The sequence below is a fragment of the Paenarthrobacter sp. 10N417 genome (assembly GCF_056394745.1).
This window is the reverse complement of the sequence record NZ_JBFTIL010000002.1, coordinates 1-57,671: the sequence shown is the minus strand read 5'-3', so window position 1 is coordinate 57,671 and position 57,671 is coordinate 1. Positions and strand designations below refer to the sequence as shown.

At 60.3% G+C, this 57,671-nt stretch carries 50 protein-coding genes (1 of these 50 running past the window's edge); 27 read left to right on the top strand and 23 right to left on the bottom strand.

Annotated elements, in window-relative coordinates; genetic code table 11:
• Window positions 1-579, bottom strand: the 5' portion of a protein-coding gene (locus tag AC1DCM_RS02745; protein ID WP_431115040.1) for an LLM class flavin-dependent oxidoreductase. Its footprint begins 624 nt before the window's first position; only the first 579 of its 1,203 coding nucleotides appear in the window; its start codon is at window positions 577-579; its stop codon lies off the left edge, out of view.
• Between the two features lie 75 nt (window positions 580-654).
• Window positions 655-1,191 (bottom strand): flavin reductase family protein, encoded by a 537-nt coding sequence (locus tag AC1DCM_RS02740; RefSeq protein WP_477517187.1) that lies wholly within the window; start codon window positions 1,189-1,191, stop codon window positions 655-657.
• Between the two features lie 261 nt (window positions 1,192-1,452).
• Here AC1DCM_RS02740 and AC1DCM_RS02735 point away from each other — a divergent pair, with 261 nt between their 5' ends.
• Window positions 1,453-2,499 carry an AraC family transcriptional regulator gene (locus AC1DCM_RS02735; protein WP_477517186.1) on the top strand — a complete coding sequence of 349 codons (1,047 nt, stop codon included), beginning with the start codon at window positions 1,453-1,455 and terminating at the stop codon, window positions 2,497-2,499.
• Here the strand turns inward: AC1DCM_RS02735 and AC1DCM_RS02730 are convergent.
• Both AC1DCM_RS02730 and AC1DCM_RS02725 read right to left on the bottom strand, forming a co-directional pair.
• Window positions 2,496-4,289 (bottom strand): glycoside hydrolase family 15 protein, encoded by a 1,794-nt coding sequence (locus AC1DCM_RS02730; protein WP_477517185.1) that lies wholly within the window; start codon window positions 4,287-4,289, stop codon window positions 2,496-2,498. The two genes, AC1DCM_RS02735 and AC1DCM_RS02730, sit on opposite strands and share 4 nt — an antisense overlap.
• 68 nt (window positions 4,290-4,357) lie before the next feature.
• Entirely contained in the window at window positions 4,358-4,507 is a 150-nt protein-coding gene (locus tag AC1DCM_RS02725; protein WP_477517184.1) for a hypothetical protein, read from the bottom strand.
• A gap of 235 nt (window positions 4,508-4,742) precedes the next feature.
• Here AC1DCM_RS02725 and AC1DCM_RS02720 point away from each other — a divergent pair, with 235 nt between their 5' ends.
• From AC1DCM_RS02720 to AC1DCM_RS02680, 9 genes are all read left to right on the top strand, one after another.
• Entirely contained in the window at window positions 4,743-5,789 is a 1,047-nt protein-coding gene (locus AC1DCM_RS02720) for an AraC family transcriptional regulator (RefSeq protein ID WP_431115035.1), read from the top strand.
• 215 nt (window positions 5,790-6,004) lie between these two features.
• Entirely contained in the window at window positions 6,005-7,456 is a 1,452-nt protein-coding gene (locus AC1DCM_RS02715) for an MFS transporter (RefSeq protein WP_442005481.1), read from the top strand.
• Between the two features lie 350 nt (window positions 7,457-7,806).
• Window positions 7,807-8,892, top strand: a complete 1,086-nt coding sequence (locus AC1DCM_RS02710; protein ID WP_477517183.1) for a sugar ABC transporter substrate-binding protein — start codon at window positions 7,807-7,809, stop codon at window positions 8,890-8,892.
• Between the two features lie 147 nt (window positions 8,893-9,039).
• The gene (locus AC1DCM_RS02705; protein ID WP_442005483.1) at window positions 9,040-10,137 is read left to right on the top strand and encodes a sugar ABC transporter substrate-binding protein; all 1,098 of its coding nucleotides are present in this window, start codon (window positions 9,040-9,042) and stop codon (window positions 10,135-10,137) included.
• A gap of 78 nt (window positions 10,138-10,215) precedes the next feature.
• Window positions 10,216-11,784, top strand: a complete 1,569-nt coding sequence (locus tag AC1DCM_RS02700) for a sugar ABC transporter ATP-binding protein (RefSeq protein ID WP_442005484.1) — start codon at window positions 10,216-10,218, stop codon at window positions 11,782-11,784.
• The gene (locus tag AC1DCM_RS02695; RefSeq protein ID WP_477517182.1) at window positions 11,781-12,797 is read left to right on the top strand and encodes an ABC transporter permease; all 1,017 of its coding nucleotides are present in this window, start codon (window positions 11,781-11,783) and stop codon (window positions 12,795-12,797) included. The genes AC1DCM_RS02700 and AC1DCM_RS02695 overlap by 4 nt, the downstream gene beginning before the upstream one ends.
• Window positions 12,798-12,860: 63 nt before the next feature.
• Window positions 12,861-13,622 carry an SDR family NAD(P)-dependent oxidoreductase gene (locus AC1DCM_RS02690; protein WP_442005486.1) on the top strand — a complete coding sequence of 254 codons (762 nt, stop codon included), beginning with the start codon at window positions 12,861-12,863 and terminating at the stop codon, window positions 13,620-13,622.
• A 10-nt stretch (window positions 13,623-13,632) separates the two neighbouring features.
• Window positions 13,633-14,598 (top strand): alpha/beta hydrolase, encoded by a 966-nt coding sequence (locus AC1DCM_RS02685; protein WP_477517181.1) that lies wholly within the window; start codon window positions 13,633-13,635, stop codon window positions 14,596-14,598.
• A gap of 71 nt (window positions 14,599-14,669) precedes the next feature.
• Window positions 14,670-15,992, top strand: coding sequence for an NtaA/DmoA family FMN-dependent monooxygenase (locus AC1DCM_RS02680; protein WP_477517180.1), 1,323 nt, complete (start codon window positions 14,670-14,672; stop codon window positions 15,990-15,992).
• Window positions 15,993-16,126: 134 nt separating this feature from the next.
• On the opposite strand, the gene AC1DCM_RS02675 is transcribed toward AC1DCM_RS02680, so the two are convergent.
• From AC1DCM_RS02675 to AC1DCM_RS02650, 6 genes are all read right to left on the bottom strand, one after another.
• Window positions 16,127-16,564 carry a nuclear transport factor 2 family protein gene (locus tag AC1DCM_RS02675; protein ID WP_477517179.1) on the bottom strand — a complete coding sequence of 146 codons (438 nt, stop codon included), beginning with the start codon at window positions 16,562-16,564 and terminating at the stop codon, window positions 16,127-16,129.
• Window positions 16,555-17,361 (bottom strand): MBL fold metallo-hydrolase, encoded by an 807-nt coding sequence (locus AC1DCM_RS02670; RefSeq protein ID WP_442005490.1) that lies wholly within the window; start codon window positions 17,359-17,361, stop codon window positions 16,555-16,557. Before AC1DCM_RS02670 ends, AC1DCM_RS02675 begins: the two co-directional genes overlap by 10 nt.
• A gap of 117 nt (window positions 17,362-17,478) precedes the next feature.
• On the bottom strand, window positions 17,479-17,973 hold the full coding sequence (locus tag AC1DCM_RS02665; protein WP_442005491.1) for a MarR family winged helix-turn-helix transcriptional regulator: 495 nt from the start codon (window positions 17,971-17,973) through the stop codon (window positions 17,479-17,481).
• Between the two features lie 61 nt (window positions 17,974-18,034).
• Window positions 18,035-18,406 (bottom strand): DUF1003 domain-containing protein, encoded by a 372-nt coding sequence (locus AC1DCM_RS02660; RefSeq protein WP_477517178.1) that lies wholly within the window; start codon window positions 18,404-18,406, stop codon window positions 18,035-18,037.
• 149 nt (window positions 18,407-18,555) lie between these two features.
• Complete coding sequence (locus tag AC1DCM_RS02655; RefSeq protein ID WP_477517177.1) at window positions 18,556-20,985, bottom strand: phosphoketolase family protein; 2,430 nt, start codon at window positions 20,983-20,985, stop codon at window positions 18,556-18,558.
• A gap of 13 nt (window positions 20,986-20,998) precedes the next feature.
• Entirely contained in the window at window positions 20,999-22,147 is a 1,149-nt protein-coding gene (locus tag AC1DCM_RS02650; protein ID WP_477517176.1) for an acetate/propionate family kinase, read from the bottom strand.
• 167 nt (window positions 22,148-22,314) lie between these two features.
• On the opposite strand from AC1DCM_RS02650, the gene AC1DCM_RS02645 reads away from it, so the two are divergent.
• Window positions 22,315-23,139 carry a universal stress protein gene (locus tag AC1DCM_RS02645; RefSeq protein WP_442005495.1) on the top strand — a complete coding sequence of 275 codons (825 nt, stop codon included), beginning with the start codon at window positions 22,315-22,317 and terminating at the stop codon, window positions 23,137-23,139.
• On the opposite strand, the gene AC1DCM_RS02640 is transcribed toward AC1DCM_RS02645, so the two are convergent.
• Window positions 23,136-23,648, bottom strand: a complete 513-nt coding sequence (locus tag AC1DCM_RS02640; protein WP_442005496.1) for a pyridoxamine 5'-phosphate oxidase family protein — start codon at window positions 23,646-23,648, stop codon at window positions 23,136-23,138. The genes AC1DCM_RS02645 and AC1DCM_RS02640 overlap by 4 nt on opposite strands.
• A gap of 135 nt (window positions 23,649-23,783) precedes the next feature.
• Between AC1DCM_RS02640 and AC1DCM_RS02635 the strand changes: the two genes are divergently transcribed.
• Together AC1DCM_RS02635 and AC1DCM_RS02630 are read left to right on the top strand one after the other, a co-directional pair.
• Window positions 23,784-26,393, top strand: a complete 2,610-nt coding sequence (locus AC1DCM_RS02635) for a cation-translocating P-type ATPase (RefSeq protein ID WP_442015652.1) — start codon at window positions 23,784-23,786, stop codon at window positions 26,391-26,393.
• Between the two features lie 56 nt (window positions 26,394-26,449).
• On the top strand, window positions 26,450-26,908 hold the full coding sequence (locus tag AC1DCM_RS02630; RefSeq protein WP_442005498.1) for a universal stress protein: 459 nt from the start codon (window positions 26,450-26,452) through the stop codon (window positions 26,906-26,908).
• On the opposite strand, the gene pta is transcribed toward AC1DCM_RS02630, so the two are convergent.
• Entirely contained in the window at window positions 26,905-28,992 is a 2,088-nt protein-coding gene (gene pta / locus AC1DCM_RS02625) for a phosphate acetyltransferase (protein WP_442015653.1), read from the bottom strand. The genes AC1DCM_RS02630 and pta overlap by 4 nt on opposite strands.
• A gap of 204 nt (window positions 28,993-29,196) precedes the next feature.
• Between pta and AC1DCM_RS02620 the strand changes: the two genes are divergently transcribed.
• Entirely contained in the window at window positions 29,197-29,619 is a 423-nt protein-coding gene (locus AC1DCM_RS02620; RefSeq protein ID WP_442005500.1) for a pyridoxamine 5'-phosphate oxidase family protein, read from the top strand.
• Here AC1DCM_RS02620 and AC1DCM_RS02615 read toward each other — a convergent pair.
• The 3 genes from AC1DCM_RS02615 to AC1DCM_RS02605 form a co-directional block, all read right to left on the bottom strand.
• Entirely contained in the window at window positions 29,613-31,505 is a 1,893-nt protein-coding gene (locus AC1DCM_RS02615; protein WP_442015654.1) for a heavy metal translocating P-type ATPase, read from the bottom strand. The genes AC1DCM_RS02620 and AC1DCM_RS02615 overlap by 7 nt on opposite strands.
• Before the next feature lie 4 nt (window positions 31,506-31,509).
• A complete protein-coding gene (locus AC1DCM_RS02610) occupies window positions 31,510-32,577 on the bottom strand; it encodes a zinc-dependent alcohol dehydrogenase family protein (RefSeq protein ID WP_442015655.1) in 1,068 nt (355 codons plus the stop codon).
• 118 nt (window positions 32,578-32,695) lie between these two features.
• Window positions 32,696-33,166, bottom strand: a complete 471-nt coding sequence (locus AC1DCM_RS02605) for a pyridoxamine 5'-phosphate oxidase family protein (RefSeq protein WP_477517175.1) — start codon at window positions 33,164-33,166, stop codon at window positions 32,696-32,698.
• A gap of 158 nt (window positions 33,167-33,324) precedes the next feature.
• Between AC1DCM_RS02605 and AC1DCM_RS02600 the strand changes: the two genes are divergently transcribed.
• Complete coding sequence (locus AC1DCM_RS02600) at window positions 33,325-35,031, top strand: GAF domain-containing sensor histidine kinase (protein ID WP_477517174.1); 1,707 nt, start codon at window positions 33,325-33,327, stop codon at window positions 35,029-35,031.
• Between the two features lie 3 nt (window positions 35,032-35,034).
• Here AC1DCM_RS02600 and AC1DCM_RS02595 read toward each other — a convergent pair whose 3' ends face one another.
• Window positions 35,035-35,733, bottom strand: a complete 699-nt coding sequence (locus AC1DCM_RS02595; RefSeq protein ID WP_477517173.1) for a response regulator — start codon at window positions 35,731-35,733, stop codon at window positions 35,035-35,037.
• A 229-nt stretch (window positions 35,734-35,962) separates the two neighbouring features.
• Between AC1DCM_RS02595 and AC1DCM_RS02590 the strand changes: the two genes are divergently transcribed.
• The 3 genes from AC1DCM_RS02590 to AC1DCM_RS02580 all read left to right on the top strand — a co-directional run bounded on the left by AC1DCM_RS02590 (window position 35,963) and on the right by AC1DCM_RS02580 (window position 38,828).
• Window positions 35,963-36,325, top strand: coding sequence for an SPW repeat protein (locus AC1DCM_RS02590; RefSeq protein ID WP_477517172.1), 363 nt, complete (start codon window positions 35,963-35,965; stop codon window positions 36,323-36,325).
• Between the two features lie 112 nt (window positions 36,326-36,437).
• Window positions 36,438-37,823 (top strand): MBL fold metallo-hydrolase RNA specificity domain-containing protein, encoded by a 1,386-nt coding sequence (locus tag AC1DCM_RS02585; RefSeq protein ID WP_477517171.1) that lies wholly within the window; start codon window positions 36,438-36,440, stop codon window positions 37,821-37,823.
• 141 nt (window positions 37,824-37,964) lie between these two features.
• Window positions 37,965-38,828: a universal stress protein gene (locus AC1DCM_RS02580; RefSeq protein ID WP_442015661.1), complete on the top strand. Its 864-nt coding sequence runs from the start codon at window positions 37,965-37,967 to the stop codon at window positions 38,826-38,828.
• A gap of 51 nt (window positions 38,829-38,879) precedes the next feature.
• Here AC1DCM_RS02580 and AC1DCM_RS02575 read toward each other — a convergent pair whose 3' ends face one another.
• From AC1DCM_RS02575 to AC1DCM_RS02560, 4 genes are all read right to left on the bottom strand, one after another.
• The gene (locus tag AC1DCM_RS02575; protein ID WP_442015662.1) at window positions 38,880-39,746 is read right to left on the bottom strand and encodes a universal stress protein; all 867 of its coding nucleotides are present in this window, start codon (window positions 39,744-39,746) and stop codon (window positions 38,880-38,882) included.
• A gap of 105 nt (window positions 39,747-39,851) precedes the next feature.
• Window positions 39,852-40,385, bottom strand: a complete 534-nt coding sequence (locus AC1DCM_RS02570; RefSeq protein ID WP_442005510.1) for a flavodoxin family protein — start codon at window positions 40,383-40,385, stop codon at window positions 39,852-39,854.
• Window positions 40,382-40,852: a universal stress protein gene (locus AC1DCM_RS02565; protein WP_442015663.1), complete on the bottom strand. Its 471-nt coding sequence runs from the start codon at window positions 40,850-40,852 to the stop codon at window positions 40,382-40,384. The genes AC1DCM_RS02570 and AC1DCM_RS02565 overlap by 4 nt, the downstream gene beginning before the upstream one ends.
• Window positions 40,853-40,940: 88 nt before the next feature.
• Window positions 40,941-42,254 (bottom strand): GAF domain-containing protein, encoded by a 1,314-nt coding sequence (locus AC1DCM_RS02560; RefSeq protein ID WP_477517170.1) that lies wholly within the window; start codon window positions 42,252-42,254, stop codon window positions 40,941-40,943.
• 227 nt (window positions 42,255-42,481) lie between these two features.
• On the opposite strand from AC1DCM_RS02560, the gene AC1DCM_RS02555 reads away from it, so the two are divergent.
• Together AC1DCM_RS02555 and AC1DCM_RS02550 are read left to right on the top strand one after the other, a co-directional pair.
• Window positions 42,482-44,887, top strand: a complete 2,406-nt coding sequence (locus tag AC1DCM_RS02555; RefSeq protein WP_477517169.1) for an HAD-IC family P-type ATPase — start codon at window positions 42,482-42,484, stop codon at window positions 44,885-44,887.
• A gap of 71 nt (window positions 44,888-44,958) precedes the next feature.
• Window positions 44,959-45,960, top strand: a complete 1,002-nt coding sequence (locus AC1DCM_RS02550) for a zinc-dependent alcohol dehydrogenase family protein (protein WP_442015666.1) — start codon at window positions 44,959-44,961, stop codon at window positions 45,958-45,960.
• A 43-nt stretch (window positions 45,961-46,003) separates the two neighbouring features.
• On the opposite strand, the gene AC1DCM_RS02545 is transcribed toward AC1DCM_RS02550, so the two are convergent.
• Window positions 46,004-49,177 (bottom strand): HAD-IA family hydrolase, encoded by a 3,174-nt coding sequence (locus tag AC1DCM_RS02545; protein ID WP_477517168.1) that lies wholly within the window; start codon window positions 49,175-49,177, stop codon window positions 46,004-46,006.
• Entirely contained in the window at window positions 49,174-51,594 is a 2,421-nt protein-coding gene (gene ppsA / locus AC1DCM_RS02540; RefSeq protein ID WP_442015668.1) for a phosphoenolpyruvate synthase, read from the bottom strand. Before ppsA ends, AC1DCM_RS02545 begins: the two co-directional genes overlap by 4 nt.
• Window positions 51,595-51,721: 127 nt before the next feature.
• Here ppsA and AC1DCM_RS02535 point away from each other — a divergent pair, with 127 nt between their 5' ends.
• Genes AC1DCM_RS02535 through AC1DCM_RS02505 form a run of 7 tightly spaced genes read left to right on the top strand, consistent with a single transcriptional unit; the run spans window position 51,722 to window position 57,123 of the window.
• A complete protein-coding gene (locus AC1DCM_RS02535; RefSeq protein ID WP_442005516.1) occupies window positions 51,722-52,051 on the top strand; it encodes a DUF3040 domain-containing protein in 330 nt (109 codons plus the stop codon).
• Window positions 52,048-52,515: a flavodoxin family protein gene (locus AC1DCM_RS02530; protein ID WP_442005517.1), complete on the top strand. Its 468-nt coding sequence runs from the start codon at window positions 52,048-52,050 to the stop codon at window positions 52,513-52,515. Before AC1DCM_RS02535 ends, AC1DCM_RS02530 begins: the two co-directional genes overlap by 4 nt.
• Entirely contained in the window at window positions 52,515-52,961 is a 447-nt protein-coding gene (locus AC1DCM_RS02525) for a universal stress protein (RefSeq protein WP_442005552.1), read from the top strand. The genes AC1DCM_RS02530 and AC1DCM_RS02525 overlap by 1 nt, the downstream gene beginning before the upstream one ends.
• A gap of 1 nt (window position 52,962) precedes the next feature.
• Window positions 52,963-53,955, top strand: a complete 993-nt coding sequence (locus AC1DCM_RS02520) for an ABC transporter ATP-binding protein (RefSeq protein WP_442015669.1) — start codon at window positions 52,963-52,965, stop codon at window positions 53,953-53,955.
• Window positions 53,952-54,716 (top strand): ABC transporter permease, encoded by a 765-nt coding sequence (locus AC1DCM_RS02515; protein ID WP_442015670.1) that lies wholly within the window; start codon window positions 53,952-53,954, stop codon window positions 54,714-54,716. The genes AC1DCM_RS02520 and AC1DCM_RS02515 overlap by 4 nt, the downstream gene beginning before the upstream one ends.
• Before the next feature lie 2 nt (window positions 54,717-54,718).
• Window positions 54,719-56,170 carry a DUF4389 domain-containing protein gene (locus tag AC1DCM_RS02510; RefSeq protein ID WP_442015671.1) on the top strand — a complete coding sequence of 484 codons (1,452 nt, stop codon included), beginning with the start codon at window positions 54,719-54,721 and terminating at the stop codon, window positions 56,168-56,170.
• The gene (locus tag AC1DCM_RS02505; protein ID WP_442015672.1) at window positions 56,167-57,123 is read left to right on the top strand and encodes a polysaccharide deacetylase family protein; all 957 of its coding nucleotides are present in this window, start codon (window positions 56,167-56,169) and stop codon (window positions 57,121-57,123) included. The genes AC1DCM_RS02510 and AC1DCM_RS02505 overlap by 4 nt, the downstream gene beginning before the upstream one ends.
• 20 nt (window positions 57,124-57,143) lie before the next feature.
• Here AC1DCM_RS02505 and AC1DCM_RS02500 read toward each other — a convergent pair.
• Window positions 57,144-57,671: IS982 family transposase (locus tag AC1DCM_RS02500; protein WP_477517167.1), on the bottom strand; the 528-nt coding region annotated here is incomplete at its 5' end.

The following is a 57,671-nucleotide window of genomic DNA, read 5'->3' as shown; positions in this document are numbered from 1 at the left end:
CGCCCACAGCCGCTCGGCGATCTCAATCCACTCGTCGGCGAGCTCGTATCGCACATCGTGCTCTGGGAGTTCGACGCCGAAGATGTCGTACTCGGGCTTGAAGTAGCCCGCTGTCACGTTCAGCCCCATGCGACCACCACTGATGTGGTCAATGGTTGTCACCATTTTCGCGCCCATCACGGGGTTGATGAACTGCACGTTGCAGGTGGCGATGATCTGAATGTTCTGCGTCACCGCGGCGATACCTGCCGCCCAGGTGAACGTCTCGAACTGACGACCCCAGGGCCGGTCGGGACCAGCGAGCCCCTGCCAGCGGGCGATGGGGATGAATCCGTCCAAGCCGTACCGGTCGGCCTTCTGGGCGAGATGCTGCACTTCGCCCCAGTTGCCAAGCTTGATGGAGTTCTCGGCGAAGTTCAGGCCGCCTTGGCCCGTGGACACGTTCGCCCCGAAGATCGCGACCTTGAAAGCGTTGTCGCTTCCGACCATCGGGCCCTTGTCACGCTCGACTGTGTAATCCGCGACGAAGTCGCGATCAACGGCTTGGTCGGTGGAAGTTTCGTTGGATGCGATGCTCATAATCGCCGTCCTTTCGGGAAGATTGAAATTGGGTGCAGAAGGGGTTGGAATCGCTTTGACCGGCAGGGTCACGTTTCAGATTTGGGATGCATCCCCAAGGACGTGCCAGGTCCGGTTGTGATAGACCAGCGGGTCCGCGGGCGCTGCCTCACTTGAGAGCGCCGGAGACGCCTGAAGCGCCTCGACCGCCACGATGGTGGACCCTCCGGCGGCCATCGAGTTGACGATCCTTCCCCGGATCCAAGTCTGGGCCTGCACAAAGTAGGGCTCCCCCGACTCGAGACGGGACCAGAGAGAGGTGTCAGCAAAGCGATCGATCCCGCTGGTGGCGCAGAGTTTGGCAATGTCCACCTGATCAGCGCCCAGTAGATGCACGACGACGGTGTCTGCAGCCAGAATGGTCGGGGTACTGGAGGAAAATTCCGATACTGAGAAGGCCAGAATGGGGGGTTCGGCACTGGCGGAAATGACAGACGTTGCCGTCAGGCCGACAGGCCCGTTGCCCGCATCAGCGGTGATGACAGCAACACCACCGGGATGGTTGCGAAACGCCGCCTTGAATTCGTCGGCAGTGACTGCAGGTTCAAGGCTTTGGGTGATGGATAAGCTCACCGGATCTCCTTTGATATCAGTTCGCCGGCTTCACTGCCGGCCCTTGCTTAGGGCTTCAACGTTAGGTGCGCAGGTGAGGTAGGCGGCATGGCAAGACATGCCAAACAGATGGGAAACTGCGTCAGGCTGGGGCCTCTTGTGAATACATGGCATGGGATGCAAAGCTGGTGACGTGCTTCACATGCTGCGCCGCTGCGGCCCCTCGCCTCGCGAACCTGAAATGCTGGAGCGCCTCTTCGTCAACGGTGAAAGGGGGCGGCAGTGAAACTAAGCTCCTACCAGAATCTGCGGCTACCGAACTTCAGCGTTCACGGACTCTGCGCAGTGTTGAAGGACGCGGATCTTGATTGGCAAACTGCGCTCAGAAACGCAGAAATCGACCCCGATGCCATAGACCGCCCGGGAGGCACTATTCCCGCCAAGAAGGAGTTGGCCTTCCAACTACAATTCGTGGCACTCACAAAGGATCGCGTCGACCTTTGGATTAAGGCTGCACAAGCCTACACACTGGGATCCTTCGGAATTCGCGGATTGGCCCTCGCTACCGCACCGACTATCGGGGCCTGGGTAGAAGCTGGCAGTTCGACAGACTACGCCCCCGGCCTGATGGAAATCAGGCCCCTCCGGACATTGGATGGCACAGTGACTGGCATGGAGTTCACTTACCCCGATACCCCTGAGGAGCTCATCCCGTTCAGCGTCTACCGCGATTTCTGCGTCGTTGCCCGAACTTTCACGTGGATGTACGGCGGCCCTTTCCCTTTTACCCAGGTCGAATTCCCTCTCGCAGAAGCCTCCCCCCAGGTTCTCCCCTACGTCCCCTGCCCCATCGACTGTGGCTCCGATGCACTGCGAATCTGGTGGGATCCCGCAACATCGGTCCAGGAGCTCCCGTTCGGAAACGCCTTCCAGCACGAAGCGTGGCTTAAAGCGGATCACCAGATTCTTGACGACCTCAGGGCGACCGGCGACTGGCCCGAAACTGTCATAAAGATTATTAGGGCCGCGCCCGAACTCAACCGCAAACTGGCAAATGTGGCAGCAACCCTTCGGGTCTCCCCGCGCACCTTGCAACGCAAGCTCGAACTAACCGGTGACGACTTTGCCCAACTCCGGGATAAGGCCCTCCGTGACCTCGCCGCCGATCTGCTCTCGAAAACGGACCACTCTGTGGCACGGATATCCCGTACCCTGGGCTACACAGACCCAACGAGCTTCACCATCGCCTTCAAACGATGGAATGGGATGCCACCGACGGCCTACAGGGAAGCATCCCGATACAAGAACAACGCGGGTTCCACGGCTTAGACGCTTTCGCTGTGCATGGCGTCTGCGGCACGTATCAGGGCCAGGTGGGAGAAGGCTTGTGGAAAGTTTCCCGCCATGCGTTTTTCTTTCATTGAATATTCTTCGCTCAGCAGACCGAGGTCATTGCAAAGTCCCACCAGGGCGCCCATCAGGTTCTTGGCGTCTGCCCGTCGGCCTGAGCGTGCGTACTGTTCCACCAACCAGAAGGAACAGGCAAGGAATGGATGTTCTCCGGGCGCCAACCCGTCGACGCCCGTCTCAGTGCGGTAGCGCATCAGGAATCCATCAGAGGTGAGTAGCTCCTTCTCCAGCTGGGCGACGGTTCCCAACATCCGCTCGTCGTCGTAGGCGAGAAAGCCTACCTGCGGCAAAACCAGCAGGGCCGCGTCCGTCGCCTCACCACCGTAAGTCTGAGTGAAGGAATTAAGTTCACGGTTGAATCCGAGATCCGTTATTTCTACGGCGAGCCGATCCCGATGCCGCTCCCAATCCTCCAGCGGCCCAGGCAATCCGTGGTCCCGGACAGCCCGTACCCCGCTGTCATAGGCCGCCCACATCATGACCCGGGAGTGCGTGAAATACTGCGGTGCGCCGCGCATTTCCCACAATCCCAGGTCTTTGTCTTCGAAGTGTTTGTCCACGGAACCAAGAAGGGCGCGCTGCAAGGCCCAGGAGAAATGATCTTCCTTGCCCCCGGCCAAGCGAAGCCTCTCCAGTACCACCATCACTTCCCCCACGACGTCGGCCTGATGCTGGGAGACGGCTGCATTGCCGATTCGAACGGGTCTGGCGTCCTGGTAGCCCGGCAGGTGCGGGAGTTCCTTTTCTGTCAGGTCCCGTTCGCCCCCTACGCCATACATTATTTGCAGATCTTCCGGATCGCCGGCCAGCGCACGCAGAAGCCAGTTGCGCCACTTCAGGGCTTCGGATTCATAGCCGTGCGTCAGCATGGCTTCAAGTGTCAACGATGCATCTCGAAGCCAGCAGTAGCGGTAGTCCCAGTTGCGTGGTCCGCCAAACTCTTCCGGCAGGGAAGTGGTGGGAGCGGCCACAATGCCGCCCGTCTCATAGTGGGTCAAAGCACGTAAGACCAGAAGTGATCGCTTGACTGCATCCTGATGCGGCCCGTCGTAGCGGCAATTGGCCGCCCACGTCGTCCAGTAGTGGATGGCGTCGTCCAGGGCTGCATCAATGTTGATGGCCGGCGGCACGTCCTGGTAGGAGGGGAACCATGTCAGGTGAAAGTCCATATTCCGTCCCTGCTCAACCGTGAACTCCCCCGCATGCCGGTGGTCTTCGGCCTGTGGAAGAAAGTCGCCCCGCAAGGACAGAGCATCCGGGCCGGACATTGCAAGAAGTATTTCGGCGCCGGGGTCGGCGCTGTCGCGGATCCTGCTTACCCAAGGCAGGACGGTGGCATACTGGGGCCGAATTCTTATCTCTTGGTGCATGGGAACTGTCCCGCTGAGTCCAGTGACCCGCCGGACGAGTGATGGATGGGCGGCACCAACCGGCATAAAGTCCGTCACCAGGACCTTTCCGGAATTCGTCTGCCACGTTGTCTGGAGTACGAACGTCGACTCAATATAGTGACGGTCCACCACAACTGCCTCCGGCGGACTCGGGGCCAGCAGCCACCGGCCATGGTCTTCATGCCCGAGCAGGGAGGCAAAGAGCGACGGCGAGTCGAAACGCGGGAAGCAGAGCCAGTCAACACTGCCCAGGCGGGAAACAAGGGGTCCAGTGTGGAGATCCGAAAGCAGCGCATAATCCTCAATCGGGGCAGCCATGCTTCACTCAATCACAAGATGAACGATCCCCATAGGCCTTCCGGCTGTGGCTACCAAGGCAGGGTCAATTACCGTGCTTGGGAGTTTCGCTGGCCTGGTGTGCAGACAAAGAACTGAGGCTGCGCCACCGGTGCAAACGGAACGATGAGCCACTGATTGCCGTAGAGCTCCACGTAGGAGTCGGAAGGGCAGAGCGTAAAGGCTTCTTCGCGTGTCATCTCGTTCCCTCTCTTTGTTGGGTTGTTTGTTCGGCTCCACTGCGGAGCCTTGGTTAGCTTCAACGTTAGGAGCCTGCAGCGTTGGACCGGCATGACAGGTGACGCCAAGTAGATGGGAAACCGCGCCAAAACGTCACCTCGTGAGCGTTTCAGGCCGCCGGAGGTGCAAAGCTACTGACATGACTTCACGAGGCTTCTGGTACTCGGATTATGACTGCGGCAGAGGGTGGCGACGGTGAAAGGCGGAACATATCAGAACCTGCGCGTGCCAAACTTCAGCGTGCACATACTGCGGGGGCTGCTTGAGGATGCGGATTTGGATTGGCAAACTGCCCTGGCGAATGCGGAAATAGACCCCGACGCGGTGAACCGCCCGGGAGGTACTATTCCTGCCAGGAAGGAGCTGGCCTTCCAGCTTCAGTTCGTTGGTCTTACAGGAGATCGTGTGGATCTCTGGGTGCGGGCCGCACGTGCCTACTCACTTGGCTCCTTCGGAGTTAGAGGATTGGCCCTCGCTACTGCACCTACCATCGAGGCGTGGGTTGATGTTGCAAGTACCACTGACTATGGCCCTGCCCTGTTCGAGTTAACGTCTCTGAGGACAGCGGATGGCGCGGTAACGGGGATGGAGTTCACCTACCCCGATGCCCCGGAAGAGCTGATCCCCTTCAGCGTTTACCGCGACCTCTGTTTCATTGCCCGAAACTTCACCTGGCTCTATGGCAGCCCTTTCCCCTTCACCCGGATTGAATTCCCTCTCCCGGAAGCCTCCCCCGAGCTCTCGAGCAACGTCCCCTGCGGTATTGAATGCGGTGCCGAGACACTGCGGCTATGGTGGGACCCCGCAACGTCTGCACAGGAACTTCCCTTTGGTAACGCCTTTCAGCACGCGGCATGGATCAAGGCGGATACCCAGATTGTCGATACTCTAAGGGCGACCGGAGACTGGGCCGACACTGTCGCCAAGACCATACGGACTGCGCCCGAGCTCAACCGCAAACTGGCAAATGTGGCCGCAACACTTCGGGTTTCCCCCCGCACCCTGCAACGCAAGCTCGAACTCACTGGGGACGACTTCGCCCAACTCCGGGACAAGACCTTGAGTGATCTCGCCGCCGATTTACTCTCGAATACGGATCTTTCGGTAGCGAGGATATCGCGCAGGCTTGGCTATACAGAGCCTGCCAGCTTCACCATCGCCTTTAAGCGGTGGAAGGGGATGCCACCGACGGCCTACCGGGAAGCTTCCCAGTACAAGAGCAAGGTCAGCTCCGGGGCCTAGGCCTGCTCCCACCGCTCTCTCGCACGTTCCTGATCCTCTGTGAACCGCGACACACCTTGGCGTACATTCCCATGTGGACGGCGTTGATTGCCGTGCCGGGCCGGGGCCGGACCACCTTACCGTTGAAGCCTACGCAGGCCCGGCAAAGAAGCAGGGTTCTCCGCGGTCAGGAACGACACCAGCGACTGCTGGATATCAACAAAAGGTAGTCAAAGATGACACAAACAACATTGGTCGAGTCCCGCACCGGCCAAAGCACAGCAATAATTGCCCTGCTCCTGCTGAGCGGCATAACACTTGACATCCAGTACGGAATCCTCGCTCCGCTCATTGGGGTGATTGCGACCGAGTCAGGACTAACGGGTTCGGAGATCGGCTGGGTCCTTAACGCTCTGATGATGGGGAGCGTGATCTCCGTTAGCCTGACCGCCCGGATGGGTGACATTTTCGGGCATCGTAAAGTTCTCATCACGCTAATAGTCCTGGCACTGTTGGGATGCGCCCTGGGTGCCACCGTCCATGGCTTCTTGCCTCTGGTCGCCGGCCGGTTCCTGATGGGCCTCGCTGTCACGATTCCGCTTAGCTGGGGTTTGCTGCGTCCACGGGCTACCGCCCGCCAAATCCGACTGGTCTCCCTGGTGCTTTCGACGGTGATGGCGGTCCTCGTACCGCTCGCACTGATTGCCGGCGGCCTGATCGTTGGATTGGGTTTGCCCTGGGAGACCGTCTTTTGGGTGACTTTCGCTTTGTATGCAGTGATGCTGATCCTCGCCCTGATGTCACCTGAAACGCCCGTGGCAGCCCGCGCCGTTGTTCAGCTGGACTGGTTCGGCGCGCTGGGGCTGGGCGTTTGGGTCACGGCACTCCTGATCGGAATTGCTGAAGGGCCCGGCCAGGGCTGGACATCACCGTTGGTGCTGGGTTCATTCCTGCTGAGCGCAGTGACATTGGCTGCTTGGATCGTTCAGCAGCGACGCACCCAGGAGCCCCTGGTGTCATTCCGCAACATGGATATCCGCCAGACCCTCATCGGTTACTCCGGAATCCTCTTGATCAGCTTGGTAGGACAGGGCATATTTATCGTGCTGCCGGCATGGCTGCAGACGCCGGCCTCCTCCGGGTACGGCCATGGCCTCTCTGCACTGGATTCCTCGTACGTATTGTTGGCCATGATTCCCGGAGCTGCGCTGGGATACCTCTGGACCCGGTGGGGTCTGCGGCGCCTGGGACCGAAGACGGTTCTGGTCATTTCCGGATCGGCTGCGGTCCTTGTCTTCCTCGGGCTCGCCCTGGCCCAAGGCCAAGTCTGGTTGTCGTGGTTGTGGGTCTTCCTCTACGCACTCACGATCCTCAGCTGCCTGACCACTGGATACACCCTCGTTGCAGCCGCCGGCCGCCAGGACAACATGGCAACGACCGTTGGCATGCAAAACATCATCCAGTTCGTTGGAGCGATGATTGCAGTCGCAGTTATCTTGAACGTGCTGATTCCCGGCCCCGACGGATTCATTCCGCAGGCAACGTTTGCTGGCATCTACATCGCATCGGCCGTGATTATTGCTGCTTTCGTACTCATCTGGGCGGTGCTGGCACCCAAGCGCATCACCGATCTGCATGCAGTCGACACAGAGACCGATCCCACGAAGGTCCATGCTGTTAGCCACTAACAGAACCTGCAGCTGCTCCAGGCGGCTCATCACAAGGACGGAGGTCAGATGACGTACCACAAGCAAGATGACTGGCTTCCCCTTACCGGGGAGACGGTGCAAATAAGAATCAATGGCCGGGCTGTCCGAACTGGGTTGGTTGACGCCGTGACGATCGACAACCAGATCCTCTGGCTAGCCTCCGATGGTGTGCATCAGCGTCGGATGATCAGCAAAGCCGACGGATATGAGGTCTGGATGACCTACAAGTGGGAGAGCCCGCCAACATTCGGCCGTCAATGGCGCCGGCCGGATGCATGGGCCCCGGGGGACGCACGCATCACAGCGTGCGACGAAACGCGAGGAGAAAAATGCGAACAATGAAGTCGCGAATCATGTTGACGGCAGGCTCGACGGCGGTGCTGCTGGCCCTGGCTGGTTGCGCGCAAAGCCCGAGCAGCCAAGGCCCCGCTGACACTGTCGCAATCGATGTCGGCAACAATATGAAGGTCAACCTGAAGACAAGCCCCAACCTCAAGGTCGCCGTTTTTATCCCGGGCGTCGCCAATGCCTACGGCCAGGCGCAGGAGCTTGCCGCAAAGGAGACGGCCAAGCAGCTCGGCATGGACATGACATTGTTCGACGGCGGCTATAACCCGAGCCAACAACTCAACCAAATGCAGACCGCGCTCGTATCCGGGGGCTATGACGCAGCAGTCGTGCAGGCCCTCGACGGCACAGTAGTCTGCAAAACCCTCACCGAGGATTACCCCAAGGCCAACATTCTTGTGGTGAACAACGTCACCCCATTATGCGATTACGGTACAAATCAGACGGGTAAGTCAGTTGAGGAGGTCTGGGCGCCGGGCACGATGAACTTTGTAGGCAGCAACAACACCCGCGCTTACATCGACGGTTGGTTCTCCGCGGCAGCAAAAGCGAACCCTGGTAAGCAGAACGTCGTCGCCGTTCTTGGTCCTGCGGTCGCTGCCCAAACGCGCGTGATTGAGGTTGCCCTGGCGAAGTTCGCTCAGGAGAACCCCGAGTACACGGTGGATAAGATCTACACCGATTACACGACTACCGGCACGTTCAATGAGACCCAGACTTACCTGCAAGGCCACGCGGACACCAGCCTCATCCTGTCCATGTACACGCCGGATATTTCACAGGGAATCGTCAAGGCCGTAGAAGACGCAGGCCTTCTTGGAAAGGTCCACATTGTTGACCAGGGTTTCGGCGACTTCTCAATCGAACAGATTGAGGCGGGAAATATCCAGTTCTCAACGCTGTTCTTCCCTTACAACGGCATAAAGGTATCCCTGGAAAGCATCGCTGCGGCTCAACGCGGAGATGCGGGCCCTCGTTTTGTGGATGACTCGGTCATCGGCACTGCAAGCAGCCCTTTCACCATCACGAATGGCACGATCTCCCAGCTTCCCGCCGAACTACGCTAGCCGCGCAGATCGCCTGGAGGACCGCTGTCGGGGCGTACACCATAACGCCGGCCGCCCCTATCAAGAGCGCGAAGCAATGAAGCTTCGCGACACATCACATGCACCCGGGCCGTCTTCGGCGCCGGGCACGAGGTAATCAGGAGAATTATGCGTACAACGAAGTCGCTGGTCATGTGGGCTGCTGGATCTACGGCGGTGCTGCTGGCCTTGGCCGGTTGCGCCGGGAACGACACCGGTAAACCGGGCAGTCAGGGCCCGGCCGGCACGGTCGCAATCGATGTCGGCAATGACATGACGGTCAACTTGAAGACCGGCAAGGGCCTTAAGGTCGCCGTTTTTATCCCGGGTGTTGCCAATGAGTTCGGGCTGGAGCAGGAGCGGGCAGCGAACGCGACCGCCAAGGAACTTGGTATGGACATGACCTTGTTCGACGCAGGCTATGACCCGAACAAGCAGCTCAACCAAATGCAGACTGCGATGACCTCCGGAAACTTCGATGCAGCAGTAGTAATGGCCCTCGACGGCGTGATGTCCTGCAAGCTGCTCACGCATGACTTCGCAAAGGCCAATATCCTTACGTCCATTTCGGGCTCACCCCTGTGCGACGACGGCAAAAACCAGGCCGGCAAGTCCGTTGACGACGTCTGGGCGCCAGGCACATTGAACTTCGTGGGCAGCAACACCACCCGCGATTATGTCGACGGCTGGTTGGCGGCAGCAGCAAAGGCCAACCCCGGCAAGCAGAAGGTCATTGCTGTTCTTGGCCCCGCGGTCAACACCCAGACCCGCGTCACAGAAGCAGCACTGGCAAAGCTCACGGCCGACAACCCCGACTACTCGGTCGAGACGATCTACACGGACTGGACGACGACCGACGCCTACAACAAGACCCAGACCTACCTGCAGGGCCATCCTGAAACCACCCTCATCATGTCCGCGTCCTCGCCCGACCTCACACAGGGCGTCATCCAGGCCGAAAAAGACGCGGGCCTGTCGGAGAAGGTTCACGTCGTGGACATCGGCTTCGGCAAGTTCCAGATCCAACAATTGGAGGCCGGTACGGTCCAGCTCTCCACAATGCTGTTCCCTTTCAACCAAATGAAGGCAAACCTCAACTCCATTGCCGCTGCGCAACGCGGGGACGCCGGCACACGCTTTGTGGATGACTCGGTCATTGGCACTGCAAAGAATCCCTTCGTAGTTACAAAGGAAACGATTTCACAACTGCCCGCCGAGCTACGCTAGCGCGGCAGCTCACCAGCCCGGGGCTGGGCGTCGTTCGCTCGAACGCCGCCCAGCCCAACATAGAAAGTAGAACTGGCAATGGAGCCTTCGAAATCGGACCCGGTTATCGCCGTCGCACTTAAAGCGGTGTCGAAGACCTACGGTGCCACACGCGCATTAATCGATGTGGACGTTGAGATCCATGAAGGAACGGTACATGCACTGATCGGCGAGAACGGAGCGGGCAAGTCCACGGCGTTGGGCGCTATCGCCGGTCGCGTCGACTATGACGGGGGTGTCGTCGAAGTCTTCGGTGAACAAGTTGAACCGGGGAACCTTCGCGCTGCACGCCGGAGCGGTGTCTCGGCCATCTATCAGGAACTGACGATCATCCCGCATATGGATGCAGCAGCGAACGTTTTTCTCGGCTCCGTCCTGTCCCGGTTCGGAGTACTCTCCGCCGCTGAGATGCGACGCAAATACGTCCAGCTGTGTGCCCAGCTGGAGGTCCAGGTCGTTCCGGCTGGCGTGCCCGTCGGCACCCTGTCAGTGGCCGAGCAGCAATTGCTTGAGATCATGCGGTCGCTGGTGGTGGATCCTCGCGTCATCCTCTTCGATGAGCCGAGCGCGTCCCTGGCCGTGGAGGAGCGGGAAGCCCTGTATAGAGCGATCGAAGGATTGCGCAAGCGCGGCGTCACCATCGTGATTGTCAGTCACAACTTCGATGAAATCGAACGGCTGGCCGACAGAGTCACGGTATTCCGGAATGGCCGGGCCATCGTCACGAGCGGGCGGGGAGAGAGTTCGCGCGCCGAACTCGTGCGCGCGATGCTTGGCGAGCAGCGAGGTGACCAAACCCTTGGCCGGGTGCTGATGGACAAGCCGGCCGGCATCCACCAGAAATCGATTGACCCGGCTCTCGCGCCCGTCCTTGAAGTGGTCGGTCTTACTGTGCCGGGGGTCATCGAGAACATCGACCTTGAAGTGAAGCCAGGCGAAATACTCGGCATTGCCGGTCTGGTAGGTTCGGGCCGCTCGACGTTGCTGAGGGCGATTGCCGGCGCGGAATCGACTGCCCGGGGAAGCATCCGCCTGTCGGGGGCCCAGTCCCCCTGGCCGCGAACAGTTCGCGCGGCCCGCAAGCTGGGAATCGGTCTGATCCCGGAAGACCGTAAGGGCCAGGGCCTGGTTATGCCCCGAAATGCCGCGGACAACATTGCCCTGTCCAATCTTGGCGCAGCCTCATCAGGCGGCGTAATTGGGCGAAGGAAACTGCGTGCCATGGTTGCCGAGGCTGCCTCAAAGCTGAACTTCCCGATAGCCCGGCTGGGTGAACGGAGCGACCGGTTTTCCGGCGGCAACCAACAGAAGCTCTTGATGGCACGGTGGTTGTACGACCGCCCGAAAGTGCTCCTCGCTGACGAGCCCACACGCGGTATAGACATCGGCGCAAAAGGCGAGTTGCTTGAGAGCCTGCGCAAAATGGCGGACGACGGCGTCGGCGTCATCGTGGTCTCATCCGAGCTCGAGGAAGTACTGGCGGTTTCGGACCGTGTACTCGTCGTCGCCAAGGGCCAAAGCATGGGCTTGCTGGAGCGAAACGGCGATCAAGAGATCGCCATGGAAGACGTACTGAAAGCTGCTTTCGGATTGAAGGAGAACGCATGAGCGCCACCATCGACAGGGACACCACCCCGGATAACACCGTTGCTCCCCCTGTCACAAGAAAGAGAAGAGTCAATCTGCGGGAGAGAGCAGCGAGCCTCGGGATGGTCTGGGTGCTCATCATCCTCGTGATGACGGCGATCAGCCTCAATCCTCGCTTCCTCAACCCAGGAAACCTCGTCAACATCCTGACCCAAAACGCACCTGTCGGCATTATCGCTGTAGGGATGACGTTCATTATTATCGCCGGAGGTTTCGACCTTTCGGTGGCCGCTGTACTGGCCATCGGCGGAGTGTCATACGCAACGCTGTCCCACATGATGCCTGCGGGTCTGGCGATACTCATCACGCTGGTGATCGGATTCCTTCTTGGCCTGATCAATGCCCTCCTCATCACAAAAGCGAAAGTAAACGCGTTCATCGCTACTCTCGCTACAGCCTCATTGTTCAGCGGGCTGACCTTGCTGTTCACGAACTCCAAACCGGTTCCCATGGCAGCAGGCGGCTACGACTTCCTCTCGGACAAGGACTTCCTGGGGGCGCCGCTCTCCGTCTGGCTGCTTGCTGTCCTCGTAGCGGCAGGATGGTTCGCACTTTCCAGAACCGTGTACGGCCGGGGCATCTACGCGATCGGCGGCAACAACGAAGCCGCACGGTTGGCCGGACTGCCCGTGGTGTCCCTCCGGGCCAGTACCTACGTGCTGACAGCGATGCTGGCAACCCTCGCGGGGATCGTCCTGGGGTCGGTCATCGGCGTCGGACAGCCAGGCGTGGCCGTTGGAGTCACGCTTAACTCGATCGCGATCGTCATCATCGGCGGAACTTCATTGCTCGGCGGAGAAGGCGCCATGTGGCGAACACTCGTCGGCATCCTGATCTTTGGGACTATCAACAACGTCTTTGACATCCTTGCATTTCCGCGGGCAACACAAGAGGTGGCCCTTGGTGTGATCGTGCTCGCCGCCGTCTCGCTGGACGCCTACACACGGTCTCGGAAGCGGTCAGGAGAAGCCTGAGCTGTCTCATATCCGCGTCCGCAATATCTGCTCGCAGATCAACCATCAGGGAAGGAAGATGACATGTCACGATTGGCCGGCAAGGTCGCCGTCATCACGGGCGCAGCCAGCGGAATGGGCCTCTCCGCCCTCAAGCTCTTCGTAGCCGAGGGGGCGCGGGTAGCGGCCACCGACATCTCCGCAGAGGCACTGCGACAGGCCGTCCGGGAAGTCACCGAAAACGGAGGCGAGGCCATTGCACGCACGCACGATGTTTCCTCCGCTGAGGACTGGAAGCGTGTAGTCGAGGACGTACTCGCCGAGTGGGGCACGATCGACATCCTGATCAACAACGCCGGAATTGCCATGGCGAAGGGTGTTCTCGAAGCCGAGCTTGACGACTGGAATAAGGTGATGGCCATCAATGTCACCGGACCTTGGCTGGGAATGAAGAGCGTCATTCCCGCCATGCAGGCCGCGGGGGCCGGTTCCATCGTGAACGTGTCATCGATCGCTGGCATTGTGGGTGGCGCCTCGGATGGCGGCAGTGCAGCCTACTCCGCTTCGAAGGGGGCAGTCCGCTCCCTGACAAAACACACTGCCCAGTGGTTTGCAAAGGACAACATCCGGGTGAATTCAGTGCATCCCGGTCCGGTCGACACCGGCCTGACCCGTGGCTACGGGCTCACAAGGGAATCGCTGGCCAACCCTGAAACCGTTCCTTTGCCGCCCCACGCGGGGGAAGCATCCGACATCGCGTATGGCATGCTCTACCTCGCATCGGATGAGGCCAAGTTCATCACTGGAACGGAACTCGTCATCGACGGCGGGTTCACCTCTCACTGAAAGGATCACGATGACGCACTCCCCGGACACCGAACCACGCGTGACTGATGACAATGGCCAGACCCCGGATGCTGATTACCGGCAGGAAAACGACTACCAGGATGACCTCACAATCTCTGGCAAGGATGCTTCTGCCTATGTCCTCGCCGACGACACTAAGCCGATCTATTCGCCAGGTCCAGATTCCGAACGACAGTCAGGGACCCCTCAAGGCACGCTGACAAAGGGACGCCACACAGGGCGAAGCGTTTACCCTGGCGTGGAACGGAGCTACTACCTCTACGTCCCTGCTCAATACACGCCAGACAAGCCCGCAGCCCTTGCCATTTTTCAGGATGCCAATCTGTATCTGGCACCGAAGGCCAGCGCGGATATCGTCCTGGACAACCTCATCAACAGGGGCGAGATCCCGGTTACGGTGGCCATATTCATTGAAGCAGGCGAGCAAGGCCCGGGATATCCCCACTTTGGTGGAACGGACAACCGCAGCATCGAGTACGACTCCGTCAACGGCGACTATGCCAGATTCCTCACGGACGAATTCCTTCCGGATGCCATTGGGCATCTCAATGTCTCCACAGTTCCCCGGGATCGAGTGCTTGTAGGCATCAGCTCGGGCGGCAATTGTGCGTTCACCGCAGCCTGGGCACGTCCTGACGTCTTCGGCAACATCATCTCCCATTGCGGCAGCTTCATCAATATCCGGGGCGGCCACAATCATCCCTCGGCAATCCGGCAGAACCCACGAAAGCCAATCCGGGTCTGGCTACAAACTGGAGCCCGGGATCTTGACGTCATTTTCGGCAGTATTCCGATCGCCAACCACGACATGTTCGCAGCCCTTGAGTATCGACGCTACGATGCCAAATTCGTGTATGGCGAGGGCGGACACTCGCTCCTGCACGGTGGCGCAGTCCTCCCGGAGACGCTGAGGTGGATTTTTCGCGACCATCCCGATACTGCGGACGCGCAATAGCCGGAACCTGGGCGAACTGGGCCGGAACAGGACCGTCGGCAAGCCCAATCTGCGCACAGAAAGAAGAGATCATGACCAGACAAATGATTGTCGGCATGCATCTGGGCAACGGATACGGCAACCTGCCTGGGGCCTGGCGCGCCCCGGCAGTAGACCCCAGGAGCTATACGAGTTTTGACGCGAAGGTTCGCCATGCACAGGCCGCCGAGCGCGGGAAGCTCCAGTTCCTGTTCCTACCGGATGGCCCCACTCACGTCGGCGATATTGAGAACGAGCCGCCCCACTTCAATCTCGACGTCATGGTGACGTTGGCAGCTGTCGCTCGCGAAACGAGCCGGATTGGCCTCGTCGCCACCGGCTCGACGACGTTCAACGAGCCGTTCAACCTCGCCCGACAGTTCAAGGCGCTGGATGTCATGAGTCATGGGCGGACGGGTTGGAATGCCGTCACCTCGAGCGGACAAGATGTCGCGGCAAATTATGGCCAAAGAGTGCTATCAAGCCCGGAACGCTACGGGAGGGCGCATGAGACGATCCAGTTAGTACAGTCTCTTTGGGGCAGCTGGGGAAAGACAGCGTGGATGCACGATAAGGCAACGGGCCGCTTCGCGGACGCCGACCAGATCGCACCCATCAATATGGGTGGCAATTTCGTCGCCTCGCGTGGTCCGCTGTACATCCCTCCATCCGAGCAGGGTCAACCYGTTGTCTTCCACGCGGGAGGCAGTGCGAACGCCCTCGAACTCGCCGGTCGTTACGCCAGCGGCGTCATCGGCGCAGCTTTCACTATCAACGATGCGCGTGCGCAGCGCGCCGCGTTTCGTGAAGCGGCCGAACGCGCCGGGCGGGATCCGGACGAGCTCAAATTCTTTGCCGGCCTGATGACGACGATCGCCAAGGACAAGCGCGAAGGTCTTGATCGCCGAATTACGCTGAGTGGGCGAATCTTTCCTCAGCGCGCGTCCTATCTTGGACAGATGCTCGGCCTGGGCCTCGATCCGGCACAGCTCGACGAGCCACTATCGCAGGAGCAACTGTCCAAGGCGCGGCCATCAGCGGGCGACCCTCGCTCGGCTAATGCACTCAGGATCGCTAGTGAAGGCTGGACGGTCCGCGATGTGCTCGCGCACGGTGTGATCGACTACCACCCCGTCGTCGTCGGACCGGCCGCCGGAGCCGCTGACCACATGCAGGAATGGTTCGAAGCAGAAGCTGTGGACGGCTTCTGGGTGTCGCCGGACATATACGAGGACGGGATTGACGCCTTCGTCGATGGCGTCGTGCCAATCCTCCAGGATCGCGGGCTATTCCACCGGGAATATAACGGCACAACCCTGCGCGAACATCTTGGCGTTCCGGCCCAATATGGAGTCGATCCGCGCGTCACGAAGTGACGTGAATCAAACGTGACCTGGCTCGGGATAGCGGGCGACATCGGCTAATACGGCAACGCCATCGACCAATACGGCCTGTTCTGGTAGAAGGAAGACGGCGACCCGCTGGACTAGTCGGTTGCCGGTCGCAATCGTCAATTGTCCCCCTCGCCGCTGGCGGCTTCGGCGACTTTCGCGGTGTCGACGAACTGCTCGAAGCGCACGATGAGACCCCCGCGGACAATGAAGTGGTGCGCTACCCGGACATTGAGCTTCCGCCCGGTTTTACGGTGCGTTGCTGTGTATCGTGCGAGGACGACGACGTTCTCACCATCGACGACGTAGTTGTCATCGTGAGCGGTCCAACCGTCCCAGTCGCGTACGAGTACTTCCATGACGTTGGACGTGACACCCTGCGGTGTGCGATAGGTTCCCGCAAGGGGAAACCCCGCCATTTCAGTCCATTCGACATCGGGCGCCATCGTGGCACGAAGCGCCTCGAGGTCACCGGCCGCTGAGGCAATGTACTGCCGGCGGACAACGTCACGCGGCGCCATGGACGTCCCAGGGTCCATCGTCTCGTTCAGCCCCACGTCATCTCACCTTTGGCCACCTTGGGTCCAATTTGTGCCGCGATCAGCATTCCCGATTCCGGATAGCTTTCAACGAGCGCCGCTGTTGCCGAAGCACCATCGGGGGAACTGTCGAGAATGCGCTCGAAGTCCTGCAGATACTTGCGGGTGAAATCAATGCCGCTCGCATCGTTTGCGGTCCCAGGGAGCCGGTGTCCGGCGACGACCAACTGAGGCTCCAGCGATTGCATCTCATCGAGCATGTCGATCCAGGCAGCCCGCTGTTCCGGCGTCGCGGTATCGGCGGTCCAGACATGTTCCTGCTGGAACACCAGGACCCCACCAACGACGGCCTGGTAATCGGCGTTCCACAGATAATGCCGGTCCGGCAGCAGGGTCGAACCTCCCCTGACGTCGAATCTGTAACCATCCAGCTCAAGGAAATCACCGACGAGCGGGGTGATCGGGACCAATCGCGTTGGCAGGTTCGCTCCCAGCGTGGCCCACGCCTTGAGCTTGCCTTCGAAGGAGTCGCGGATGTGCTCGATCACGATCGGAGTGGCGACGATGGCCGCATGGGGAAACGCCTCAGCGATAGCTTCCAGGCCGAAATAGAAATCCGGGTCGGCGTGGCTTACAAAGACCGTGGTCAGGACCTTCCCGGAGTCGAGAATGGCGGCCACCAACCGGTGTCCGTCTGCCCGGGTGAAGCCGGCATCAATAAGCAACGCTCCGGTGGGACCTGTGACCAGAGTGGCTGACTTATTGGGTGAACCGGCGGGAAAGTCCAGATCGAAGACTTCGAAGTTAAGCGACATGGGTGGTGCTCCTTCTCGTGTACAGCACGGAACGTCCAGGCAGGCGGCTTGGTACCACCCATAGCCAGTAACAAAGCTGACTAGTCAGCTATTCCCCTCCCGCGCACCGACCGGTGATCACGGCATGGTCGGCAGTTCTTTCGCGGCGTTCTTACTCAGCGTCCGGATAGCTGTCGCAAAGACCTCTGCCTGATCAACAGGCAACGGATCGATGACATAGCGTTCCACGTTTCGGGCATGCAGGGCAGCGGCCCGAAGGAGGACTTGCTCTCCATGAGGGGTGAGGTGGATCAGCTGGACGCGACGATCATCCATGGAACCCCTGCGCTCGATCAAACCCTGCGCCGATGCCCGCTGAACCAGCCGGGTAGCACCACCCGAGGTCAGCACCCTGGCTTGCGCAATATCGCGCACAGGCATTCCCGTGTCACCAGCACGGCCCACTAAGAGAAGGAGTTCGAACAGTGAGTGACTGACCCCCGCCTCCTGCTCCAAGGATCGACCAAGCAAATACTCCAGCCGGTTAGCAGCACCAAGCAAACGCCCGAAAACCAGGATACGAGGATCATTGGCGGCCTCTTGAGCAGTCTTAAGTTCTCCCTGTACTTCCACCCTCCAACACTAAACGTGGGGTACGGCTAGAGATACCGGCAACTTGCTGGGGCCATTGAGATTACTCTTCCGCGGCTTGCCCCGGCTCCCAGTCGCCGTCGCCTCCCGACGTTCTGGGCCGCAACAACAGGGCCCTCAGTTCCTCAAGAAGTTCCAGTTGTTGGCTGTTGATTGCCATCAGCCGATCGATCTCGGTTTTTGCCTGCACGTCCGTTTCATAGTCATGCAAGGCCATAGCTGCTGCGATGGCGTCTTGCCGCTTTGCAGCTATCAGCAATATTGCGCCCTGAAGCCCAGCCAGCATGGACAGGAAGAGGTTCAGAAGGATGAATGGATATGGATCCCATGCATGTGACGTAAAGACAAATGTGTTGATAGCAGCCCAAGCAGCCATAAATGCAACGAACAGCGATACGAAAATCCAACTACCCATGCCATTCCGAAGGATATCCGCTGCGCGCTCGCCCCGGCTCAAACCTGCTTTATGCTGCCTATGCCAGGTAGCCGGTCTCTCACTCATGAACCCAGCGTAGGGTCTGCTGCCCTGCATTCGGACATTCGGCACGAGGAGATCGAGCTCCTTTAGGAATCCGGCTCCGTCCATACCCAGTCGCGGATTTCAGGGAGGTCCTCGAAGTGTTCGCGTATATGTGCAGCGTGGGCGTCGAGCTGGTTGCGGCAGTGTTCCAGGAGTTCTTCTGCACCCGCGAAATGTCCGCGGGAACGGCGAAGTGATTCCATGACGAGGTGATAGCGGCTGACTTTGTTCAGGACCACCATGTCAAACGGTGTGGTCGTAGTACCCTGCTCGTTGTATCCGCGGACGTGGAACCTCTCAGGCAGCGGGCGACCATGCAGGAGCTGATGGAGGGCCCGTGCATACCCGTGCCATGCCATCACCACATCCACGTCACCAGTAAAGATCTCTTCAAATTTCTCACTGGAAAGCCCATGCGGATGCGTGTCCGGAGGCGGTAGGACCATGGCGTCCATGACGTTGACCACCCTGACAGTCAGATCGGGAACATGGCGCCGGAGCAGCCATGCCGCTGCCAGGGTCTCCTGGGTCGGAACATCCCCCGCACAGGCCAGGATGATGTCGGGTTTCGCAACGTCCTTCGAAGACCCCAGGGACACTTCGTTCCCCGCCCAGTCCCATACGGATGCACCGACGGCGGCGTGCTTCCTGGCCTCGTCGAGGGTCAAATACTGCGGGTGGTCCTGCTTGTCGATGACAGCAAGGTTCACATAGTTCTTGCTTTTGAGCATGTGTTCCGCTGTGACCAGCAGGGTGTTGGCATCCGGTGGAAGGTAGACCCGTATGACAGTGCCGGACAGTGACAAAACCGTGTCGATGAGTCCCGGACCCTGATGGCTGAAACCGTTGTGGTCGTTCCGCCAGCAGGTAGAGGTCAGGAGGATATTCAGGCTCGGCACAGGCCGTCGCCACTCCAGGTCCCGCGAATGTTGGAGCCATTTGGCGTGCTGGACTGTCATGGACGCACTCACCATTGCAAACGCCTCGTAGCTCGCGAACAAGCCGTACCTGCCAGTAAGGACGTATCCTTCCAGCCATCCTTGGCAGAGATGTTCGGAGAGGACTTCCATGACGCGTCCATTAGCGGAAACATGGTCGCCGCCAGGTGGGGCAGCCACACTGGCATCCGGCTCCAGAAGGCAACGGTCTGTGGCTTCAAAGACGGCACCGAGCCTGTTGCTGTTGGTTTCGTCCGGGCAGAAAAGCCGGAATCTGGGATCCTCGGCAGTGTCAATATAGATGTCCCGGAGCATCTCCCCCAGCGGCTTTGTGCTTTGGTACATTTTTTGGCCTCGGGGCAGGGTCTCCACAGCGTACTTTTCTATGGGCGGAACCACGAGATCCGTGCCACCCACGCCGCGGCTGGCCGGCAGCGCGCCCATGCGCAGATCGCCGTCGGGAGCCAGCGCCGACAGTTCGGCGACAAGCCGGCCATCGGCGTCGAACAGCTCCTCGGGCCGGTAGGAGCGCATCCAGGTTTCCAGTTGTGCCAAGTGCTCCGGCTTTTCCCGCACTCCGGCGAGAGGGACCTGATGTGAACGGAAAGTACCTTCGACGGGGACCCCATCAACGGTTGCCGGCCCGGTCCAGCCTTTGGGTGTCCGCAGGATAATGGCTGGCCATCGGGCCGGCCCCGTAACGCCTTCCAGGCGGGCATGTGACTGTATCGCCCGGATGGCTGCATAGGCCGAGTCCATGGCTGATGCCAATGCTGGATGGACAAGACCAGGATCATCCCCGTCGACGATCACAGGCTCCCAGCCATGCGCTTCGAGCAACGACGCCACCTCCAGGTTCGAGCGCCGTCCCAAGACAGTAGGCCCCGAGATCTTGTAGCCGTTGAGGTGGAGAATCGGAAGCACAGCGCCGTCGCTCAGCGGATTAAGAAACGACGGCGCCTTCCAGGAACCCTCCAACGGCCCGGTTTCTGCCTCCCCGTCCCCCACCACACACGCAACGATCAGGCCGGGGTTGTCCATTGCCGCACCTGTGGCATGCATCAGCGAATACCCCAATTCACCGCCTTCGTGAATGGAACCAGGCGTGGCCGGTCCGACATGGCTCGCGATCCCGCCCGGCGTCGAAAACTGCCTGACAAGTCGTCTCAGCCCTGCAAGATCCCTGCCAACAGCGGGATAGACCTCGGAATAGCTGCCTTCGAGATATGTGTTGGCGACGACGGCGGGGCCTCCGTGACCGGGGCCCGTCACCAAGAGGACTTCCGCACTCGTGCGACGGATGAGGCGATTCAGGTGGGCGTAAATGAGAGACAACCCGGGACTGGTCCCCCAATGGCCCAGAAGTCTGGGCTTGATGTGCTGGGCTTGCAATGGCTCGCGGAGCAGCGGATTTTCCTGGAGATAGATCTGTGCAACAGTCAGGTAGTTCGCTGCTGCCCAGTACTTGTTGAGCAGTTCGAAGTCTTCGCTTTCCGACTGCGAACCTGGGTGGCTGTCTTGAGTGCGTTGCGTCATGCCGCGTTCCTTCCTAACTATGTCCACCGAGGAGTGATGCAGTTGCTTCAGCTATGGCCCGTTCCTCGTCGCTTGGCACCACCAGCACAGGAAATGACGAGTCATCGGAGCTGACTCCACGGATGCCTTCCACTGGGGTCGAATTCCTGTCCTCCGCGATGCGCAATCCCAAGGGGGCCAGCCACGAGAGGACCTGCGACCTGAACACATCGGAGTTCTCGCCCACCCCACCTGTGAATACCAAAGCGTCGGGCTTTTGAACCACCATGGAGTACGCCGCTACGTACTTGGCCAAACGATAGGCAGCCGTTTCGAGGGCGAGAATCGCCTTGGGTTCTCTCCTCGTTGCAGCCGCGCAGACCTCACGCATGTCCGCGGTCCCGGCCAATGCCCGGAGGCCTGATCTGTGGTTGAGCACCTCATCGACGTCGTCGGCCGACGCTCCGGCACGTTGCATCAACAGGATGATGGAAGGGTCCAGATCACCGCAGCGGGTTCCCATGATGAGTCCCTCCAGCGGTGTCATTCCCATGGAGGTGTCAACGCTCTGACCTCCCCTCACGGCAGTGACTGAGGCCCCGTTTCCGATATGCGCCACAATCGCATTCAACGAGGAACCGTCCACCCCGAGGTAGGACGCAGTGTCACGGCAGGCCATCTCCACGGATATGCCATGAAATCCGAAGCGCCTGATGGGGTGTTCCACATAGCTGTCTTCCGGAATGGCATAGCGGGCGGCGAACTCCGGTATGGACCGGTGGAAAGCGGTGTCGAAGACGGCCACCTGTGGAACGCCCGGCCAACGCTCTTGCGCAGTGTTCATGCACGCGGCGCTGGCAGGATTGTGAAGCGGCGCCAGCGGGCTGAGCCCCTCAATAACCCTTACAACGTCTGGCGTGACAAGTGCAGGGGTGCTGAAGCGGTCGCCGCCGTGGACCACACGATGCCCGACTGAATCCGGAGTACCTGAATCCAGGCTGTTGGCCACAGCCGTAACGATTTCGTCAAAAACGCCGTGGAGGCGGGCGGCATCGAAACGGTGATCCGGCGGCCAGTTGACTTGTCCGGAAGCCAGGATGCTGTTGTTTCCCGTCGGGACCCTGGTGTCCCTCAAGTGGTACTTCAGTGACGACGAGCCGGGGTTCAGCACAAGAACGTGCACCTCATGTCCTTCCCGTCGATCTTCGGTGAAAGGTCAAGCACTCTCTGCTGAGGACCCTAACGCACTCTGCCGATCAGCGGGAGGGGCTTCGGACCCTTGCCACGACGGTCCGCCACGCCGATAGTGGAGACGATCACTATCGGAATGAACCGAAGGGACGTCTGTACGTGAAAAAGCAGATTCTGGCAGCCCTTGATGGTTCCAGGGCGGGCAGCCGTGTCGCAGACTGGGCTGTCGCCCGTGCAGATTCCCTCGGTCTGGTACTCAATCTCATCCACATCGTTCCCCCGGATTGGGCATTCCCACTGCCGGGTGACCGTACCTTGGCGATGGAGCGTGCCAACGACCTCCTCAAGAGCGAAGCAGCGCGACTTGCCGGGGTCTTTCCCTCGATGGAGATCAAATCCACACAATTCTCCGGCGAACCCGCGGAAACGATTGCCTCCCTGTCCTCGGAAGCGGAGATGGTGGTGGTTGGAACGGATCGCGGCCCAGGTACCGAAGGGCAGGGGTACGGCTCGGTCAGTTTCCAGATCGCAGTCACCAGCAAAGCGCCTGTCGCTGTGGTCCCGGACATTACTGCAGGGAAACGTTCTGGAGTGGTGGTCGGAGTAGACGGCTCCCCAGATTCGCTGTGCGCCTTGGACATGGCAGCTACTGAAGCCTCACGCCTAAGGGAGGAGGTGGTGATTGTTCATGCATCAGGTCCAGGGGCCCTGGCGCCCAAGGATAGGGACGTTATGGGCGACTCTGTCCGGTGGGTCAAAGAACGTTACCCGGCCCTGAACGTCCGGGAGAAGTTGGACTTGGACCACCGTCCAGGGGATGCACTCGTCGCTGCTGCAAAGGAAGCCCAGGTCCTGGTGATGGGATGCAGGGGTCGTGGCGGACTGCGCGTGCTTTTGGGATCTGTGGCGCAGCATGTTCTCCTGAATGTCCAGTGCCCCACAATCCTGACCCGGCCCGAGCCAAACACGCGGCATGGCAATTAGCCGTTTTCGTCGTCGTTCCGTTTTGAGGAGTCCCCGTCCGTCGTGTCGTCCACGGCAGCCGACGGGTCCAGGGGCGGCCACCATTTCGACGGCGGCGTGATCACAAACCGCCGACCACTGATTTCCGTGGGAGTGACCCTGACCAGAATGTCCTTTGCACCCGGCTGCCATGGCGACAACCCTGCATTTACGGCTTCCTGAATTTCCTCGGGGTGGGTTACGAACTCTGGATGACCCTTGATGATGACACTCCACGCGATGGTTCCATAACGATTAAATCCATCAGCCTCCAAGGCAAGCGGTGTCCCTTCACGAAGGGCTTTGTGTTTGGTCCCTTGCCCTGTCCTGAACAGGATCGTCCCGAAATTGGGAATGTAGTTCACCGGAAAGATCTCCGGAACGTTTCCGTTGATGAGTGCAATCCTGCAGGTGGATGTGGACTGAAGATACTTCCAGCAGTCGTGAACGCTGAGCTCTTTGGTGTCCTGGTCCATTGATGTGTTCTCCATGGCGCCGAGCCTAACGCGTCCTGCCAAACGGGTGTAGGGCAAAAGGTCCTGTCGTGACCATGCCCTTTGGCCCTAGACGCAACCAGGTCCAGGGTGGAGCCTTTCATCGAACAGGCATCCCGCATTGGAGTAACGATGTCCCTTGGGAACCAACCTCCTGCCCCGCTGTCCGAGACGGCTGGCACTGAAGGCCTCAGTTCCCATGCCGCCGCAAAGTTGTTGGAAACCGTGGGACCGAACGTCCTGCCAAGAGCAAAGAAGGTCTCCCAGTGGCGAAAGTTGCTGGGCGAGCTAACGCACTTCTTTGCACTGATGCTCTGGGCTGCGGCGGTGCTCGCCTACATCGGCGGATTGCCGCAGCTATGTGTGGCTATCGTTATTGTCGTCATCGTCAACGGGGTTTTTGCCCACATCCAGCAGGAACGTGCCCAGCATGCAGCGGAGCGCCTGCAAGGACTCCTCCCGGCCGAAGTGACCGTCCGTCGTGACGGCAAGATCCAAAGCGTCCACGCCAGTGAACTTGTCCCTGGGGACGTGGTAATCCTCGCAGCTGGGGACAAGCTGCCCGCGGACATTCGATTCATTTCTGCCTCCGGATGCACGGTGGACGAATCCATGCTGACCGGTGAAAGCGTTGCCGTGCCTAAGACCACCAAGGACACAGCCTGGGGTGGAACGTTCCTGGTCAACGGCGAAGCGGAAGGCCTGGTGGTCGCCACGGGAGGGAACACGAAACTGGCCGCTATCGCTGCCCTCACGAGTGGCACAAAGTCCCCGCCAACGCCATTGACGCTGGAACTGCGGAGGATAGTCCGGCTTGTCGCCTTGGTGGCATTGACGGTCGCCGGATTGTTCTTCATTGTCTCCCTGTTGGTGGGGATCGTCTGGCGTGATGCATTTCTTTTCGCGATCGGCGTTGCAGTCGCCCTCATCCCGGAGGGGCTCTTGCCGACGGTAACGCTTTCGCTGGCGATGGGAGCACAGCGCATGGCTGACCGCCATGCGCTGGTGCGCAATCTTGAGGCCGTCGAAACGCTCGGTTCCACCACCTTCATCTGCACGGACAAGACAGGCACCTTGACCCAAAACCGGATGAACGCCGTCGAGGTTTTTACAACAGCCGGTACGGTGACAATCGCAGGAGAGGGCTACGGCCCTGATGCCCGCATCGAAGGGGAGGCAAAGGATGCAGCGCTCGGCGTTGCTTTGGCCGCACGCACCGCTTCCCAAGGACGGGCCGTTCTTCAAGGCGATGCATGGGCAGCGCAGGGGGATCCCATGGAAGCGGCCATTGATGCCCTTGCCCGCCGCCTGACAAGTGGCGGGAGGGAATCCGGCGCCGTGAACCGCCGTTTTGCCTTTGACGCTGACAGGCGGCGGGAGTCCGTGATTTCAGGGACCACGCTCTGCATGAAAGGTGCGCCGGAATCGGTTCTTCCTTTGTGCGGAGATCCCGCGACGAGCTTCACACAGGCGTTGGAGGCTATGGCGTCACGGGGCCTGCGTGTGATCGCAGTAGCACGGCGGGAATTACCGGGGATGGCCACAGACTGGTTACATCGTTCAGCAGAGGACGCTGAACAGAACCTTCAAATACTGGGTCTTATTGGCCTGCATGACCCACCACGATCTGACGTCCAAAGTGTGCTCAAGGCTGCCCGGGGAGCTGGAATCCGGATTGCGATGATTACTGGCGACCATCCCTCAACGGCCGGTGCAATCGCCAGGGAGGTAGGCCTGATGGGTCCGGACAACCTCGTTGTCCAAGGCTCCGAGCTGCCCGAGGACGAGCAGATCCTCGGAGCGCTCCTGGATCGCGATGGAATTGTGGTCAGCAGGGTCTCTCCGGAACAAAAGCTCCGGGTGGCGAAGGCGCTGCAGATGCGCGGCCATGTGGTGGCGATGACCGGCGACGGTGTGAACGACGGTCCTGCACTGCGCCAGGCCGACATCGGAGTGGCAATGGGTCTCAGCGGCACGGACGTCGCCCGTGAGGCGGCCGACCTCGTGCTCCTGGATGACCACTTCGCCACCATCGTTGCCGCCATCGAACAGGGCAGGGCAACCTACTCGAATATCCACAGATTCCTGACCTACCATCTCACGGACAACGTGGCTGAGTTGGCTCCTTTCGTCATCTGGGCCCTGTCCGGCGGCCAATTCCCGCTCGCGCTTGGCGTTCTCCAGATTTTGGCCCTCGACATAGGAACAGACCTGCTGCCTGCCCTCGCCCTTGGCGCAGAGCCACCCGGCAAACGGGTCCTGAACCGCCCGCCCGAGAAGCGGCACCTCCTGGACCGCCGGCTCATGTTCAGGGTATTTGCCGTCATGGGACCCACGGAAGCCCTGTTCGCCATGGCTGCGTTTTCGACGATCCTCTTCGGAAGCGGCTGGGCACGGGGTGAACCATTGGATCCGGGCGTGCTGATGTCCGCTTCAGGGGGCGCCTTTGCCGCCGTCGTACTGGGACAACTTGCAACCGCTTTTGCGTGTCGGAGTGCAACAGCTCCCCCGTGGAAACAAGGTTGGCTAACCAACCGCCTTCTGCTCTGGGCAGTTGCCGCTGAACTGGTCGCCTTGGCCGTGTTCGTGTTCGTCCGGCCTGTGGCCGAACTGCTGGGACAAGCACCCCCGAATGCCGTGGGATGGCTGGTTGCGTTCCTTGCCATCCCGGGCGTCCTTGGCGTCGATTGGCTGTACAAACGCCTGCGTCAACGGCAGGCCACGACGCTTGAAGAATCCTGAGAGATGCATGTCCTTCGGCCCTATCGCGGCTGCCGGCGCAACGGCAAGCTGGTTCCATGAATGCACAATCACGGTCGCATCGAATCGTCGTTGGCGTGGATGGCTCGGAGTTCTCTTCCAATACCCTGAAGATGGCGGGACGCCTGGCGGCCGTTTTCGACGCGCCGATCGACGTCGTCACGTGTGTTGGCATGTCCGACTACTTTATGGCGTCCCGCTTTGAGCCCGAATTGACCCGCTTCACCTCACAGCTCGAAGATACCGCCAGGCGATTGGCCGACGAAGCGTTGGAGCGTGCCTTTGGAGCATCCCGCCCAGAGGAGCTTACCGTTACGGTCAAGTTCGGGGAACCTGCCAAGGTACTGGTGGAAGAAAGCCGTGACGCGCAGCTGCTCGTCGTCGGGAGGCGCGGCGCTGGCGGGTTCCTCAGCCAGCCCATAGGATCCGTCAGCAGGGTCTGCGCAGCCCACTCGCATTGCCCGGTTATGGTCGTCACAACGGAGGACGGTAGCTAGTCAGGGCTCTGGGCCTGGATTGCCGTGATCGCAACCGTGTTGATGATGTCTTCCACAGTTGATCCCCTGGAAAGATCATTGATCGGCTTGCGCAGGCCTTGAAGGATAGGCCCGACGGCGATAGCGCCCGACGACTGTTCAACAGCCTTATAGGTGTTGTTGCCTGTGTTGAGGTCGGGAAAGATGAACACGGTCGCCTTTCCGGCCACTGCGGATGCAGGCAGCTTGGAACTGGCGATGGCCTCATTCACCGCCGCGTCGTATTGGATAGGTCCGTCCACAGGAAGGTCAGGACGTGCCTTCCTCACCAATTCCGTGGCACGACGCACCTTTTCCACAGCAGTCCCGGATCCTGATCCTCCCGTCGAGTAGGAGAGCATGGCTACCCTTGGTTCGACGCCGAACCGAACAGCAGTGGCTGCGGAGGCGACGGCGATGGCTGCCAGCTGAGAGTCCGTTGGATCTGGGACGACTGCGCAGTCCCCGTAAACCAATATCCGGTCGGGGAACAACATGAAAAAAACGGAGGACACCAGCCCATCGGCATCCCGGCTCTTAACGAATTCCAGGGCCGGGCGGATGGTGTTGGCTGTGGTGTGCGCGGCTCCCGAAACCAGTCCATCTGCATCACCAAGCTGCACCATCATCGTGCCGAAGTAGGCTCCGTCAACCATGATTTCCCTGGCGCGCTCCATAAGCATGCCTTTGTGGGCCCGCAGCCGCACATACTCGGCGGCGTAGCGCTCACGGAGAGGTGAGGTTGCAGGATCCACTACCCGTACTCCCCCGACGTCGATTCCGTGCGCGGCGGAGAGCTCCTGGATCGCGGCCACATTTCCCAGAAGCGTTACGTCGCAGACGTCGCGGCGTCGAAGAATCTCTGCGGCACGAAGTACCCGGACGTCGCTCCCCTCGGCAAGGATGATGCGCCTCTTTTGCTTCCTCGCCCGTTCGATCAATTCATTGAGGAAACGCAACGGCGTCATGATTGCCGGGCGAGGCAGCGCCAAGCGAGCCAGCAGTTCGGGTTCATCGATGTACCTTGCCCACACCCCCAGTGCCGCTGCCACTTTGCGGTTCTCTCCCGTGTGGATTTCGCTGCGGACGCCAGCGGCTTTTTGGGCCACGGCGTAACTATCAGCCATTTCATCGAAAACGGGAAACGGTGCACGCGACAACAAGGATGTGACGTGAGGACCCGGGGACAGTCCGTCTGCCAAAATAATAGCCGCGGGAGTGGGAAACTCGGGCGACAACGCCGACGCAATGCTGGTCATGATGATGTCGGCACGGTCACCCGGAACGATGATCAAATCGCCGGCTTCAAGCACACGCAAGAAGTTGTCCACGTTCATTCCCGCCAGCCTAATGCTGCGCACATCCCGGTCCAGCTCCGCACTGCCGGACATACGGTGGAGACCGAGCGAAGCCACAACATCCGCCACAGTCGGGGTCGAAATCTCGGAGACTTCGGGTATCACATAGCAGGGAACGGGACCCACCATCGCCCGGACTGCCGCCTGTAGTTCCGAATGCAGCTGGTCCACAGACGTTGGTTCGGCGCGGTTCACCACGACGGCCAACAGGGGGCAGTGCGCAGACTCATACTGCCTGATGGCTGCTTCCACGGCCGCCGTTGTTTGCGTCGACGTGAGACCTCGGGCGCCGACCACAGCCAATACAGGGAGCCCCAGGTTGGTCGCCAGCCTGGCATTCAGATCGAACTCCCTGCCCGTGGCGTTTCCGCGAAGGTCCGATCCATCAACAACAACCACATCGCAATTGTTGGCAATCTGCGCATATTCCGTGAGCATCAGGGAAAGGAGCTCGTCCTTCCGGCCGGCGATCGTATCTGCCATGGCTGTGGGCAAGGACACGCCACTTCGGCACCGCGCAGCGTCCAGTTCGTAGAGCCGCCGAAGCATGAAGATCACAGGATCCCGGTGCGTATCGGTATTGTTGACAATCGGGCGGTAGAAGCCCAGACGACCCGAGTGCCGATGAAGGGCGTCGACCACTCCCAAAACCACCAGCGATTTACCCGAGCCCGGTAGCGCCGAGGCAACGTAGACGCCTTGAACCATGGGCCCTCCCTTCAGAGCCGGCCTTGACTGGTCCCAAGCATCTCCCACAACGAAACCTTGGCGCCAGAGCCTAAGGTCACGGTGAACAGATTGCCGCAGGACCTTGGACTCTGTTGGCAGGCACGACCGCAGCCATAGGATCACGACATCAGATGGCAGGAACCCTTGGCGCCTGTCCCGTCCGCACCACAGGAGACAACGATCATGGAAAATGACGAGCGGCCCGGCACCGTCCTGTCTGAGGACGATTCATGGAAAGTCCTCGAACGCAACCAGCATGGTCGCCTGGCCGTCAGCGTTTTGGGTGAGCCCGACATCTATCCCCTGAACTTCATCGCCCACAACCATCGGCTGCTCCTAAGAACCAACCCGGGAACGAAGCTGGCCGAACTGACGGTGAATGAGAAGGTGGCCTTCGAAGTGGAGGAGATTGTAGATGCAGAGGCATGGAGCGTAGTTCTTAAGGGCAAGGCGAGGGTTATTGAGTCGCAAACCGAAATCGACGAGGCAGACAAGCTGCCCCTCAAACCATGGATTGCCACCCGCAAGTACACCTACGTCGAAATTACTCCGACAAGCATCCAGGGCCGTTACTTTGAACTTGGGGATGAGCCGGAACGCTACTGACGCGGAATCCGTTCGCGTGGGACGGTTTCCAGTTGTGCGGGCTTGAAATGCTGCACCGGTCCAAGTGCCCTTAGCGCGTTCAGAATCGTCGCCAGGTCTACAAGTTCCTGCAGCAGTGCTCCGGCAACAGCCGGGATCACCCCGAACGATGCCATGACCATCAGGCCCAGGCTCAGCAGAATGCCGGTCCAGATACTCTGCCGGGCAATCCGCAGCGTGTACTCCCCGATGTCCACAGCCGACGCGACCCTGGACAGGTCATCGAGCATGATGACGACGTCAGCCGACTCGCTGGCTGCGGTGGCGCCTTTGGCGCCCATGGCGACTCCGACGTCGGCCGCAGCCAGGACGGGTGCGTCATTGACGCCGTCGCCCACCATCATGACTTGCCTCATCGGCAGGGACGCAACGGCAGCGACTTTGTCGGCCGGCAGGCATTCCGCCAGGACGTTGCCGATCCCGGCAACAGCGGCAATGTGGCGGGCAGTACTGGCGGTGTCGCCCGTCAGCAGCATCGTCTCCACGACACCGAGCTTCCGGAGCAAGGCGAGTGTATCAACGGCGTTGGTGCGCAGCGGATCGCTCATGATCAGGCTTCCGGCATATGTCCCATCGACACCGATGTACACGGCGAGCTGCCCACCGTCCAAGGGTGTGCGTTCGAACCCGCTCGTATTTGCGCTGACGAACGCAGGCTTTCCTACGAGAACCGTCTGCGGCCCCACAGCGGCGCTGACACCATTGGTGGCGTGTTCGCTGGCACCGGATGCCGGCAACAGAGGTAAGCCACGCTCGCGAGCCGCTTCAATGACAGAAGCCGCGAAGACATGGGAGGAATATTGCTCGGCCGATGCCGCCAGCTGCAGCAGCCTGTCCTCGGACTGGGTTCCCCCGGCAGCAAGCCGTATCCCGGACAGGACGGGCCTGCCCTGAGTGAGGGTCCCGGTCTTATCGAACACAGCCGTCTTCACCCGGCTGAGCTTCTCCAGCGTACCGGCGTTCTTAATAATGATTCCTGCTTTGGCTGCACGGCTGGCACCGGCAAGAAAGGCGACAGGTGCCGCTATCAACAGAGGGCAGGGTGTCGCCACCACCAGTACCTGGGCAAAGCGTAAGGGATCCTGGCTAAGCAGCCACGCCGTACCGGCAAGAAGAAACGCAACCAGTGTGAACGGCACTGCGTACCTGTCAGCCAAGCGCACCATGGGGGCGCGGCTCGCTGCAGCTTCCCGCACCAAGGCGACGATCTGGCTGTACTGGGACTCCTCCGTTGAGGCAGTGGCCACCATGCGTATGGCGTCGGCTCCGTTCAGGGAGCCACTGAGCAGTAGGTCACCCTTTGCTCGCTCCGCCGGCAGGCTTTCCCCTGTGATCGCGGACTCGTCAAGAATCCCGACGTCGGACAACATCCTGCCATCGACGGGGACCGTTTCTGCCGGCTTCACCAAGAGGAGGTCGCCAGGACGGATGACATCGACACCAACGTCCACCACCTGGCCATCCGATCCCTCGCGATGGGCGCTCCGGGGAGCACGCTCCAACAACGCTCGGAGCTCTCTTGTGGCCCGGCCCTGTGCAAAGTCTTCCAGCGCCTCGCCGCCGGTCAACATGAGGACGATGACCAATGAGGCCACGTATTCCCCAACCGCTGCTGTGGAACCAATCGCCGTCACAGCCAAGAGGTCGATGCCCCACCGTCCCCGAAGGAGGCCTTTGACCATGGCCACCGTACGGTATAAGGCCACCGAGAGTGAATAAATGGTGGCTGTTCCCTGGGCCGCAGCGGCGTGTCCCGCGATGACCAATCCCGCAACGATGACCCCTGCCAGCACGGTGGACGCTACCAAAGGAAAGCGCAGCGCAAGCTTCGCTACTTGCGGTGCCATGGCGCTAATCATGCGGGGTTCTGCTGAGGACCACTTTCAAAGCCTCCGTTTCGACCGCCCTTGAGAATGTGTCGTACGCATCCACAATCTGGTCAAGCGCGAAATGATGGGTTGCGAATTTCCCGGCAGGTAGCTTTTGTTGGGCGACGAGGCGAAGCAGCATCGGAGTCGTGTTGGTGTTGACCAAGCCCATGCTGATATTGACGTTACGGATCCAAAGATCTTGGAGCGGAAGTTCGACGGGCTTCCCGTGAACGCCAATGTTTGCAACATTTCCCCCTGGCCGCACCAAGCGCAATGCCATCTCAAAAGTCTCCGGGAGCCCGACGGCTTCCAGGGCAACATCAACCCCGGCACCATCAGTGAGGGCAAGGACCTCACTGATCCACTCGGGGTTCATTGGATTCACGGCGTGCGTCGCACCAAATTCTGCCGCCCGGGCCAGGCGGCTCTCGTTGGGGTCAATGGCAATAATGGTCGCGGCACCGTGAAGCCCCGCCGTCGCCATCACTGCCAAGCCGATGGGCCCGGCGCCAACTACGGCAATGACGTCACCGGGGGCCACGCGACCATCGCGGACACCGATTTCGAAGGCTGTGGGAAGGATATCGGAGAGCATAACGGCCTGATCATCGCTTACCCCGGGTGGGAGCTTGTGGAGCGAGTTGTCCGCGTACGGGACGCGAACGAATTCCGCTTGGGTCCCGTCGATGAGGTGACCGAAGATCCACCCCGTCCCCACCTGGCCCTCTTCTCCAAGGCAATGGGAAAACAAGCCCTTCCTGCAGTTGCTGCAATGGCCGCAGGACTTGATGCACGAGATGATGACCCGGTCACCAACGCGCAGGCCACTAACCGAGGTGCCTATCTCGGTGACGGTACCGACGCCTTCATGCCCGAGGATCCGTCCTGGCTGTACCGCCGGGACGTCTCCCTTGAGGATGTGCAGGTCCGTCCCGCAGATGGTGGTCGTGTCAATGCGGACAATCGCATCCGTAGGGTGGGTGATGCGTGGATCAGGAACGTCTTTCCAGGACGTGGATCCTGGTCCTTCATAAACGAGTGCCTTCATGGTGTGGTCCATTCCTGTAGGATCCTTGGAGCAGGAAAATGTACTGATGTCCCCCCACCAGGACGGCCATGCGGGCGTCGTTAGGGCCGTTGGTCCTGGCTGCCGCTGAACGGCACCGTCATTCCAAACCCGCACGGGTGGCATCGTCCAAAGGGCTCCACCAAGTCAATGGTGGTGTCACCTTGAAACGACTCCCGGTCATGGTCGTGGGAATAATCCGTACAAAGTGGTCCTTCCGCCCGGCTTGCCAGGGGAAAAGCAGCAATCCCACGGTGTCCAGTACTTCCTGCGTCAACTGGATGCTTGCAGCCGTGCCCTTCACCACCACGCTCCATGCAACTCCAGAGCCGGTATCCACTCCATCAGCTTCCAAGGCAACGGGCGTTGCCCCGAGTGCAGCATGGAGTTTCGTTCCTTCGCCGGTCCGGAAGACCAAGGTGCCGTGGTCAACTTTGTAGTTGATGGGGAAGATATCGGGATGGTCGCCCATCCACACTGCCAGACGGCCCACGGATACGCCGCGGAGCTGCTCCCAACATTGCTTGGTGTCCAGGTGCTCGGCCTCGGGGACTGATGGTTTGTTCATCATGCGAGGATCCTAAGTCTGCTTCCGTGCCTGCGACAGGGCCCAAAGACCCCTTCTGGCTACGGCTATGGCTAGCCGTACGGGCCCGGAGTAGGCTGACACCGAAAGTGCCAAGCAGTTACGCCGTGCACCACGCTGGTGGCAGGCACCGAAAGGCGGCGATGACAGACTCTCCCAAAGTCCCACGCGAACACCAAACGGGTGCGCCAGCGGTCCAGCTGGAGGACCTGATGATGGACTTCACGTCCAGGGCAGGCGAGTTGCTGCAAGCCCAGGAGAGGACCCGGGGCCTGCTCGAAGCCGTGGTGGCCGTTGCAGAAGACCTGAGCCTTGAAGCCGTGCTGGAGCGGGTGGTTACTTCCGCATGCAAGCTCCTGCAGGCACGTTATGGCGCCTTGGGTGTCATCGGCGAGGACAACGCGCTCAGCCATTTCATCACAGTGGGCATCGACGATGATTTGGCGAGCCGGATTGGTCCTCTGCCCACAGGACACGGGGTTCTGGGACTGCTCATTACCGAGCCTTCACCTTTAAGGCTCCACGACCTCCGTGAACATCCGATGGCCTACGGCTTCCCGCAGCACCACCCGCCGATGAAGTCTTTCCTCGGTGTTCCAATCCGCATCCGGGACGTCGTCTTCGGCAACCTGTACCTGACAGAGAAGGACGGCGGCGAGGACTTCACTCCGGAAGATGAGGATGTCGCGGTGGCATTGGCGGCAGCCGCCGCCGTCGCGATCGAAAACGCCCGGCTCTACGAGGACGCCGGGCACCGGACGTCATGGCTTGAAGCTTGTATGGAAATTACGGGGCTCATGCTGGAGGAGGACCAGCCAGAAAGCGCCGCGCTTGACCTCATTGCAGACAGGGCCCTTCGGGAGTCAGGATGCCACCTTGCCGTGGTTCTGAAGCCTTCCGCTGAACACGTCCAGGACTACACCGTGGAGGGGGTAGCGGGCGGGAAGGGCGCGGACCTGAAGAGTCGCGTTTTATCCTTGGATTCCACGGATTTCCTTGACGTCACCCTCAAAGGAACAATCAAAGGCGAGGACCCTTGGTACCTCCTTGGCGATTCGGCCGATGACTGCCCGGGAGAACTGCTGGTCATAAACCTCAGTGCCCAAGGCGCTCATCAAGGGCTGCTGGTTCTTGCTCGAAAACCCGGCACCGGGTCCTTTTCCACCACCGTTCTTGATTTGGCTCCGGTCTTCGGTTCACATGTAGCCCTCGCTTTGGCACTGGACCGGATACATCGGTTCCGGGAGCAGTTGGTGGTTTTCACTGACCGGGACAGGATTGCGCGGGACCTTCACGACCTCGTCATCCAACGCCTCTTTGCGGCGGGCTTGAGCATCCAGAGCCTGCGGCGCTACACCGCCGGCGGCTCAGCCCTTGAACGGATCGACGCCATAACGGAGGAACTCGATACCAGTATCCGCGACCTCCGAAACACCATCTACTCCCTGCGGACAAGTACCCACGAGCACGAACTCCTGAGCAGTCGGATCTTCCAAACGATTCAAGCCGGGGCAAAATCGTTGGCATACACCCCGCATCTGACCTTGATCGGCCCCGTTGATTCCGTAGAAGACGATGTCACGATCGGGCACCTCCTGGCGGTAATCTCGGAGAGCCTCAGTAACGCTGTCCGCCATTCCGATGCGAACACCATCTCCGTGTCAGTTCGGGTGGCTCATGGCACGCTAAGCACGGAGCTCACAGACGACGGCTGTGGTTTCACGGCTACGGGATCCGGTAATGGGTTGGCGAACATGGCCCGGAGGGCTGCAGAACTCAACGGCTCATGCAGCGTCACCAGCACGCCTGGCAAGGGTACTTCGCTGGCTTGGTCCGTTCCGCTGCCCTGAGCGTCAGCGAACGGAGCCAGCGTCCTCCCCGGGTACGTGGGCCATGAAAACTGCGGCTTGGGTCCGTCGCTCGAACCCAAGTTTCGCCAAGAGGGACGAGACGTAGTTCTTCACCGTCTTTTCCGCCAACAGCATCTCCTCGCCAATCTGGCGATTGGTCATCCCCTGGCCGACGTATTCCAGCACGCGCCGCTCCTGGGGAGTCAGGGCGGCTACGCGCGGATCGAGCCTCTTCGGTTCGGTGAGTCCATGGATTATCCGCGCCTTCACGGATTCATCGAAGAGCGACTCGCCGCGCGCCGCCCTGCGCAGCGCACCCAGTAGGTCCGAACCGCCGATTTCCTTGAGGATGTATCCCGCGGCTCCGGCCAGGACTGCACCGCGCAGAGCCATTTCATCGTCATAGCTGGTCAGAATCAGGCAATTCAGATGAGGATCAATGGATCTAACGTCGCGGCAGACTTCGATGCCCGTACCGTCAGGCAGCCGTGCATCCAGGACTGAGACATCGGGGCGCAATGCCGGTATACGGCGCGTCGCTTCCTCTGCTGATCCCGACATGCCCACCACCTGGAAACCTTCGCTTTCCAAAAGCTCCTGCAACCCGCGGCGAACCAATTCGTGGTCATCAAGAATGAACACGCGAACAGGACTTTCTGGCGCACCCACCCCAGCAAGGCCTGGGACATCCTGGTGATTCATGACATTCCCTCTCCGGCGGAAGCGGCAACCGCGCTTGCCGACATTTCATCGATGCCAAATTCTTGCCGACTGCATGTCTGCGCCACAAGGGCACAAGGACCCATCCCCGCGCGTGACTTTAGGCCCTATTGGGACGAGGAGATTAAACGGACGCTGGGAGAACGGGAGATGTAACCGCCCAGCATCAGGCCCCGCGGGTGTCTCCAGACAATAAAGGAGCAAAATTCCGATGAAGAAATGGACACGATGGCAGGATTGGACAGTAGTCGCGGCAGGCGCCTACACGGCCCTGTCAGTCCTCTGGACCACACAGACAGGATCATCGACGGCCATCATGGTCACCTTAGGCACGTTGCTTGTCATAGCCGGTGTCGTCAATCTGGCGTTGCCGGGAATGCCGGCCGCCGAATGGGCACAAGCGATCATCGCAGTGGCTCTCTTGTTGGCCCCTTGGGTGGGTGGCTTCACATCAGCGACTGGCGCTGCGTGGAGCGCGTGGATTCCAGGTGCTGTCGCTTTGATCGTCACGGCGTTGGCGATCAAGCCCAGTACGGAAGAATACCGGCACCACCATGTGATGCCGGTCCCCTAGGCACCAAGCCTGCATCTGGCACCGGACTATCGTACGGTGCCAGATGCCGCAAGGGTCTGCCCTGCGGCCAAGTCCCACGGCAGGCGCCGTCGACTTCAGTAGTTAGGACATAATGCAAACCAGGAACGCCGCTTCACTTCGCTTCCTTGGAGCAACCGATACTGTCACAGGGTCCCGCTACCTTCTGGAGTTCAACGGGACGCGTGTCCTCGTGGACTGCGGCCTGTTCCAAGGCTACAAACGCCTTCGCGAGCGCAACCGGAGGCCGTTTCCAGTTTCCCCGGGCTCCATAGATGCCGTGCTCTTGACACACGCCCACTTGGATCACAGTGGGTACGTCCCGGCTCTCGTCCGGGACGGTTACCGCGGCCCCGTATACACCACTCACGGCACCAATCAACTGTGCAAACTCTTGCTGCCGGACTCCGGCCACCTGCAAGAGGAAGAGGCCCGGTATGCCGAACATACTGGCTCTTCCATCCATGTGCCCGCCTTGCCCATCTACACGGCCGCCGATGCGGTGAGATCGCTAAATAGTGTCCGCCCTGTGGACTTTGACGCACCCGTCGAGCTGGGTCACGCCTTTGATGCGACATTCGTTCCCGCCGGGCACATCCTTGGTGCTGCCCAGATCCATGTACGACTCGGAGAGCATTCCGTCCATTTCACAGGTGACCTGGGCAGGACCGATGATCCATTCATGTACCCGCCCCGGGATCTTGAATCCACTGATGTCCTGGTGACAGAGTCTACCTACGGGAACCGGACCCATCCGGCGGCGGGTTCTGACATTGAACTGGCCGAAGTTGTTAACCGTGCAGCAAAGCGCGGCGGTGTCGTCTTGATTGCGGCGTTTGCCGTGGGGCGTGCCGAGACGCTGATGCTCCAGCTTGCGCGTCTCCGCCGGAAAGGGCTGATTCCGGACATACCGGTGTATTTGAACAGTCCCATGGCCATTGACGCGTCCTATATTTACCAGCAACATCCGGAGGAACATCGCCTGGGTCCGGAGGAATTCAAGAGCATGTACGAGCTCGCCATTATGACCAGGAGCGTCGATGACTCGAAACTCCTCAATCTCCGTGGCGGGCCAATGATCATCATCTCGGCCAGCGGAATGCTCACGGGAGGGCGGATACTTCATCATCTGGCCGCCTATGGCAGCGATCCACATAATGCTGTGGTTCTCAGCGGTTACCAGGCAGGAGGTACCCGCGGAGCCGCCCTTGCCGCGGGGTCCCGGCAACTCAGGGTTTATGGACAGGATGTGCTGATCCGCGCGGAGGTTGTTCAATTGGAAGGTTTCAGCGCCCACGCCGACGCCGACGGAATTATCCGTTGGATGCGTTCAGCACCGCGGACGCCACGAATGACCTACATCACGCATGGAGAGCCTGAGGCCTCCGATGCACTCCGTCTGCGCATCAAACGTGAACTGGGCTGGAAAGCACGAGTTCCCGACCACCTGGAAACCATCATGGTGAATGCCCCCGATTAGCAAAAGGCACACCAGTCTGCCGCGGCCGCGTTCCGCGGGACTTCCGACCCTAACCCTTTGAAAAGAGCAGGCAGAAGCTGGACTGACAAGACCCGGCAAACGGATTTTCCGGGGAATCATCGAACAAGAACTGGAGCAGTCATGAAGGAAGCAATTGTCGTCGGTGTCAGCGATGCGCCCAGTAGTGAGGCTGCGACCCGATGGGCCGTGCAAAGGGCCGCTGCCCTTAAATTACCTGTGCTCCTGGTACACGCTGTGGATGATCGTTGGGCCTACGATGCCATCGGCTATAACGAGTGGATCCGGGAGTCCGGTGAAAAATTCCTTGTTACTGCCAAAGACCGGGCCGAAAAAGTCGAGCCAACGGTCAAAATCAGCACGGATCTCGTCTCGGGAGGAGCCGGGTACGCCCTGCGCAAGCGGTCAAAAACCGCATCGATGGTGGTTATTGGTTCCGGCCACAGTTGGGCCGGCGGATCGCTCGCGGATCGTGCGCTACAGGTTGCTGCCGTGGCGAAGTGCCCCGTAGCGGTGATCGCTGAACATGATATGACCAGTCGACACGGCGTTCTGGTCGGAGTTGATGGTTCCGAAGAATCCACTCAGGCCGTGGCATTCGCTGCCGCAGAGGCAGACCGTGAAGGGCAGGAGCTAACCGTGCTGCACGCTTTCCGGACACCGGATCCATGGGTGGATCGGGGAGTGCCCCACGGCAATTTCTTTGAACTCGTGACCGAGGAGGAACGGGTGGTTCTTGCGGAAACGGTCGCGGGCTTGGCGGATAAATATCCGGATCTTGTTGTGCACCAGAACTTGGAGACCCACATGCGTCCTGGCGAGGCGCTGGTAAATGCCGCCGCAACAGCCCGCCTGTTGGTCGTCGGCAGCAGGGGCCGTGGCGGCTTCAAACGTCTACTGATGGGATCTACGGCCCACGCAGTCCTCACCAAACTGCCCTGCCCAACAATCATCACCAGGATCCAGCCAGTCAAGCATTCCGAGTAAGTAGCGAGCAGCAGGCCCTGGAACCCAATGGCTCCCCGGGCCTGCTGCTCATTACTGCTCCCTCGCTTCCAGTGGGGGCCTTACCACCACGACAGGACAGGAAGCATGATGGAGAACGGCATGCGCCGTTGAGCCAATACTGCCGCGGACAAGACCCTGCCCCATAGTTCCCACAACGATTAACTGGGCATCTTTCGCTGCACTAAGGAGCGTTCCGGCAACGGAGGTCCCCGTGAGCAGGAGGTCTTCAAGCTCGAGTTCGGGCGAGGTGTTGCGCACGGTACGTACTGCCGAATGCAATATTTCCAGGGGACCAACGTCACTTGCTTCAGCGTGGGCTTCGTGTCTCTTTCGGACATGCACAATCCGAAGCGATGTGCCCGCATAGGAAGCATGAGAAGCGGCATAGTGAAGCGAAGCCTCCCAGCCTTCCCGATCTATGCCAACGACGACGGGTCCATCCGGGTGGTCGGTGGACCGAACAACAGCCACGGGACACGCTGCAGTGGCGGCCAACTCCAGGCTCACGGATCCCACGAGCAGGCCCATAAAGCCTCCTATCCCCCGACTTCCCACAACCAGCATGGAGGCGCCTCCCGCCAACTTGCGAAGGTTCTCGGCCGGCCAGCCGTACACCAGGCTCTTCGTGATTTCCACCGACTCAGAAGCCTGACGGGCGCACGCGACCCCCTCGGCAACTATTGATTCAGCGGCGTGTCGCAGGCCGCTGTCAGCTACACCCGGCACGGGTTCCATGTTGTGTGTTATGGCCGGCCAAAGGGAACAATGCACTAATTGCAGCGCGCAGCTTCTCAGCTCGGCTTGCCGGGTCGCCCACTGAACTGCCGTAACGGCCTCGGGAGACCCGTCAAATCCGACGACGATCCGCTCGCTCTCTTCCCGCTCGCTCTCTTTCATTGTTCCTTCTTTCCAAGCCTTGGACTGCCCTTTGGTAACCGTCAAGCCAGGAACACATTCCAGCCTGTCCAGCCGGTCATGCTGGGCAAGGTCATCTGAAACTCCCTATCTTCCGGCGTCAATTAACCTGGCCAGAGCTTGGCCCCACTTTGCGGCGCGGTGGAGCTCGTCTTCGCTTATCGAAGGTTCCTGGCTGACTTCGAAGCTCTCCGGTTCTGCAATGAGCTCGAAGCCGGCTTTTCGTAACCCGGAGGTGATGTGTTTGGATGCTCTGCCGGTGAGGAATGCCGGACCGTGGTTGCGGGTGTCGAATGCTGCGGCTTTTTGGCCCGGGATGGCAGGTCGGAGCTGGGCCAGCCACTCACGTATGCCGACGTTCGCATCGATATCGTGGCCAAGGGAACCGGTCGCGGCAGCGACGTTTGCTGCGGAGTGTCGTGTTGCGGGTCTGCTCATTCCGTGAGCATGGGTAGGTCCACCGACGATCAGCAAGGCACAATTACCCAGGTCATCGGCGACTACATCGGAAACGGAGACCGCTCTGGCCCCGGGCTCGCCATCAAAGCCGCTGGCAATTGCTTCAGCTACCCTGCGGGTAGTTCCGTACATTGTTTCGTAGACCACCAAGATGTCCATCATGGTCGCCCTTCAGTGGCTTCGGTCGAGTGGTCCTCAGGTACGTGGACCACGAGAACCGGGCAGTGGGCATGAGCAACGCACGCTGAGGTGACTGATCCCAGCAGCAAGCCTCCAAAACCACCGTGTCCACGTCGCCCCACAACGATCATGTCTGCCTTCCGGCTAGCTTCGATCAGTCCTTGTCTGGGATGACCCTGAACAAGCCGCGAATGGACGTTGTCGGGCTGGGTCGGGCCGAAGGCCATTTCCACGGACTGCTTCAGGATTCGCCCGGCGGCTTCCTCAAAACCGGTAATGCCCATCACCACATAGCCCTCGTAGACGGGGGGATAGTCCCAGAAAGCCGTGGCAACCACGTCAACGCCCAACGGCGTCGCCAACAGTTGGGCTTCTTGGAGTGCAGCTATGGACGCATCGGAGCCGTCGACTCCGACGATGATTTCTCCTGTTGAGCCGGCTTTGTCCATGACTGTTCTCCTGCCGAATGAAACGTTCGATCCCTCCACAATGGCGCTGCAGGGCGTCCTCGGACAGGGTCCAAAGTCACGGAGATGCTTATTGCGTGGGCGGGGATTCTTCGGAACGGAGGTCTTCGATTGTCTTTCTGAGAGTGCGGATGGTGTCATCCAATTCCGACGTGACATGCATCATCCGCTCAACGGCTGCGGGATCCACCAGGAATCGCTTCAAGTTCTGCATTCCCAAGCCGGCTGCAAATATACGCTGAATGACGAGGTCATGAAGGTCGCGGGCTATGCGCTCCCTGTCCGAGAGCAACAAGGCCTGCTCACGAAGGGCGCTTACTTCCGCGAGATCCAGTGCAAGGCCGATCCTGCTGCCAAACAATGCACTGGATTCCAGATCAGAACGGGAATAGGCCGCGCCGCCAACGGCCCGGGCCATCAGCAGAACTCCGTTTCCCCTCCCCCTGTGGCCCAGGGCCGCTACCAACACAGTGCCCAGCTTCTCCGACACCTCGGGACCGAGAACTTGTGAAGCATCCTGCACGAGGCGGGAGTCGCCAGTGGCAAGCACTGATGCTACTACCTCGGAGCCCGGCAATTGCTGGCCCGTGTTCAAGCCCTGCACTCCGACCGCCGATCTACAACGGACCTCTCCTCCGGGCGTTGGTATGGCAACGACACCCAGGATTGAGTCGGAAGCACGGACGGCCGCCTCCGCGACAAGATCCAGGTTGCCGGAGTCGTCGTCGGGCTTGCTTGCAATGAGGCGGCTGCCAAGCTCCATGCCCGCTTCCAACCATCGCTGCCGGCGATTGCTTTCGTCGAACAGGCGGGCGTTTTGGATGGCGACGCCGGCTGCTGCCGCCAGTGCGATGGCAAGCTCCTGATCATCTTGGCTGAAGTCCTTCCCGTCCCTCTTCTCGGTGAGGTACAGGTTGCCAAAAACAATATCGCGGACACGGATTGGTACTCCGAGAAACGACTTCATGGGAGGATGGCTTGCCGGGACTCCCACAGCCATTGGGTGAGCGGTGAGGTCGTGAAGACGGAGTGGTTCGGGTTCGCGGATCAGGTGTCCCAGGACACCATGCCCGGTGGGAAGATCGCCGATGGATCCAATGGCGTCCCCATCCATGCCGACCGTAATGAAGTGGCTTAGCTGCTTATCCTCTCCAATGACGCCAAGAGCTCCGTATTTGGCGTCCACCAACTCGCAGGCCGACCGGACGACGCGGTCCAGGACAACTTCCAGGCTGAGGTCCTCGGCAATGGAAATTACCGCTGAGAGCAACCCGTTCATTTGTTCCTGTGCATGGATCATCTCATCCGCACGCTGCACGAACTCACGGAGGAGTGTTTCAACGCGCCCCTTCAGTGGGGAGCGCCAAGGGTGATCCGCGCCCATAGGCCTTTACCTCCCTGCGCCGCTAATGGCCTGCCTCTCCCGAGTCTAGGTGAGTCGTCGGCATACGGGTACAGATCACGGGTCAAGGGCCCGAACACGTCTTGGGAGACATGACCTTCGACCCTACACCTGCCGTCAGGAGACTGGGACGATGACAAAGGTGATACCAGCATGGCGAAACATACTTCCATGAGAGCCGTTAGCACAGGCGGTAAAGGTCGGCGACGATGATCACACCCAACATCCCGATGGCGGGCCTTTCCGAAGAGGAAGTCTCCCAGCGGGTCCGGGACGGTCTCGTGAACGATTTGTCGACACCTCCCAGCCGTAGCCTGTTGGCCATAGTCCGTGCCAATGTACTCACGCTGTTCAATGGCATCGTAGTGGCGGGTTTCAGTTTGCTGCTGTTCCTTGGGCAGTGGAGGGACGCGCTCTTCGGGCTGGCGGCCATAGGAAACGCCCTCATTGGCGTGGTTCAGGAATACCGCGCCAAACGATCCCTCGACCGCTTAACCATCGTCCACGGAGCAATGGCCAGAGTGGTGCGGGAGGGAAATGTTCAGGAAATCCCCGCACATGACGTGGTGCTGGATGACTTACTTCTGCTTAGTGCAGGTGATCAAGTCCCAGCAGACGCCCATATTGTTGGACCGGGTTCGCTTGAAGTCGACGAGTCACTACTGACAGGTGAATCGGCACCTGTCACCAAACACCGGGGGGATGTGCTGTTGGCCGGGTCGCTGGTCTTCACCGGCTCCTGCCATACCCGGGTATTCAGGGTTGGCCATGAGACCTTTGCCAACCGGCTGGCCGCCGACGCCAAGCGGTTTTCGCTCGTCAGTTCAGAAATACGCACAGGTATCAATCGGGTGCTGCGGGTTCTCGCCTGGGTTGTCCTGCCGGTGACGTTGCTGGTGTTGAATTCACAGCTGCTCCAACAAGGGGGATGGGAGGCCGCACTGGCCTCTGGAGCTTGGGCACAGAGCGCTGTTTCGACTGTGGCAAGTACAATCGCCATGATTCCCCTGGGACTGGTACTCATGACCAGCGTGGCTTTCGCCGTAGGCGCCGTCCGCCTCGCGGGCCAGAAGGTCCTGGTCCAGGAGCTTGCAGCTGTAGAAGTGTTGGCCCGGGTCGACGTCCTGTGCTTGGACAAGACAGGAACGCTAACAGACGGACGAATGGCCTTCGACGCCGTTCACCAGCTTCGAGGTGAAGTCCAGGACGGCTGGCGACAGGCTTTGGCTTGGTTCGGGGCCAACGAGCCTGCCAACGCCACATCCCTGTCCATCGGAGACGCCTTTCCCCTCAAAGTGCAACTGACCCCTCTCTCTTCAGTGCCGTTCGACTCTACGCGCAAATGGAGCTCGGTGACCCTGCCCAATCTCCAAGGCGATTCCAGTACCTGGATTCTCGGCGCACCGGAAGTTGTATTTGCCGGCGAATCGCCTGACTGCAGGCTCGCGCGGCAACGGGCCGGGGAGTTGGTCTTGTCGGGGGTTCGCACCATGGGAATGTCCCGCTCGAGCCAATGTACCGAAGCGACTGAAAGTGCCTTGCCCGGTGACTGCGAGCCTGTCCTGGTGCTGACACTGCGGGAAAGTATCCGGTGGGATGCGCCGCGCACTTTGGCCTACTTCCGGGAGCAAGACGTCACCATAAAAATTCTTTCCGGAGATGACCCCAGAACCGTTGGTCTTCTGGCCCGGAAGTTGGGTCTGGAAAACCCGGATGCTATCGACGCCAGTAAATTGACTGGGGACCCGGCAGCCTTGCAGGATCTGGTGGACGCGCATTCAGTGTTCGGACGCGTCTCACCGGAACAAAAGAGGGAGCTGGTGCTTGCACTGCAACGTCGCGGTCACACGGTTGCCATGACCGGAGATGGAGTCAATGACACATTGGCGCTCAAGGTGGCCGATCTCGGCATAGCCATGGACTCCGCTGCTCCCGCAACCAAAGCCGTGGCACGCATCGTCCTGCTTGATGGCAGATTCAGCCGGCTTCCTGCCGTCGTGGCCGAGGGGCGGAGAGTGATCAACAATATGGAGCGTGTCTCCATGCTGTTTCTCAGCAAGACAGCCTACGCACTTGTGATCTCGCTACTATGCGGAGCACTCCTGCTCCCTTTCCCATTCCTTCCACGCCAGCTGTCTGCCATCGATGGCCTCACCATCGGGCTGCCTGCCTTTTTCCTGGCACTCCTGCCCAATAGGCACGACTATACGCGCGGATTCCTGCGGCGGTCATTAGCCTTCTCAATACCGGCAGGCGTGGCCATCGCCGTCGGGATCACCGCGCTCAATTTCTACGTCCAAGCTACGGGCCGTTTCAGCGTGGACCAGGCGCGATCCGCCTCATCGATGGCCTTGGCGCTCATAGGATCCTGGATCCTGGCGGTCATCGCGCGACCCCTCAACCTACGGAAGGCGGCCGTTATAGCCGCAATGTATCTGGGCACTGTCATCGTATTCACCTTCCCGCCCTTGAGTGGGTTCTTCCGACTTGAATGGCCCCCAGGAGACCTCTTCCTGGCGACTTTCGTAGTCGCGGTGGCGTCCAGCACCGCCGTCGAGATTGCCGGTCGACTCCGGAGGAGTCCTCCTCCCAGGCCACATGGCGAAGGACCATGACCTTCGGCTCTGGTTTACGGCGCTGAAAGCATGCAAACCTCCAGGCGTAGGACTACGAAAGGAAGCTGGCAATGCATGCATGGTGGGTAGCAGATCCAGGACCGATAGCAAACCGTCCCCTGGTGCAGGGGAAACGGAAAGACCCCCAACCACAGGCCGGGGAATTGCTGATCCGTATAAGTGTTTGCGGTGTGTGCCGAACGGACCTTCACCTGGCTGAAGGTGATTTACCGCCCCGCAATGCCAATGTAGTGCCGGGCCACGAAGCCGTCGGAACAGTCCTCGAAACCGGGTCCACTGAAAGCAGGTTCGCGCCCGGAGACCGGGTTGGTGTTCCATGGCTCGGCGGCACCTGTGGAACGTGTACCTTCTGCCTCCGCGGCAACGAGAACCTCTGCGTGGCGCCAACGTTTACTGGATGGGACCGTGACGGCGGGTTCGCGGAGATGATGACGGCCCACGAGGACTTTGTCTATGCTATTCCGTCCGGCTTCACCGATGAACAGGCCGCCCCGCTTCTGTGCTCGGGAATTATCGGTTACCGCGCGTTGAAGCGAGCTGCCCTGCCGCCAGGAGGGCGCCTGGGCATCTACGGCTTTGGGGGTTCCGCCCACCTCACGGCGCAGATTGCGATGCATCAGGGCGCCTCCATCTACGTCATGACACGTTCAACAGAAGCACAGGCGCTCGCCCGGTCCTTAGGCGCCGCGTACGTGGGCGGCGCCTCAGACGAGCCTCCGGTCAAGCTCGATTCAGCCATTCTCTTTGCACCAGTAGGAGAGCTGGTGCCCACCGCATTGAGGTCCTTGAACCGAGGAGGGACCCTGGCAATTGCCGGCATACACCTCACCGACATTCCCTCACTCAACTACGCCGATGACCTCTTCTACGAACGCCAACTCCGAAGCGTAACCGCCAACACACGCGCGGACGGGGTGGAACTCCTCGCCCTTGCCGCGGACATGGCGTTAAAGCCGACCACAACCTCATACGACTTCTCGCGTGCAGACCAGGCCTTGGACGATTTGGCCAATGACCGGATTACCGGAGCCGCCGTGTTGAAAATCAGCTGATGGGTAACGGCCATCGCCCCAGCTCGCCAGGATGCCCAAGGCTTCAAGGCTGTTCGCTGCGGCTCGTCGATTCCAGCCGGAAGCTTCGACTGTGCCCACAGGCGAGCATCACGGTCTGGTCATGGACTGTGACCCGGACAGGCGGGGCGTCGCCGGCGGCAGAGGATATTCGGATGCGTCCATCTTTCAGCTGGATGTCCATCAGGTGTCCCCGATAAGTCACGTGGAAGGAAACCGATCGAAGGCCGTGGGGCATGTTCGGTGTGAACGACAACCCCCTCCGGTCCAGCCGTAGCCCAGCGAAGCTTCTTTGGACGACGTCTATTGTGCCCGCCATCGCTCCAAGGTGTATTCCCGCCTTTGTGGTGCCATGCTGGGTGTCATCAAGGTCGGCGTCAAGGGCTTCCCGAAAGCTGTCCCATGCCCGCTCCGGGTCCAAGGCTGCCAATACTGAGGCGTGCGCGACCCTGCTCAATGTGGAACCGTGGGCCGTTCGGGCCAAGTAGTACTCGATCGTTCGATCCAACTGTTCCTGCTGCAAGTCGTACCCAAGGCGCCCCAGAAACGAAATAAGCCCCTGGCGTCCCAAGAGGTAGGGCAGCATAAGGACATCTGCCTGTTTGGCCAGCTTGTACCTATTGACGTCATCGCCCTCTGCCTCGAGGATGAGATCCAGCCGCTCAATGTTCTCGTACTGTTGGCGGTACTTGTCCCAGTCCAGTTCTTCCAATTGGTCATAACCGGCAAATTGGCTGATGATTCCATCCTCGGCGAATGGCACAAACACGGTACGGGACAGACGGCCCCACCGGATAACTTCCTGTTCGGTGATGCCAAGGCGTTCCAGAAGGTCGGCCAATTCATGGCCCGAGAAAGTTTCGGGAATCCCGGCTGCACAGCCCCATACCCACGCAGCCATCACGTTCGTATACGCGTTGTCATCTAGGCCGGGGTTTCCGTGTCCATGCAACCATGTGTGATACTCGTCCGGCCCCACCACGCCCCGGATGTGGTAGCGGTGGTCACCGGGGTCGTACTCAGCGACGGCGGCAAAATAACGGGCAACTTCCACCACAAGCTCTGCCCCCTTCTGAGAAAGCCACGCCACGTCATTGGTCGCTTCAAAGTACTGCCACGCGTTGAAAGCCACAGCCAGCCCTACGTGCATTTGCAGGTGCGAGTGGTCCGCCACCCAACGACCCGAACGTGCGTTATATAGCCACTGCGGGGTTTCTTCCCTCCCGTCACTCCCGCTTTGCCAGGGAAACCTGGCACCGGGCATGCCGTGTTGAGCCGCAGCCTGCCGTGCCGCCGGGAGCCGCCTCCATCGGTAGTCCAGCAAGGCCCGCGCCACTGCAGGTGTCCTGGACGTGAGAACGGGAAGTACGAACAACTCGTCCCAAAAGACATGACCACGGTAGCCTTCGCCATGCAGCCCCCGTGCAGGTACGCCAACATCAAGTTCAGTGGTATGCAACGTCAACGTCTGTAGAACGTGGAACAAGTGAAGGTTCAAAACGAGCTGTACCTGTGCTGGGGCGTCGAGATGGACCAAGAATGGACGTACCATCCGCTGCCATGCGGACTGGTGGGCCCGCAGGAGCTTATCGAAATCACAGCCGGCGCGTTCCAGGCTTGCGGCGGCCGCAGTACCGGCCGACGAAATAGGCCGATCCCGTGACGTGGCAACGGCCACAATCCTCGTAACCGTCACCGCGGCTCCATCAGCACAATGGGCTTCAAAAGTCCGAAAGTGGAATGCCCCTTTGCTCCCGGGGGTCCCATTGGTACCTGCCAACTCAACGCGAAGTCCAACGGCCAGCCGGATCTGGCTTTGGCTGGTTTCCGCTTCCACCATCAAGGTAGTGCCTGGACCGCGGCCCGCACCGTCCAACGTCGTCCGATCAATCAAATGGTTCCGACCGGTCAAAGGTGGCTCGGGAATGTTTGCGTTGCGTATGCCGACGTTGACCCCCACCCGGACTCCGATCAAGCCGCTCCAACCCAGCGGCCTAATGCGGGTCTTTATGGCGAGCAGATGGGGGTCTGCCATGGAGACGAATCGCGTTTCCCTGACTTCCAGACGTCGTCCGTCCGGTGACCCCAGAACGAGCCTGCGTTTGAGGACTGCCTTGTCCATATGAAGCGTCCTTCGTTCATGAACAGTTTCCAGCCCGTCGCGGGACCACCATGGGCTACCCTCCAACCGCAGATCCATCGGGAGGCAATCCGGACCGTTGACCATGTGTTCTTCGAGTACGGTCTCTTGGCCAATGCCCACGGAGACACGGTTGAACACTCCGGCCAGATACAGTCCCGGATATCGCGTCCTCCTGTGGATTTCGGTTACGGCGCCTCGGACGCCCATGTAGCCATTTCCGAGTGTTGTGAGTGCCTCACGATGTCCTTCGTGGTCTGGATCCGTTCCTTCAAAAATCAGCTTCCAGGGGTCACCCATGACAAGCCCAAGATCAAGTTCGCTGACGTCGTTGAGCACTACGTTCGCGCCGGCGGCTTCGAGTTCGTTCCGGGTCCCCAGACGGTCGATCCCCACCACCAGCCCGAACCCGCCCCGATGAGCCGACTGCACCCCCGCGACTGAGTCTTCTATAACCACGGCACGCTTTGGCAGGACCTTCAATCGGCGCGCTGCCTCAAGGAACACATCTGGCGATGGCTTCCCGGGTAGACCGAGGGTCGTGGCTGCCGTGCCGTCCAGGACGACGGCAAAGGTATCTGCCATGCCTGCCGCTGCGAGTATTGCAGTTGCATTACGGCTCGAGGTCACGAGCGCCACTGGAACTCCTGCTGCCTTCAAATTCGCCAGGAACTGTACTGTTCCGGGATAGGTTTGAACACCGTCGTCCCTCAGCCGCGCCAGATAGGCCTTGTTCTTCAGCGCACCCAACCCGAATGCGGTCCACTCACCTGTGGGGTCGCTTGGTAGTCCCGGCGGGATGCGAACACCCCGGGACGCCAACAGATCCGTCAAACCTTGTTCCCGGGGCTTGCCGTCCAACAACGTGAAGTAGTCGTTCGGTGTGAAGGCCCGGTGATCGGCATCTGCCGGAAAACGGGCATCATGGATGATCGCATCGTAGGCATCTTTCCAAGCCCTTTGATGGACCGTGGCAGTAATGGTCACTACCCCGTCCAGATCAAAAATGACGCCGTCATAAGGGGGTTTGGCCGCAGCAGCGGTGGGTGATCCCTTCATCTCCCGGCCTGGGCCGGCCGCTGTTCGGCGGACAATATCATTGGCAAAGTGCGGAGGAAAGTGTCCGGGTTCAATGAGATTGAATCAATACCTTCACGGACCAGGAATCCGGCGAAGTCGGGGTGGTTGCTGGGCCCTTGACCACACAATCCGATCTTGATTCCTGCAGCATGGGCCTCCGTGATGACTTGTGAAATCATCGTCGTCACGGCAGGATCCCGTTCATCAAAGAGGCCGGCCAACTGTTCCGAATCACGGTCCACGCCCAGAACCAGTTGAGTGAGGTCGTTTGATCCGATGGAGAAGCCGTCAAACCTCCGCGCAAACTGCTCTGCCAGGACTACGTTCGACGGCACTTCGCACATCATGTAAATCTTCAGCCCGTTATTGCCGCGCACCAGTCCGTGGGCCGCCATGACAGCCAAAACCGTTTCCGCTTCATGGACCGTGCGGCAGAACGGAACCATAACGATGACATTTGTAAAGCCAATAACTTCCCGGACGCGCTTCAGGGCCCGGAGTTCCAGTTCGAAACCCTCCTTGTACTCTTTGCTGTAGTACCTGGCTGCACCACGGAAGCCCAGCATTGGGTTTTCTTCGGGATGCTCGAAGAATTTTCCTCCCATGAGATGGGCGTACTCGTTGCTCTTGAAATCACTAAGCCGAACTACCACAGGCTTGGGATGGAACGGCGCTGCAATTTTCGCAATTCCCGTAGCCAGAACAGAGACGAAATATTCCTCAGGACTCTCATAATTGACCGTCAGCTCACGTATGGACCTCGCCTCGGCGGCATCGGTGACCCGTTCAGGGTGAACCAGGGCCATCGGGTGAACCCGGATCAAGTTATTGATGATGAATTCCATTCTGGCCAAGCCCACGCCAGCTGCCGGCAGCCGCCACCATCGAAACGCGGCGGAGGGGCTGGCGACGTTGATCATGACATCGGTCCGGGTGGACGGAAGAGTTCCCACATCCACTTCTTCGACGTCGAACTCCAGCTTTCCCTCATATACCCGGCCTTGCTCACCTTCAGCGCATGACACCGTGACTTGCGCGCCAGGCTTGAGGAGTCCCGTTGCGTTCCCGGTTCCAACGACTGCGGGGACACCGAGCTCCCTGCTGACGATGGCAGCGTGGCTGGTGGGGCCACCGTGATCCGTAACAATGCCGGCCGCCCGTTTCATGACAGGAACCCAATCGGGGTCGGTCATCTGTGTGACCAGAATCGAGCCTTCCACAAACGATTCAATGTCCCCCGCATCCCGGATGACGCACACAGGGCCTTGGGTGATCGACTCCCCTACCGCCGCACCGGTTGCCAGTATCCTGCCTGGGTGCCGCAGGTGGTGCATTCGGAATGTTGATGCAGACAGTTGGGCCTGGACGGTTTCCGGGCGTGCCTGAACCATGAACAGCTCGCCGGTGACCCCGTCCTTTGCCCATTCCATATCCATGGGACGCCCGTAGTGCTCTTCCACCGCTACAGCCCATCGAGCCAACTTCAGTACCTCCGGATCCGTCAGGACCAGCGACCGCCGTTCCTGATCGCTCGTGTCCATCATCTGCGTCCGGGCAGTGCCACCTTGGCTGTAAACCATCTTCCGTTCCTTGGCCCCGACCTCCCGCTGGATGACCGGGACAAGCGTCGGATCGCCCAGCAGGGGCTTGAACACTTGGTACTTATCAGGGTTGATGGTTCCTTGAACGACCGTCTCGCCCAGCCCCCAAGCCGCACTGATAAGGACGCTCCGTGGAAAACCGGACTCTGTATCAATGGAAAACATGACCCCTGAGGCCCCGACATCGGAGCGGACCATGCGCTGCACACCAACGGACAGCGCCACATCGAGGTGCCCAAAACCTTTGATCTCCCGATAGCTGATGGCTCGATCCGTGAACAGGGAGGCGTAGCACTGCCTGCAGGCTTGAAGGACTCCTCGCTCTCCTGAAATGTTGAGGTAGGTTTCCTGCTGGCCTGCAAAGCTCGCATCCGGTAGATCCTCTGCCGTTGCGCTGCTCCGTACGGCCACCGCGAGCTGATCCTGGCCAGCGCGTTGACACAGCATGCTGTAGCTCTCCTGCACGCTGCGGGCGAAGTCCGCCGGGAATTCCGCGGACAGGAATGATTCCCTGATGGCGCTTCCAGCTTGTCGCAACGATGAGCGTCCGGAATGGTAATCATCCAAGGAGAGGCTGATCACCGATTCCAGGGCGTTCGCGGAAAGGAATTGCCGATATGCGTCAGCCGTTGTGGCAAATCCGTCAGGTACCTTCACGCCCGCGGACCGCAGGGACCTCGTCAGCTCACCGAGAGAGGCATTCTTGCCGCCCACGGAGGGGATGTCCTGGATACCTGAATCTTCAAACCACAAGACGTGGGCGCTGTTCAACGAAGCTTCACGTGCTGAATACATGCCTTGATTCTGCACGCCCAGCCACTGCATGAGGAGGGTCTTTGGTCCCCTGCCCCGCTGTGACTTTTGGCCCTGTTTCGCCACGTGCAGGCGGCCCATGCTGGACAGGAGAGCAGGAGGCAAAACCATGGAACTCTCCAACTTTGAGAAGCTGGAACTGGACAAGATCGCTCGGGGCCTCGAAGAAGAGGATCCGAAGCTGGCCGCCCTCATGAGCTTGGAAAATCTTGGACGAATCCGGTGGAAGCATGCCTTCCGCGGAGCCCTTGTTGGCCTTGCGGGACTCGGTTTGCTGCTGGCCGGGGTCGCGGTGGGGGAACCAGTGCTCGGCATAACGGGCTTCATGGTGATGGGCGGCGGCACCTACTGGGCAACTCTCTTCATGGATGCCCATCCCGCCCGGCGGAAGACCCAGGCCGCCAGGCTCCACCACGAAAACGACAAGGAAACACCGTGAAGGCAGTTATTGTTTACGACTCCGCTTTCGGAAACACAAAGGAAATCGCGGAGGCTGTCGCCTCCGGCTTGGGAACGGCCAAGGCCAGGACAGTGCCGATCGCGCAGTTCCGGCGTGGGGATGTCTCGGCTGGCGACCTGTTGGTGGTGGGAAGCCCCATCAACGGCTGGCGGCCAACGCCGAAGATCATGGAAGGTCTGGCAGCTGTTGGCATGCAGGGACTTTCGGGAGTCCTGGCAGCTGCCTTTGACACCAGAGTCAAGCTGTTCATTCATGGCGATGCAGCGAAAAAGATCTCCCGGCAACTCAGAAACGCGGGTGCAACACTCGTCAGCCAACCCATGCCTTTCTATGTCAAGGGCACGGAAGGTCCCCTTCTGGCCGGCGAGCCTGAGCGGGCAAGGAATTGGGGCGGGGAGCTGCTAACGCTGATGAATACCCGTGCAACCAAGAGGAGCGCATGATGGCCGGTCGCTTGGACCCCAGCAAGATCATCGTTGGCGTCGATGGGTCCAAGGCGTCAGTGGAGGCGTTGCGCCAGGGCCAACATCTTGCGATGGCCCTCAACGCGCCGTTGGAGGCATGGGGCTGTTGGGAGCTGCCGCTCGGATACGAGGGATACCTGGCGATGGGCATCGATGGCTTCGCCCATGATGCAGAGCAGCACGTAAAGGATGCCCTTGAGGAGGCATTCGGGGCCCACCTGCCAAAGAACCTCAGCACCCGACTTGTCCAAGGCTCGGCACGGGCTGCCTTGGTGGAGGGCAGCAAGCATGCAGCACTCGTCGTCGTCGGCCGCCGTGGACATGGTGGCTTTGGTGGCCTCCTTCTGGGTTCTGTGAGTTCCGCAGTCGTGGCGCACGCCCACTGCCCCGTCGTCGTCGTCCATTCCCCCGAAACCGCTCCCTGAGATGCAACCGGACCAGAAGATGCGGCTTCCAGCCCATGAGCCAACGGTTCCGGCTACAGCCAGCCCAGGTGCAGTGATCGAGTGCACAGGCCTGAGCAAAACATTCGGGCGCAAAAAAGCGCTCGACGCTGTCAACCTGAGCGTGCCCGCAGGGTCGATCTTCGGTTTCCTGGGACCCAACGGTGCAGGAAAGACCACCCTGCTCCGCATCATGACCGGCCTCTCCCGTGCTTCATCCGGTGGCTTGCAGATACTGGGCATGGATGTTGGTGCGGAAGCCCCCGAGGTCCGTCGCGAGGTTGGTTACCTCCCTGACGTTCCGGCGTTCTACGACTGGATGACGGCTTCCCAAACTCTTCAACTTGCAGGCAGGTTGTGTGGGCTTAAGGGCGGAATCCTGGACGAACGGGTCCAGGAGTTGTTGGGCTTCATGGGGTTGGCTGGAAACAACCAGGCAATCGGGAAGTACTCCCGGGGAATGCGTCAACGCCTGGGTGTGGCACAGGCCCTCATCAATTCACCCAAACTGCTCTTGCTGGACGAACCCACCAGTGCACTGGATCCCGGGGGCCGAAGGGACCTCCTGGATTTCATCGGAGGACTGCGAGGTGGGACCACCGTGTTTTTCTCAACGCATATCCTCAGCGATGTAGAGCGCGTTTGTGACTCAGTGGCCATCCTCAATAAGGGAAGAATCCTCTCACAATCCTCGATGGATGAGCTCCGGGCCAGGCATGGACAACAAACCATCGCAGTGGAGGTCAGCACGGGAGCCGAGAGGCTCGCCCATGCCATTGCGGGCAGGGCCTGGACCATATCGGTACATCCTGGCCAGCGGGGGGAGATCCTGACGCGGGTGTCGGATGTGGCTGCTGCCCAACACGAGATCCCCACCATGGTCAGCGAACAAGGCACGGGATTGGTTCGCTTGGAAAGCGCCGAGATCAGCTTGGAAGACGTCTTCCTCGAACTCATTGGAGAACCGGAGCCGTGAAAACCTTTCCAGTCCTCGCTTGGAAGGAAGCCCAGGAAATAATCCACACCTGGCGCATCTGGGTGCTTCCGGCCATGGTGATCTTCTTTGCTGTCATCGGCCCGCCGCTGGCGCGGATCACTCCTGAGCTCTTGGGATCTCTTACCGCCGGGACCAAGGGGTCGGTCACGCTGCCGCCGGCAACTTTTGCCGACGCGTACGGGCAATGGATTAAGAACCTCTCCCAGATCATCCTGTTCGCGATCATCATTATGTACGGCGGAATGGTCTCCACCGAGGTCCGCGAGGGCACTGCAGCTTTCGTACTCACCAAGCCCGTGCGTCGAAGCACGTTCATCATGGCCAAAGCAACCGTCCACGGGCTCTTTGTCAGCATCGCGTTTGTGGTGGGCACCCTGGCAACATGGTTCATGACGCAGCTGGTCTTTGGCGCCGCACCCGCTGGCCAGCTCTGGGCTCCGGCGCTCCTGCTGCTCCTTTTCGCACTCCTTGTCCTCGCCTTCATGGAACTCTTCTCAGTTCTGATTCCGGCCACTGCAGGGGCTGCCGGGGCCGGACTTGGCCTGTACGCCCTGTTGGCGGCGGGCGGAGCGTGGGATCCGTTGGCCAGCTATTCTCCGGCTGGCGTTCCCGCCATTGCTGCCGCGATGGCGGCGAATCAAGCACACATGTCGCCGGCATGGCCAGCGATCACCGGGCTTGTTGCCGCAATAGCCGCTGTCGCGTTGGCCGCGTTCCTCTTCAAACGGAAAGAACTGTAGCCATGACGAAGCCAGCCTCAATCGTGATGCTCGTCGTCGGGATCACACTGTCAATCTTTGGATTCGCGCTTACAGCCGGAGGGGCAGCGGCAGCGTTGCTGGCCTCAGGCCAGGGCGATGAAGGTTACTTCACATCCCGTACGGAGCGCTACACCGTTGCATCCTATGCATTGGTCTCGCCTCAACTGGATGCCATCGGCGAGGGCACTGCCGAGAGACTTCCGTTCGACGTTGGCACCCTGAGGCTCCGGGCTACGTCTGCGGATCCTGATGGGAGCGTCTTCATCGGCATTGCGCCCCAGGGTGATGTTGATGCGTATCTGAAGGGAGTCCACCACACAGAACTGCAGGAAGTGAAGTTCCAGCCCTTCCGCCCGGTCTATCGGGACATCCCCGGGTCCTCAACACCTGCCCTACCCGCTGGCCAACCCTTATGGGTGGCCTCCGCTTCCGGTCCAGGACAACAGGAACTCACCTGGAACATATCCGCGGGCAACTGGACCGTGGTTGTCATGAATGCCGACGCACGTGAGGGCGTTTCGGCCGACCTCCAGGCGGGCTTTCGATCAGAGCTTATTAAGCCTGCTGCCACTGGCCTGCTTCTCTCCGGCACCTTGGCTCTCGTCCTCGGAGTCCCGCTGTTGGTGGCCGGCGCAATCGGACTCGGCAGGCACGGCGGCGCAACTGCTCCCGCAGTCCTTCAGGCGCCCCTCGTTGGCGAACAACGGCAGGAACCGGCGGGCATCATCGGCCATCCGGTTCGCTTGGGGGGCCATCTTGATCCTGCCCTGACACGTTGGATGTGGCTGGTCAAATGGTTCCTTGCGATTCCGCATTTCTTCGTGTTGTTCTTCCTTTGGTTTGCTTTCGCGGTGACCACGGTTGTCGCCTGGTTTGCCATTCTCTTCACGGGCCATTACCCGCAGTCACTCTTCCACTTCAACGTGGGCGTCCTGCGATGGAACTGGCGCGTGGCCTTCTACGTCTACGCCGCCGGGGGCACGGATCAGTACCCGCCCTTCACGCTTGGACGCACCAACTATCCTGCCGACCTGGACATCGACTATCCGCCGCGCCTTTCCCGCGGATTGGTGCTCATTAAATCCTGGTTCCTGCTTATACCGCATTTGCTCATTGTCGGGGCCATCACTGGCACAGCGACGTGGGCATGGCGCACGAATGATGGACCCGCCGGTGTGGTGGGCGACCGCGGCGGAGGATTGTCGCTGCTTGCCCTTCTCGTGCTTATTGCACTGGTAATTCTTCTGTTCACGGGTAGGTATCCCCAGCCACTCTTTGCGTTCATCATGGGTCTCAACCGATGGGTCTATCGTGTCCTGGCCTATGGAGCCCTCATGCGCGATGAGTACCCGCCCTTCCGGCTGGACCAAGGCCCGGATGAGCCTGACTTCGTCGAACCACCGGGTCGAAACCGACGGGACGGCCACCTGTGACCGGGAACGGTCCCCCGGCGGACCTGCCGTCCCAAGGCAAAGCCCGACGGCGGATGGTCGCCGTCGTGGTCTTGGCCGCCGTATTGGTGGTGGCGGCAGGTCTCGCGCTGATGCTCAGCATGCGGCCCGGTGCTGCGCCGGAAGCTCCGGCGCAGGGGGCATCGTCGGAGTCTCCGGTCGCGACCACCTCACCGGGTTCCGCCGCAAGCTCCCACGAGGCGCCACCGTCCTCGGAGCCACCCTTGGTTCCTCCCCCTGAATCCGTGCCGGGCACTTCCGATACCGCACCTGCCACGCCACCTGTGCGCCCCTTCCCGGAGTCGCTTCTGGGCCAGGACCTAACGTCGATCCCGGGCGCGGGAAACAAGATTGCCTTGACATTCGATGGCGGCGCCAACGCAGCCGGGCTTCAAAGCATCCTGTCCACGCTCGACCGGGAGCAAATCAGCGCAACGTTCTTCCTGACGGGCACTTGGGCAGCGGCCAACCCGGACGGCGTGGCCCGGATTGCGGCAGCCGGGCATCGGCTGGGCAACCATTCAATGACCCACCCCGCTTTCACCCAGCTCACGGATTTGATGATTGCCGACGAAATCGGACGGGCCGAGTCGGCCATCGTTGCGGCCGGCGGTGCCCCCCGGCCGTTCTTTCGGTTCCCTTTCGGAGACCACGACTCCCGGACCATCAATACAGTCAACAGCCTCGGCTATGTGCCTGTGCGCTGGAGCGGGGACACTCTCGGATGGAAGGGAACCAGTGGTGGCATGACCCGTGAATCCGTAATCCAACGGGTACTGGGGGGCCTGCAACCGGGAGGCATCATCCTCATGCATATCGGTTCGAATCCTGACGACGGCAGCACCCTGGACGCAGACGCTTTGCCGCTCATCATTGAAGGGACAAGGTCCGCCGGATTCGGTTTCGCCACTCTCGATGCGCTGTTGGCCGGCTAGATGATTAAGTCCTATTGGATTTAGTGGTCGTAGGCGATGAGTGAGCGTTTGCGGGGCGCGTTGATGCGCCAGTTGTGCCAGATGCCTGCGGCGAGGGCGAGGAGTCTGGCAGCTACCCGGGCGTAGACGCCGGCCATGGTCCGTCCGCCGTGTTCTTCGAGGCCGAGTTGGCCCTTGAGGGTGTCGAAGACGGATTCAATCCATTGTCGGATGCCGCCGAGTTTGCCGAAGCGGGGTTTTTCGTCCTTGCGGTCCGGGCGGATCAGGTGCGCGCCGAGGTCCTCGGTGATGAACCGTTCGAAGTCGCGGCCGGCGAAGCCTTTGTCCCCGAGGATGACCTGTCCGGCCCGGATGAGGTGGTGGTCGTGTTCGAGTAGGGCTTGGGTGACCTCGCGTTCACCGATCTTCGGGTTCGCCAGGCCCCAGATCACGGGCATGCCGTCAGGGGTGCTGATCAGGTAGAGACGCAGGCCCCAGAAGAACCGGGAGTGGGAGGCACAGTAGCCGTAGCCGGCGTGCCCGGACAGGTCGGAGCGTTTGACGGTTTC

Bases quoted from the DNA above. Each gene is read 5' to 3' on its own strand.
- AC1DCM_RS02730 (WP_477517185.1), bottom strand. From the start codon at position 4,289: ATGGCTGCCCCGATTGAGGATTATGCGCTGCTTTCGGATCTCCACACT.
- AC1DCM_RS02725 (WP_477517184.1), bottom strand. From the start codon at position 4,507: ATGACACGCGAAGAAGCCTTTACGCTCTGCCCTTCCGACTCCTACGTG.
- AC1DCM_RS02715 (WP_442005481.1), top strand. From the start codon at position 6,005: ATGACACAAACAACATTGGTCGAGTCCCGCACCGGCCAAAGCACAGCA.
- AC1DCM_RS02710 (WP_477517183.1), top strand. From the start codon at position 7,807: ATGCGAACAATGAAGTCGCGAATCATGTTGACGGCAGGCTCGACGGCG.
- AC1DCM_RS02705 (WP_442005483.1), top strand. From the start codon at position 9,040: ATGCGTACAACGAAGTCGCTGGTCATGTGGGCTGCTGGATCTACGGCG.
- AC1DCM_RS02700 (WP_442005484.1), top strand. From the start codon at position 10,216: ATGGAGCCTTCGAAATCGGACCCGGTTATCGCCGTCGCACTTAAAGCG.
- AC1DCM_RS02695 (WP_477517182.1), top strand. From the start codon at position 11,781: ATGAGCGCCACCATCGACAGGGACACCACCCCGGATAACACCGTTGCT.
- AC1DCM_RS02690 (WP_442005486.1), top strand. From the start codon at position 12,861: ATGTCACGATTGGCCGGCAAGGTCGCCGTCATCACGGGCGCAGCCAGC.
- AC1DCM_RS02685 (WP_477517181.1), top strand. From the start codon at position 13,633: ATGACGCACTCCCCGGACACCGAACCACGCGTGACTGATGACAATGGC.
- AC1DCM_RS02670 (WP_442005490.1), bottom strand. From the start codon at position 17,361: ATGTCGCTTAACTTCGAAGTCTTCGATCTGGACTTTCCCGCCGGTTCA.
- AC1DCM_RS02660 (WP_477517178.1), bottom strand. From the start codon at position 18,406: ATGGGTAGTTGGATTTTCGTATCGCTGTTCGTTGCATTTATGGCTGCT.
- AC1DCM_RS02655 (WP_477517177.1), bottom strand. From the start codon at position 20,985: ATGACGCAACGCACTCAAGACAGCCACCCAGGTTCGCAGTCGGAAAGC.
- AC1DCM_RS02640 (WP_442005496.1), bottom strand. From the start codon at position 23,648: ATGGAGAACACATCAATGGACCAGGACACCAAAGAGCTCAGCGTTCAC.
- AC1DCM_RS02635 (WP_442015652.1), top strand. From the start codon at position 23,784: ATGTCCCTTGGGAACCAACCTCCTGCCCCGCTGTCCGAGACGGCTGGC.
- AC1DCM_RS02630 (WP_442005498.1), top strand. From the start codon at position 26,450: ATGAATGCACAATCACGGTCGCATCGAATCGTCGTTGGCGTGGATGGC.
- pta (WP_442015653.1), bottom strand. From the start codon at position 28,992: ATGGTTCAAGGCGTCTACGTTGCCTCGGCGCTACCGGGCTCGGGTAAA.
- AC1DCM_RS02620 (WP_442005500.1), top strand. From the start codon at position 29,197: ATGGAAAATGACGAGCGGCCCGGCACCGTCCTGTCTGAGGACGATTCA.
- AC1DCM_RS02615 (WP_442015654.1), bottom strand. From the start codon at position 31,505: ATGGCACCGCAAGTAGCGAAGCTTGCGCTGCGCTTTCCTTTGGTAGCG.
- AC1DCM_RS02610 (WP_442015655.1), bottom strand. From the start codon at position 32,577: ATGAAGGCACTCGTTTATGAAGGACCAGGATCCACGTCCTGGAAAGAC.
- AC1DCM_RS02605 (WP_477517175.1), bottom strand. From the start codon at position 33,166: ATGATGAACAAACCATCAGTCCCCGAGGCCGAGCACCTGGACACCAAG.
- AC1DCM_RS02600 (WP_477517174.1), top strand. From the start codon at position 33,325: ATGACAGACTCTCCCAAAGTCCCACGCGAACACCAAACGGGTGCGCCA.
- AC1DCM_RS02595 (WP_477517173.1), bottom strand. From the start codon at position 35,733: ATGAATCACCAGGATGTCCCAGGCCTTGCTGGGGTGGGTGCGCCAGAA.
- AC1DCM_RS02590 (WP_477517172.1), top strand. From the start codon at position 35,963: ATGAAGAAATGGACACGATGGCAGGATTGGACAGTAGTCGCGGCAGGC.
- AC1DCM_RS02585 (WP_477517171.1), top strand. From the start codon at position 36,438: ATGCAAACCAGGAACGCCGCTTCACTTCGCTTCCTTGGAGCAACCGAT.
- AC1DCM_RS02580 (WP_442015661.1), top strand. From the start codon at position 37,965: ATGAAGGAAGCAATTGTCGTCGGTGTCAGCGATGCGCCCAGTAGTGAG.
- AC1DCM_RS02575 (WP_442015662.1), bottom strand. From the start codon at position 39,746: ATGAAAGAGAGCGAGCGGGAAGAGAGCGAGCGGATCGTCGTCGGATTT.
- AC1DCM_RS02570 (WP_442005510.1), bottom strand. From the start codon at position 40,385: ATGATGGACATCTTGGTGGTCTACGAAACAATGTACGGAACTACCCGC.
- AC1DCM_RS02565 (WP_442015663.1), bottom strand. From the start codon at position 40,852: ATGGACAAAGCCGGCTCAACAGGAGAAATCATCGTCGGAGTCGACGGC.
- AC1DCM_RS02560 (WP_477517170.1), bottom strand. From the start codon at position 42,254: ATGGGCGCGGATCACCCTTGGCGCTCCCCACTGAAGGGGCGCGTTGAA.
- AC1DCM_RS02555 (WP_477517169.1), top strand. From the start codon at position 42,482: ATGATCACACCCAACATCCCGATGGCGGGCCTTTCCGAAGAGGAAGTC.
- AC1DCM_RS02550 (WP_442015666.1), top strand. From the start codon at position 44,959: ATGCATGCATGGTGGGTAGCAGATCCAGGACCGATAGCAAACCGTCCC.
- AC1DCM_RS02545 (WP_477517168.1), bottom strand. From the start codon at position 49,177: ATGAAGGGATCACCCACCGCTGCTGCGGCCAAACCCCCTTATGACGGC.
- ppsA (WP_442015668.1), bottom strand. From the start codon at position 51,594: ATGTATTCAGCACGTGAAGCTTCGTTGAACAGCGCCCACGTCTTGTGG.
- AC1DCM_RS02535 (WP_442005516.1), top strand. From the start codon at position 51,722: ATGGAACTCTCCAACTTTGAGAAGCTGGAACTGGACAAGATCGCTCGG.
- AC1DCM_RS02525 (WP_442005552.1), top strand. From the start codon at position 52,515: ATGGCCGGTCGCTTGGACCCCAGCAAGATCATCGTTGGCGTCGATGGG.
- AC1DCM_RS02520 (WP_442015669.1), top strand. From the start codon at position 52,963: ATGCAACCGGACCAGAAGATGCGGCTTCCAGCCCATGAGCCAACGGTT.
- AC1DCM_RS02510 (WP_442015671.1), top strand. From the start codon at position 54,719: ATGACGAAGCCAGCCTCAATCGTGATGCTCGTCGTCGGGATCACACTG.